Source organism: Curtobacterium citri, assembly GCF_030362955.1.
Lineage (GTDB): Bacteria > Actinomycetota > Actinomycetes > Actinomycetales > Microbacteriaceae > Curtobacterium > Curtobacterium citri.
In genome coordinates, this window is the sequence record NZ_JAUCML010000012.1 from 1 (window position 1) to 56,198 (window position 56,198).

A 56,198-nucleotide genomic window follows, 5' to 3' on the forward strand; every position below is an offset into this window, starting at 1 on the left:
TCACCACCCTCGACCACACCCTCGGCCGAGAAGTCCCGGTCCTGGTCCACCTCACCGGCGGCACCCGCACCGCACTCGCACACACCACCCGCGTCCACTGACGCACACCACCACACCACCACCGCCGGGGACGACCCCGGCCCATCAGGGAGAGGAACCCACCATGGGACTCGACGACAAGATCAAGAACGCCGCCCAGGACATCGCGGGCAAGGCCAAGGAGGCCTTCGGCAACGCCACGAACGACGACTCGAAGGTCGCCGAGGGCAAGAAGGACCAGACCGCTGCGAGCGCGAAGCAGACCGGCGAGGACATCAAGGACGTCTTCAAGAACTAGCGGACCACGGCCGTCGCTCCCCCTGCGGGAGCGACGGCCCTGCTGTCCCGAGGAGGAAGCCATGCAGCACGATCCGAACGCACGGACCCAGGTGACCGAGGTCGACCTGCCGTCCGAGCTGACCACCCCGCTCCCCGACGACGCCGGGCCCCTGGTGGTCGCCGCCCGCACCGCGGCGGAGACGGCGCTCGGCGTGCCGGGTGTCCACCACCTGGGCAGCCTCGCGGCCCGCGCCGCCGACCGCGTCCGCTCCCAGCTCGGGCGGTCCGCCGGAGCACCCGGGGTGCAGGTGGACGACGCCGAGGACACCATCGACGTGACCGTGTCGGTCGTCGTCGAGTACCCGCGGAACGTGCGCGAGGTCGCCGCGGCGGTCCGCGACCAGGTGTCCGCGGCGGTCTCGCAGCTGGGCGACGGCAAGCCGACCACGGTCGACGTCCGCGTGCTCGACGTGCACGGGCCGTTCGACGACGAACCGTCGGCCATCGACCGCGCCACCGACGCCGTCGGGGCCGCCGCGAGCCGCACGAAGGACGCCGTGGCCGGTGCCGCGGAGGACGTCCGCGCGAGCGCCGCCGACGTCGCCGAGCGTGCACGGGACGCAGCGCAGGACGCCGCCGCCGCCACGCGTGAGGCCGCCGGCAAGGCGAAGGACGCAGCGGGTGACGCCGTCGACGCCACCCGCGCCACGACGGCCGACCTGGGCGACCGCGCCGCGGACGCGCTCGACACCGCACGCGCCGCGACCGCCGACGCCGTCGACGCCGCTCGGACCCGCACCGCCGACGCGGTGCACGACGCCCGGGCAGCGGCCTCCGACGCCGCGGACCACGCGGCGCGGAAGTCCTCGGAAGCAGGTGACGCGGCGCAGGACGCCGTCAGCGCCGCGAAGGACGCCGCAGCCGACGCGACCGCCGAGGTGCGCGACCGCGCGTCCGGTGCCGCTGCTGCCGCGACCGACGCGGCGGCCGAGGCCGGGGCAGCGGCGTCCGACGCCACCGACTCGGCGGTCACAGCGACGCAGGCCGCGACCGCCGATGCGAGCCCGGACGCGCACTCGGGTGCACCCACCGCGCACGACACCGGGTCGCCGGCCGAGGACGGCCGTGTCGCTGACGATCGTGTCGCTGACGAGCGCGTCGCCGACGCCCTCGACGACGCCGCGGACCGCATCGAGCACGCAGCCGACGTCGTCCGCGACGAGGCCGCCGCCCGCCAGCCGGACGGGGACGGCGGAGCCGCACGGTGATGACCGCGTGGGTGGGGCGGCGGGGCCCGTCCCGGCGGCCCCGCCCGCGCGGCGTCTGGGTCGCATCGGGCACCGGCATCGTGCTCGTGCTCGTCGTGGCCCTCGGCGCGTACCTGCCGCTCGTCGGCTTCCTCGGCGGGGTCACCGCCACGACCGCCGGGCTCGTGCCCTTCCCCGTCGTCCGCATCACCCTCGTGACGCTGCTCGGGGTCGTCGTGGTCGTCGCCCTGCTGCTGCTCGCCCTCACCCGCCGCCACACCGCGACGTCGGTGGTCGCCGTCGTGGTCGCGGTGCTGGTCAGCCTCGCCGTGACCGCCTACCCGGTGGTGACGATCGCTGTCGCCTCCGCCGACCGTGCCGGCGACGTCTGGCCGGTCGTGACCGAGCTCTGGCAGCGGTTCACCGGCTGACCACCACCGCCGGGACGGACGGGAGGTGCGGCGCCGGTCGGCACCGCGCCTCCCGTCCGCCCGTCCGCGCTCATCACGGATCGGTGACGGATCCGGCGCGTCGTGTCAGGATCCGCGCGCTGCCGACATCGTTCAGGTGGAGGGAGCACCGTGGACGACACCGCAGACGACGACACCGGCCTCGCACGGCGCCTCGCGACGGGGGACCGAGCAGTACTGGCGATCGCCTTCGATCGCTTCGCGCCGACGCTCACCCGGTACGCCTGGGCGATCGCGGGGGGCAAGCAGGACGTCGAGGAACTCGTGCAGGACACGTTCCTGACCCTCTGGCAGAAGGCCGACAGCGTGCAGCTGCCGACCGGGGAGCTGCTCCCCTGGCTGCTCGTGGTGTGCCGCGACCACGCCAGGAACCTGGCTCGGCGCAACGCGAAGCACGCCGGGGACGAGCTGCCCGAGGAACTCGCCGCGCCGGCCGGTCCGTCGGAGGGAGCGGACGGGCTCCGGTGGGTCCGTGACGAGATCGCGGCCCTGCCCGAGACCGACCGGCTGATCTGCGAGCTCTGCCTGGTTCGCGGGTACTCCTACGCCGAGGCCGCGCAGCGCCTCGGACTGAGCGTCGGTTCGGTGACGCAGCGCGTCTCCCGGTCCCGACGACGACTGCGCAAGGCGGTGACGCACGATGAACACTGAGCCCCCCGTGGGAGACGAGCTGCAGCGCATGCTCGTGTCGATGAAGCAGCACGTGCTGGAGCGCGCGGAGTCCCGGCCGCGTCGACGCCGTCTGACCGGCATCGCGATCGGCGTCGTGTCGGTCCTGCTCCTCGGCGCTGCCGGTGGCGGGGTCGCGCTCGGGCTCATCCCGACGTCGCTCACCGCGGAACCGACCCCGACGGCGACGAGCACTCCGGAGCAGACGGTCTCCGAGACGCCGTCCGGTGCGCCCGTCGTCGGACGCCCGACGCCGCGGCCCACGCCGACCTCGACGCCGACCTCCACCCGTGCGCCCTACTCGGTCGCGGACCCGTCCACCTGGACGATCTCGGGGAACGAGGTCGGTCCGATCGCCCTCGCGGCGCCGATCGCCGGGGAGCTGGACGACCTCGGGAGCGCCTACACGCGCGAGGTCGAGTACGCGTGCCCTGCTCCCGAGGTCACGAACTGGAACCGCCCGGACAGCCCTGGCCTGACGGTCATCGAGGGGGACGACGGGACCGTCAGTGCTGTCGCCATCGGTTCCGGCCCCGCCGGGGACGATCCCGGTCCGACCACCGCCGAGGGGTTCGGGACGGGCAGCACGGTCGAGGAACTACGCGCCGCCTACCCGGACCTGACGTTCGTCCCCTCGAGCTACGGTCCCGAACCGGACGGGCCCTCCGCCCAGTGGACGATCGAGCGGAACGGGTACCACGTCACCTTCGTGACCGGTGAGGACGGACGAACGGTCGGCATCGTCTGGGTCAGCTCGGTCGCGCAGGCTCCCCCGGAGTTCTGCGGCTGACCCCGGGCCGACGACATCGAGGCGAGGGACAGCGCGTGCAGCGCGGCGCGGGACAGCGGTCGCAGCCGCGTCAGCAGGTCGCCGCCGCCAAGCGGGCCAGGCCCTCGTCGACGGACACCGCCGGCGACCAGTGGAGGTCCCGCCGGGTGCGACGCTGGTCGAACCAGTGCGCCGTCGAGAGCTGCTCCGCGAGGAACCGCGTCATCGGCGGCTCGTCCGCCCCGGGCCGCACCCGCCACACGGCCTCGACGACCGAGCCGGCCACCCGGGCGAGCCCGGCGGGGACGTGCAGTCGGGGTGCCGGCACCCCGGACGCCGTGCAGATGCCGGCGAGCAGTTCGGCGACGGGTCGCGGCTCGCCGTTGGTCACGACGTAGGCGTTGCCGTGCACGGCGTCGTCAGCGGCGTGCTCGAGGGCCGCGACCATCGCCGAGGCGGCGTTGTCGACGAAGAGCGTGTCGATGAGCGCTGCGCCGGAGTCGAGCAGCGGCAGCCGTCCGGCCCGTGCACGCGCGACGATGCGGCCCACGAGCTGCGTGTCCCCGGGCCCCCACACCAGGTGCGGCCGGACCGCGACGACCGCGAACCCGGGCTCGTCGGCGGCCAGCGCCAGGAGCTCCGCGGCGGCCTTCGTCCGGGCGTAGTGCCCGCGCGCGGCCGTCGGTTCGGCGGGGTCCGCTCCTGCGCCCGAGAGCGACGAGCCGGTGTGCGCCACCGACGGCGACGAGACGAAGACGAACCGGCCGACGCGCGCGGTCCGCGCTGCGGCGAGCAGCGTGCGGGTGCCGTCGACGTTGACCCGGGCGAAGTCGGCCGGGTCGCCGGCGAGCGAGACCTTCGCGGCGAGGTGCACGACCGCGTCGACCCCGGCCACGGCCCGCTCGACCGCGGCGGCATCGGTCATGGTGCCGAGGGAGTCCTCCACCCCGTCGACGCCCGAGGGTCGGCGCTGGAACGTCCGGACGTCGTGCCCGGCGTCGCGCACGGCGGCGGCGGTCGCGCGGCCGAGGAACCCGCTCGCGCCGGTGACGAGCACCCTCACGGACGCACCATCCGCCCGCCGCCGAGCACCGTGGTCGCCCACCGCGACAGGCGTGCACGGTCGACCTTCGAGTTGTGCCGGACGTCGGTCGGCAGCACGGGGACGACGAGCACCGCCGCGACCGGCACGCCGGCTGCTGCACGCACCGCACGGGCCAGAGCGGCCGGTGCGAGTCCGGGATGACGCGCGGCCGGCACGGTCTCGACGACCGCCACGACCTGCTGCGTCCCACGCGGCCCGGTGCCCGCGATGCCGACGCGTCCGACGCCGGCCACCCGCTCGATCCGCTGCTCGGGACCGACGGGTGTCACGACGCCCTCCGCCGTGGTCACGACGTGCTGCAGCCGCCCCTCGATCCACAGGCGCCCCTCGGCGTCCAGGTGGCCGACGTCACCGGTCCGGTGCCCGCGCGGGTCGTCGACGCCCATGCGGGAGACCCGGTCCGTGCGCCAGAGACGGTCGTAGTGGTCGCGCACGTGCGGCGCCGCCACGACGACCTCGCCGGTGACCCCGGCGGCGTCGGTCGGGGCACCGCTCGGTGCACCGTCGTCGTCGAGCGGTGCGATCCGCACGCGGACGCCGGTGGCCGGGGCCCCGACGCAGATCCCCTGCTCGTCGACACCGTCGGTGGCTGCGGCACGCACCCCGTCGAGGTCGACGTCGGTCATGAGCAGCCCCTCGGTCATGCCGTAGGGGGTGTGGGCCGACGCGTTCGGCATGAGCGCGGTCGCCGCGGTCAGGAGCGACGCCGACACCGGCGCGCCGGCGGACAGGAACAGGCGGACCCGGCCGAGCGCCTCGCGGTCGCGGTCGGTCAGCGCCGACGAGGTCGCGACCACGTTCGCCAGGGCCGCGGGCGAGAGGAACACGACGGTCGCGTCGGCCGCGGCGACGGCGTCCGCCACCGCGCGGGCGGTCAGGGTCCGGGGTGCGGTGACGTCCATGTCGGGTGCGACCGAGCGAGCGCCGAGGGCGGGGCCGAGCAGGGCGAACGGCGCGAAGCCGGCGACCAGGCCCGTGCCGACACCGACGTCGTACTGCGCCGCCAGGACGTCACGCACCGCGGCGAGCTGCCCGTGCGTGTAGACGACGCCCTTCGCGGGGCCGGTCGACCCGGAGGTGAACAGGACGGCCGCGGGGACGTCCGGCGCTGGTGCGACGGGCAGGGCGGCCCCCGCGGCGAGCCGTCGGGCACCGCGACGAGCGACCTCGACGAGCGTGTGCTCGACACCGAGCGCCGCGCGCGCGACTGCCGGGAGCGCGAGGGTCGCGATGCGTCGGCCCGGCCACCCGAGGGCCCGAGCGGCACCGAGGCCCGGCAGCGCACCGATCACCCAGTCCGGACGCGCACCGCGGACGGCGCGGGTCAGGCCGCGCAGGCCCAGTCCGGCGTCCGCGACGACCACGACCGCACCGATCCGGACGCTCGCGTAGAGCGCGGCCGTCAGGTCCGCGCCGGGCGTGACGAGGAGCGAGACGCGGTCGCCCGGACGGACGCCGACGTCGAGCAACCCGGCGGCGACCTCGTCGACGCGTCGGGCCAGGAGTCGCCAGCTGATCGTCCGGGGACCGCCGGCGGCGGCCATCTCGATGAGCGCCGGCTCCTCCGAGTGGCGCAGCCCGTCGAGGGCGGCCCACAACGGGTGCGTTCCCTCCGCCTCAGCCTCGGCCTCGACGCGGTCCGGGAGGCGCGAGTCGTCCCCGCGGGTCGTCGTCCCGTCCGGCAGGCGGTCGCCCAGCCAGTCGAGCACCGTCCCGGCGACGTCGGCGTCGTCGGGCAGCAGGTGGCCGGCACCCTCGAAGCGGTGGACGTCGGCGTGCGGCAGCCGGTCGACCAGGTCGTCGAGGTACCGCTCCAGGAACACCGGGTCGCGCGGCCCCCACATCACGAGCGCGGGCACCTCGAGCGCGGCGACGCCGGCGGCGATCCGGTCGAGCTCGGCCGCGCTGGGGTGGGACGCGTCGACCGGGATGTCCGCGACGAAGCCCCCGATGCCGCCGCGACGAGCCGCACCGCGGTAGGGCGCGCGGTAGGCGTCGGCGGTCGCGCGGTCGAGCCGCGGGTGGGCGATCGCGAGGGTCGTCTCGAGGAACGCCGGCGTCACGACCGTCCCGCGGCCGAGCACCTCCGGGCGCAGCGCGAGCCGGAGGGGTGCCGGGATCGGGGCGTCGTCGGGCTGGTGCACAGCGGTGTTGCACGTCGCGACACCGACCACGAGGTCCGGGTGGTCGACCGCCCAACCGAGCGACACCACGCCGCCCCAGTCGTGCCCGAGGGTCACGACGGGGCCGGTGAGTCCGAGTTCGTCGGTCAGGGCGCCGAGGTCGCGCACCCGGTCGGCCAGGAGGTGCTGGTCGGCGGTGCGCTCCGAGAAGCCCATGTCGAGCTGGTCGACGGCGACCACGCGCCAAGCCGGGCCTCCCGCCCGGGCGGCATCGAGCGTGCGGGCCGCGACGGACCGCCAGAGGTACGACCAGGTCGGGTTGCCGTGCACGCAGAGCAGGGTGCCGACCGGGGTGACGCCGAGCGCCTCGAGGGAGCCGGCCGTGTCGAGGAGGTGCCAGGTTCGCGCGGGGCGAGCCGCGCCTCCCGGCCGACTGTCGTCACCACCCGGAACGGTGACCAGTCGCGACCATGCCGGGTCGAGTCCGGGCAGGGGCGGCGGGAGCGTCGCCGGAGCCGTGCTGGCGGCGACGCGCGGGAGGCCGGACCTCACCAGCGCAGTTCCATCATCGCCGTGTTGATGCCCGAGCCGACGCCGCCCAGGAACACGCGGTCGCCGCGGGTGATGCCGCCGCGGGCGACCTCGTCGGCCAGGGTGATCGGGATCGACGCCGGACCGACGTTGCCGAAGCGCTGGTAGGTCGTCGGGACCTTGTCGCGCGGGACACCGATCGCCTCGACGAAGGCGTTCGTGTGCACGTCGGAGACCTGGTGCAGGACGTAGCGGTCCATGTCCGCCCAGTCGAAGTGCGCGCGGGCCTCGTTCCAGGCCGCGACGACGAGCTCCATGCCGCCCTTGAGCAGCATCTTCGCGTCCGTGAACATGCCGTCGACGCTGCCGACGCAGAGGTCGTACCACTGCGTCGCCGCACGGGTGACGCCGCCGACGATGCGGTGCCCCTCGGGGTGGACGTCGCTCGGGCCGAGCACGGCGGCCGCGGCACCCGACCCGAGGGTCAGGCTCGCGAACTCGCTCATGAAGTCCTTGCGGTTCCGGCCGCCCTGGTTCAGGCGGTCGATCGTGTTGAGCTGCACCTGGTCGGCGTCCTCGCCGTCCACGACGAGCGCGTACTTGATCTGCCCGGAGTCGATCATGCCCGCGGCGACGCTCATGGCGTTGACGAACCCGAGGCAGGCGTTGGCGATGTCGAAGTTGATCGCCGACGTCGGCAGCCCGAGACCGTGGTGCAGGCGGACCGCGACCGAGGGCTCGAGGTGCGGACGGGTGACGGAGGTGTTGATGAGGAGCCCGATCTCCTCCGGACGCACCCCGGCCTCGGCCATCGCCCGACGGCCCGCGTCGATCGCGGCGTCCTGGAAGGTCTGCCCCTCGCCCCAGTTGCGGCGCTCGGTCACACCCGCGACCCGCTCGAGCAGGCCCATCGGCAGGCGGAGCCGACGGAGGGCCCCACGGAGGCGCTCCTCGATGTCGGCGGACGTCGTGACACGCTCGGCGGTGGTGGTCGCCACCGACAGCAGCGACACGTTCTGGTGCTTCGCCGTGGCGTTGCCGGGGCGCTCCGGTTCGCTGCTCGTCGCCTGGTCGACCGGCCGTTCCGTCATGATCGTCACCGACACATACTTCCGCATCCGACCTGGGTGCGCGATCCGGGTGCGCTGGGCGGCACCGGTCAGGCGTCCTTCGGGAGCTTGCGGACCTTCGATCGGCGTCGCCGCCGGTCCGGGATCATCGACCGCATCTCCTCGAGCTTGCCGAAGCAGAGCAGGCGGTCGCTGGCCTGCAGTTCGACGCCGCTGCGCGGGTTCGGGATCACGGACGCGCCGCGGTGCAGGGTCAGCACGGTGATGTCCCGGTCCCAGAGGCCGGACTCCTTGATGGTCCTGCCGACGAGGTCGGCGTTCGTGTGCACGAGCAGCTCGGCGACGCCGTACCCGGTCGAGACGCTGAGGCGCTGCCGGACGTCGATCTCCGGGAACGCGACCTGGTTGCCGATGAAGTCGATGATCGCGCCGGCGACGTCGAGTCCCGTGGCGCGCTCGATGCCCTCGAGACCGGGCGACGAGTTGACCTCCATGACGAGGGGACCGTCGTTGCCCTCGAGCATGTCGACGCCGGCGACGCGCAGGCCCATGATCTGCGCCGAGCGGACCGCCGCCTCCTCGTACTCGGGCGTCAGCGTGACCTTCTCGACGGTGCCGCCGCGGTGGACGTTCGAGCGGAACTCGTCGCCGCTGGCGCTCCGGCGCATCGCGGCCACCACGCGGTCGCCGACGACGAGCGCGCGGATGTCCTTCCCGCGGCTCTCCGAGATGAACGACTGGATGAGCACGTTCTGCTTCGTCGAGTGCAGGGTCTCGACGATCGACTCGGCGACCTTCGCCTCGGGCGCGAGGATCACGCCGATGCCCTGGGTGCCCTCGAGCAGCTTGATGACGACGGGGGCGCCACCGACCCGGTCGATCGCCCCGCGCACGTCCGCGCGGCTGTTGACGAACGTCGTCGCCGGCATGCCGATGTGGTGCCGGGACAGGATCTGGTTCGCCCGGAGCTTGTCGCGCGAGTTCGTGATGCCCGTCGCGGTGTTCGGCGTGTAGACGTCCATCTGCTCGAACTGCCGGACGACCGCGGTGCCGTAGTACGTGATCGAGTTGCCGATGCGCGGGAGCACGGCGTCGTAGTCGCTGAGGAGCTTGCCGCGGTAGAGCAGGTCGGGCTCGTCGGCGGTCAGGTCGATGGCGAACCGCAGGGTGTTCAGCACCTTGACGTCGTGCCCGCGGTCGATCGCCGCCGCGCGGAGACGCTGCGTCGAGTACGCGTGCGGGGCGCGCGACAGGATGGCGAGTTTCATCGGGGTGCTCCACGGGTTCGAGGACGACGACGGCGACGTCCCATCCAAGCATGCGACAGGATGGGGCCATGGCCCGGAACACGACGATCGCAGGTTGGCGTGAGTGGGCTGCCCTGCCCGGGCTGGACCTGCCGTGGATCAAGGTGAAGCTCGACACGGGCGCACGCAGCTCGGCGCTCCACGCCTTCGACCTCGAGGAGCTGCCCGGCGACCGGGTGCGGTTCTCGGTGCACCCGTGGCAGGACACCGACGCCGACGCGGTCACGCACGAGTGCGCCGTGCACGACCGACGCACCGTCCGGAGCTCGACCGGGCACACCCAGGAGCGGATCGTCGTCCTCACGCCGATCACCCTGGCCGGTCGCACGATCGACGCCGAGGTCACGCTGAGCAACCGCGACCAGATGGGCTTCCGCATGCTCGTCGGCCGCGAGGCGCTGCGGCAGGGGTTCCTGGTCGACCCCGCGCGGTCGTTCCTGGCCGGGCGGGCGCCGAAGGAGATCCGGCGGCGCAACCGCGGTCGCGCCTGAGCGGTCGCGCCTGCACGGCGGTGGCTCGGCGGTCCCGGCTCGTCGATGACGCCGCGTGACGCCACCCGTACCGGCGGCGCGCCGCGGTGCCTACGCTCACCCCACCGGCGCCGTCGCCGGATGCGTCCCGGACCCGAGGAGAACGACGTGACCGACCAGACCATCGCCCGCCAGGTGGACGAGTTCAACGCGGGCTTCACCGCGCAGATCGGCCCGGAGCTGTCCGCGGTCTTCGACGGTGAGCAGGCCGACCTGCGCGCCGCGGGCGTGCCCGACGGGGTCGTCGCGGTCGGCGACGAAGCACCCGACGCCCCGCTCGTCACCCCGACGGGCTCCGCGACCTCGTTGGCGGACGTCCGCGGTGACGCCCCCACCGTCCTCGTCTTCTACCGCGGCGCCTGGTGCCCCTACTGCAACATCACGCTGCGCACCTACCAGCAGGAACTCCTGCCGGCCCTGCGGGAGCGCGGGGTGCAGCTCGTCGCCGTGTCGCCCCAGACGCCGGAGGCGGCCGAGCAGTCGATCGCGAACGGCGAGCTCGCCTTCCCGGTGCTGACCGACCCCGAGAACGTGCTGGCGGGCCGCTTCGGCATCGTCACCGCGCCGAGCGACGCCGCCCGCGGTGCGCACACCCGGCTCGGCTTCGACGTCGCCGACAGCAACGCGGACGACACCGCGGCGATCCCGTTCCCGTCCGTGTTCGTCATCGACGCCGCGGGCACGGTCCGGTTCGCGGACGTGCACGTCGACTACACGACCCGGACCGAGGTCGCCGAGGTGCTCGCCGCCGTCGACGAGCAGCTCGCTCCGGCGAGCTGACCCCGCCTGCGAGGCGCGGGCAGGTCCGACGGGAGGCCCGCCCGGGGTGACGCGCGTGCGTCACCCCGGGCGGGCCTCCCGTCCGTCCACGGCTCGCTCAGGCGGTCAGGTGTCGACCCAGGAACGCGATCTGGTCCGGCGCCGTCCGGCGCCAGTAGGCGCGGTCGTGGCCGCCGGGCTCGAGGCCGCCGGCCGGGGCGACGCGGAAACCCTGTCGGTAGGCCCGCACCGCGGGCTCGAAGCCGTCCCCGGTGCCGCAGTCGACCCGCACCGCGATCCCGTCGAGTGCGCGCTGCCGACCGAGCACGGTGTTCGTCCGGAAGTCCGCCGCGTCGTCGAACGCACCGCGGGCGGTGTCCCCGGCGGTCGTCCAGAGGGCCGGGCTGAGCGCTGCGACGACCCGGACGCGCTCGGCGCCGAGCACGCCGCCGAGGTGCAGTGCGCCGTAGCCGCCCATCGAGTTGCCGGTCAGGCCGAGCCGCGTGGTGTCGAGGCCGCGATCACCCAGGAGCGGCAGGAACTCGTCGACGACCATCGACGCCGGGTCGTCCCCGTCGGCACGGCGGTGCCAGTACCGGTTGCCCCCGTCGACCGCCGCGACGGCGAACGGCGCGCCCCCGCTGCGCAGGTGCGCGGCGAGGAAGCGGTCGTACCCGAGCGCGTTCCCGGAGAAGGTGCGGTGGTCGCCGCCGTACCCGTGCAGGGCGACCGCGACGGGCAGCGGCGTCGCCGAGGGCGGCGCGGCGATCGTCCAGCCCACCGTCCGACCGCCCCGTGCCGCGGAGACGAACGTGCCCGAGGTCGAGGGCACCGGTGGCACGTCCGGGATCCTGCCGGCGGGACCGTCGAGGCCGAGCACGCGGTACATCGTCGACCGACCGGGGAGGAGCCGCTGGTCGACCGCCTCGAACGCCCCACCGGCCAGGAGCAGCGAGCCGCCGGCGGCGAGGAGCGCGCGACGGGTGATCGTCGTGGCGCGGGACGGGGTCGGCACGTGCTCATCGTGTCGGACGGGAGGGGTGCTCCGCTGCGGATCCGCCCGGACGGAGCCGCGGGAACCCTCAGGGAAGGAGCGCCTCCGCGACCGCGCGGGCGGTCGCGGAGTCGGCACCCGGGTCGCGGAGTCGCATCGCGAGCGATCCCGACACGACGAGCAGCAGCTGTGCGGCGAGCGCCGGAGCGCCGTCGCCGACGAGCGGGCGGGCCGCCTCGGTGAGCCGCCGTCGGAGCGTGTCGGTCTCGCGGTCGAGGACGGTGCGGAGCTCCTGCGGGGCGTCCACGTACTCGGCCGCGGTGCCGAGGAAGGCGCACCAGCGCGAGCCCGACGGGGTGGACCGGAAGGCGTCGAGCGCGTCGAACACGGCGAGCAACCGTGCGCGGTCGTCCGTCGCCCGCTCGACCGCACGGTCCCAGGCCGCGGTCCACTCGTCGTGGCGGCGGTCGAGGGCCGCGGCCACGAGGGCCTCCTTGCTCGGGTACCCCCGGTAGAGCGTGGCCGACGACACCCCCGCGCGCTCGAGGACGGCGTCGATCGGGGTCGCCGCGATCCCCCGGGTGAAGAAGAGCTCCTCGGCGGCGTCGAGCACCCGCTGCTCGGTCCCTGGACGCATCACCACGCAGCCAGCCTAGGGTCGTGGAAGTGAAACGATCGTTTTCGTTGCCGGACCGCGTCCTGCTCGCCGCCGGACTCGGACTCGTCGCCGCGACCTACGGTCTCGTGCGCCTGGCGTACGGGCTGTTCCTGCCCGACGTGCAGCACGACCTCGGGTTCGGCGCGGACGTCGGTGGCGCGGTGTCGTCCGGTGCCTCCGTCGTCTACTGCGTCGGTGCCGTGGGGGGCTCCGTGCTCGCGGCACGGGCGGCGCGGTGGCTCGTCGTCGCCGCGACCGTCACCGCCGGCGTCGGGGCGCTCGTGATGGCATCGAGCCCGACGACCGCGGTGTTCGGGACCGCCGCGGTCGGCGCCTCGGCCGGGGCGGGCCTGGCGTCACCGGCGATGGTGCAGCTCGTGACCGACCGCATCCCGGCGGACCGTCGCGGGCGGGCGCAGGCGGTCGTGAACTCGGGGACCGGGCCGGGACTCGTCGCGGCCGGGGTCCTCGCCCTCGTGCTGCTGCCGGACTGGCGCACCGCATGGGCGGTGGCCGGCGCCCTCACGCTCGCCGTCGGCGCCGTGCTGTTCCTCGCCGCGGGCCGTCCGGAGCGCGGCGGGACCCCGGCGCTCCCCGGGAGGTCGTGGTTCGTCGCGCAGACGGTCCCGGTCGTCGTCGCGCTGCTCTTCGGCGCGGGGTCGGCCGTCGTCTGGACCTACGGCCGATCGACGCTGGTCGACGCCGGGGTCCCGACGACGGCGACGGTCGTCGCGTGGATCGCGCTCGGTGTCGGTGGTTCGACGGTCGCCGCGACGGCGCGGTGGACGAGTGCGATGGCACCTCGACGTCAGTGGGTGCTGACGACGACCGTGGCCGCGGGGGCGGTGCTCGCGCTCGGGCTCCTGCCGGGGTCGGTCGAGGTCACACTCGCGTCCTGCGCCCTGTTCGGCTGGGGGTACACCGCGGCGACCGGCGCGCTGATCGCCTGGACCGCGGCGATCGATCCCGAGCAGGTCGCAGCGGGCACCTCGGTCCTGTTCGTCGTGCTCGTCGCCGGGCAGGCCGTCGGCGCCGCGGTGGCCGGGGTGCTCGTCGGGACGGTCGGGACGACCACGACGTTCGTCGCCGCGGGCGTGCTCGTCGCGGTGTCGTCGGGGCTCTCGCTCCACACCGGGGACCTGCGGACGGCGGTCGCCACCCGCTAGCGTGGACCGCATGGGGCGGACGACGGAGGAGTGGTCGAGGCTGCCCGTCGGGCGCCGTGAGCACCGGCAGGACGCCCTGCTCGCACTCGTCCTCGGCGTCGGCCTCGCACTGACGACGACGCTGTACGGCGCCGCCGGGGTCTACGGTGACGAGCAGGCAGCGTGGTGGGTCTCCGCGCTCATGGTGGTCGCGAACGCCGCACCGATCGCGTTCCGCCGCCGCTGGCCGATGACGGTCGCCGTCGTGTCCGCGCTGGCCTTCACGGCGACGCAGCTGCTCCACGTGCCCGAGATCGTCCTCGTCAACTTCACCCTCTTCATCGCGCTCTACACGGTCGGCGCGTGGTGCTCGGACCGCGTCCGTTCCGAGGTCGTCCGCTGGGTCGTGATCGGCGGCATGTTCGCCTGGCTCTTCCTCGCCATCTCGTTCGGGTGGTCGGTGCCGAGCGCCCTGCCGAACGACGACGACGCACTCATCCCGCCCTACGTCGCGTACTCGCTCGTCAACGTCCTCATCAACGTCCTGTACTTCGGCGGCGCCTGGTACGCCGGCAACCGGGCGTGGTCGGCCGCCCTCGCCAAGCACGAGCTGGCGGAGCGCACGGACGAGCTCGCGGCGGAGCGAGAGCGGACGGCGGCCCAGGCCGTGACGCTCGAGCGTGTCCGGATCGCCCGCGAACTGCACGACGTCGTCGCGCACCACGTCTCGCTGATGGGCGTGCAGGCCGGCGCCGCCCGACGGGTGGTCGACCGCGACCCCGCGCAGGCGACGGTGTCGCTCGGCGTGGTCGAGGACAGCGCCCGGACGGCGGTCGAGGAACTGCGGCGGATGCTCGGCACCCTGCGCGAGGACGACCGGACCACGGGCGGAGCGGGCCCGTCGGACACGGCGCCCAGCACCGCCGGACTCGGACGGATGCCGGAGCTCGTCGAGGCGGCCCGCACCGCCGGCCACGGTGCCGGGTACGTCGTGGTCGGCGCGGAGCGTCCGGTCCCGCCGACCGTCGGGGCCGTCGCCTTCCGGATCGCGCAGGAGGCCGTCACGAACGTCCTCAAGCACGCCGGGCCGACGGCGCGGGCCGACCTGCGGCTGCGGTACCTCGACGACGGCATCGAGGTCGAGGTCGCCGACGACGGGCACGGTGCCGGGGCGGCGCGCGACACGAGCGGCAGCGGACTCGGGCACGTCGGCATGCGCGAACGCGTGGCCGCGGTCGGTGGCCGGATCGAGATCGGGCCACGCGCCCGGGGAGGGTTCCTGGTGCGGGCATGGCTGCCGACGACCTGACGATCGTGCTCGCCGACGACCAGGACCTGGTCCGGGCCGGCTTCCGCGTCATCCTCGAGTCCGAACCCGGCTTCCGGGTGGTCGGCGAGGCCGCGGACGGAGCCGCCGCAGTCGAGGCAGTCGTCGCCCTCCGACCCGACGTCGTCTGCCTCGACGTGCAGATGCCCGGCGTCGACGGGCTCGAGGCCGCGCGGCGGGTCGGTGCGCTCCCGGAGCCGCCGGCCGTCCTGGTGCTGACCACCTTCGACGACGACGGCGCGCTCTTCGCGGCGCTCGAGGCAGGGGCGAGCGGCTTCCTGCTCAAGAACGCCTCCCCCGAACGGCTGATCGACGCCGTCCGCACCGTCGCGGCCGGGGACGCCCTGCTCGCCCCGGACGTCACCCGACGGGTCATCAGCCGTGCGACCGCCGGCCACGGCCCCGGCTGTCCGACCAGCGGCTCCACCGGGGCGCCGTCGGGCGGCGAGCCCGTGACCGCCGGTGTGGACCCCGTCGCCGCGGCGGGCCTGACGGAGCGGGAGGCCGAGGTGCTCCGGCTGCTCGCCCGGGGGCTGAGCAACGCCGAGATCGCCCGCGAGCTCTTCGTGGGCGAGGCCACCGTGAAGACCCACGTGTCGAACGTCCTGCAGAAGACCGGGGTCCGGGACCGGATCCAGGCGGTCGTCTGGGCCTTCGAGCGCGGCGTCGCCTCCGCGAGCTGACGGAGCCCGCTCCCCCGTGCGGTGGAGTCGGGGCGTCGGGAAGTCCCGCCTCCCGCCGGAGGTGGGCCGCGCCTCCCGGCCCGTAGCGTCGAGACGTCGGCGAGGACCGCCGGCGGAAGGGGAACGGGCGATGCTCACCATCGAAGGGGTCACGAAGCACTTCGGCGACCGCCGGGTGCTCGACGACGTGGGGTTCACGGTCGGCAGCGGTCGGTTGACCGGGTTCGTCGGCGGCAACGGCGCCGGCAAGACGACGACCATGCGGATCCTGCTCGGCGTCCTGCAGGCCGATGCCGGTCGCGTGTCGATCGACGGCACCGAGGTCGGTCCGGCCGACCGTCGGCGGTTCGGCTACATGCCCGAGGAACGCGGGCTGTACCCGAAGATGCCGGTCGCCGAGCAGATCACCTACCTCGCGCGCCTCCACGGCGTCGACAAGCGGACCGCCGGTCAGCGCACGACCGCGCTGCTCGAGCGTCTCGACCTGGGCCAGCACGCCGGCGACGCCGTCGAGAAGCTCTCGCTCGGCAACCAGCAGCGCGTGCAGGTGGCCGCGGCGCTCGTGCACGACCCCGAGGTGCTCGTGCTCGACGAGCCGTTCTCGGGCCTCGACCCGATGGCCGTCGACACGGTGCTCGGCGTCCTCCGCGAACACGCCGCCAAGGGTGTCCCGGTGCTCTTCTCGAGCCACCAGCTCGACGTCGTCGAACGGCTCTGCGACGACGTGGTCGTGATCGCCGACGGCACCATCCGCGCCGCCGGGCCGCAGGAGGAACTCCGCCGGAACGCCGGACCGGCCGCGTGGGAGCTCCTCGTCGACGGCGACGTCGCCTGGCTCCGCGACGAGGCCGGTGTCACCGTCCGCGAGTTCGACGGCGGGTACGCCGTGTTCGAGGCCGACGACCACACCGCGCAGCGTGTCCTGCAGCGCGCCGTCCAGCACGGCACCGTGGGGTCCTTCGCCCCGCGGGTCCCCCGTCTCAGCGAGGTCTTCCGGGAGGTCGTCCGATGACCAGCCACTTCGTCGACGCCGTCCGGCTCGTCACCGTCCGCGAGATCCAGGCGCGGGTCCGCAGCAAGGCCTTCGTCGTCTCGGCCGCCATCCTGGTGCTGGCCGTCGTCGCGTCCGTCGTGATCGCCGGCATCGTCGGCAAGGCGACCGCGGACGACACCACGCCCGTCGCGGTGGTCGACGGCGTCTCGCTCCGCTCCGACGACGGCTTGTCGGTCACCCCGACCCAGACCGTCGCGCAGGCCGAACGCCTTGTGCGCAGCGGTGACGTCGACGCCGCGATCGTGCCGTCGGACGACGCGATCGGCTACGAGGTCGTCGGTCTCGAGGACGCCCCGACCGACGTCGTCCAGGCCCTCAGCGTCGCGCCCAGGGTGGAGCTCCTGGAGCCCGGCGCCCTGTCGGCGGGTCTGGTGTCCGCCATCGGCATCCTGTTCGGTGTCGTCTTCTTCACCTCAGCGGTGACCTTCGGATCGTCGATCGCACAGAGCGTCGTCGAGGAGAAGTCGACACGGGTCGTGGAGATCCTGATGGCCGCGATCCCCGCGCGGGCCCTGCTCGCCGGGAAGGTGCTCGGCAGCAGCATCATGGCCTTCGCGCAGATCATCGCGATCGCGATCGCCGGCGCCGTGGCACTCGCCGTGACCGGGCAGACGAACTTCTTCTCGATGCTCGGACCGAGCGTGCTCTGGTTCGTCGGCTTCTTCGCCGTCGGGTTCGTGCTCATCGCCGCGCTGTTCGCCGCGTCCGCCGTGCTGGTCTCCCGCCAGGAGGACGTCGGCAGCGTGACGATGCCGGTCATGCTGCTCGTGATGATCCCGTACATCCTGATCGTCTCGGCGGCGGACAACGAGACGATCGTGGGGATCATGTCGTACGTCCCGTTCAGTGCGCCGATCGGGATGCCGATGCGGATCTTCCTCGGGACCGCCGAGTGGTGGGAGCCGATCCTGTCGCTCGTGGTCGTCGCCGCGTCGGTCGTCGTCGTGGTCGCCGTGGGTGCGCGCATCTACGAGAACGCGCTGCTGCGGACCGGCGGGCGGGTGAAGCTGGCGGAGGCGATCCGGGGTTGACACCGCCGGACGGACGAGCGGACGGATGGGAGGCGCGGTGCCGGCTGGCACCGCGCCTCCCGTCCGTGTGTGGGCGGGGCGGGCGCGGGGCGCGCCGCACGCCGCTCGGCACGTCGCGCCACGGGATCGCGTGGCGCGACGTGCCTCCGGTTGCGCGGGAGCGACCCGCGTTGCGCGGCCGCCAGCGCCCGATCCCGCTCCCGCTCCCGCGTCAGAGCTGCCCGAAGGCCGCCTGCACCCCGAGACTCGTGACCGCGACGAGCACCCAGAGCGCGATGCCGAGCAGCATCGGCCGGAACCCGGCACGGCGCAGCGCCGCGAAGTCCGTCGAGACCCCGACCGCGGCGAGCGCCACCGTGATGAGGAAGGTGGCCGCGGTGGAGAACGCCGGGGCCACCGACGCCGGCAGGACCCCGACGGTCCGGAGCAGCACCACGACGAGGAAGCCGACCAGGAACCACGGCACCAACCGGAACACGCGGACGCCCCCGGCGCGACCCGAGCCGTCGACGGAGGCGGGCTGCGAGCGGGCGGTGCGGCGGGCCTCCAGACCGGCGAGCCCGACGACGATCGGGATGATCATGAGGGTCCGGACCAGCTTGACGACGACCGCGGTGTCGGTCGCCTGGCGCCCGTAGATCGTGGCCGTGGCCACGACGGAAGAGGTGTCGTTCACGGCGGTGCCGGCGAAGACGCCGAAGGCGTGCTGCGACAGCCCGAGGGCGTGGCCGACCAGGGGGAAGACGAAGACGGCGGCGATGTTGCAGAGGAAGATCGTCGACAGGGCGTAGGCGACCTCGGCGCTGGCGGCACCGACCACGGGCGTGACCGCTGCGATCGCCGAGGCGCCGCAGATCCCGGTCCCGACGCCGATGAGCGTGCGGAGCGTGCTCGAGACCCGGAGCAGCCGTCCGATCCCCCACGCGGCGACCAGGCACACCACGAGGGTGGTCAGCATCACGGGGAGGGTCTCGCCGCCGATGCGCAGGACCTCGCCGATCGAGAGCTGCGCCCCGAGCAGGACGACCGCGGCCTGCAGCACCCGGCTCGACGCGAACTTCACGCCCGGCTGGAGCCCGCCGAGGTCCGCCGCACCGCCGTCCTCCTGCCGCCGACGCCGCACGAGCCACCCGACCACCGCCCCGAGCAGGACGGCCGGCACCGGTCCGCCCACGACGGGGACGGCGCGGCCGACCAGGGTCGCGGCGAGGCCGATCACGACGGCGAGCGCGACACCGGGCAGGGCGGCGACGACCGCCGGGCGGGACAGGGGCATGACGACCAGCATCCCACCGCGGTGCGTCCAGGGGGCACGGGCAGGATGGCGCGGTGCAGGTCGAGTCGTCCCCGTGGGTGCAGCGGCTGCGGGACGGGGTGGTCCCGCCGCTCCGGCCGTTCGTGCTCGGAGCCGTGGGTCTGCTCGCCCTCTCGGTCGGCGTGCTGGTGGTCGAGGCGCTGCACGCGGACGCGATCGCGTCCTTCGGTCGGGTCTCGGTCGTCGTCATCGTGCCGTTGCTCGGTGCGGTGTCCTGCGTCGTCGTGCCGATCAGCGCGTGGCGGGACACCCGACAGGACCGGCGAGCCCTCGCTCACGCCCACCGACAGGGGCAGCCGGCGTTCCACCTGCCGGTCAGCGCACGCGGCATCAGCGCACCGCAGGACCTGCCCGACCGGCGGATCACCCTGTTCACCGTCGACGGCTCGGGGCTGCTCGGTTGGACCGCCGTCTCGCCCGACCCGGTGATGACCATCCCGTGGTCGAGCATCGAGCGGATCGACCTGGCGACGAAGGACGACCGCGGCCGTCGCGTGGACTACGGGCTCTGGCTCACGACGACCGACGGGGCGGTGGTGCTGCAGCCGCGGTCCGCCCTCGGGCGGCCGTTCGAGGCGGGCCAGCCGAAGCTCGACACGCTCCGACGGGTGCTGCGGTCCCTGCGCCCCTGAACCGTCAGGGTCCGCCCTCGGCCGTCAGGGCGTCGGCGGGACGTCGCCGGTCATCTCGACGCGACCGGCGCCGTCGTCCCACGTGTAGGTCGCCGTCGCGCGACCGGTCGGGTCGGCGTTGCTGTCCGCGGGCATCGCGTAGCGGTACTCGACCCGGAGGGCGTCCGGCGCGGTGCGCGTGACACCCGGCACGAAGGCGTACTGCTCCTTCGTCGCGGTGCCGAGGTAGGTGCCGTCGTGGAAGAGCAGGACCGCGACCGGCGAGCTGGCGGTGGCGTCGACCACCGAGACCGTCACCGCCGAGAGCGCGGCGCACCCGTCGTACGCCGTGGTGTCGGCACGGGACGCGTCCCACCGAGCGCCCTCGAGCCCGGCCGGCACCGGCAGGTCGGCGATCGGTCCCGCAGCCGCAGCGGCACCGTCGGCGGGACCGCACGTCGGGGTGGACGACGGGGTCGTCGACGGGGTGGACGACGACCCCGCTCCGGTCGCGGACGTCGGCGAGGCCGCCACGGTCCGCGTCACGGTGGCGGTCGGGTCGGAGCCGGCACCACCGGTGCACCCGGCGAGGGCGACGGTGCCGGCGACCGCGAGGACGAGGAGACCGGTGGTGCGGACGGTGCTGGTGGTGCGCATGGGACCAGGATGCTCGCCGCGCTCTCCGGATGTCCGTCCACCGGGCGCACCGTGCCCTGGATGGACACCCGGGCGAGGCGTACCATGCAGCCGGAAGCAAGGGCGGTTCCAGTCATTCCCCGACGCCCTGACACCCGAGGGCCCGGGTCGAGCAGACCAGATCAGAGCACGCCGTGACCGAACACCTCATCGAGTACGTCGCCCGCGACCGCACGGGCATCACCGCCGTCGTCACCACGACCGGCGTCGTCGACGTCGACACCGTCATCGACCACATCCACGCGGGCCACGCCGGATACTACGTCGCCGCCGACTCGTGGAAGCGCACCCCCGTGCGGAGCATGTCGTTCATCGGCGGCTCGTACCTCTTCGCGAACTGGGACGGGTCGAAGCGGAACATGCTGCACGACCTCGCGTTCCGGATGCCGACGCGCGCCGTGCAGGTCGTCGACCGGCCGGAACGTGGGGGTCGGCTCGGGCGCGCGCTGCGCGCGCTGTTCACCCGGGCGGCCTGACACCGGGCTGGACCACGGAACGGACGGGAGGCCCGGTGCCAGCTGGCACCGGGCCTCCCGTCCGTCAGGTCGTCGCGTCAGACGTCGCGTCGCTTGACCGTCGCGAGCGCGAGCGCACCCAGCGCGACGACCCAGGCGGCGAGGACGCCGAAGCCGGCCCAGCCGTCCAGGACGACACCCTCGGTCTGCTGCGTGCCGGACGACTCGTACGTGTACAGCTGACCGCCCGCCTGGTCGGGCAGGAACCGCGAGACGTCGAGCAGCCACTGCTGGTTCACCAGGCTGGCGACGAGCTGCAGCACGATCGGGAGCACGAGGAGCACGCCGAGGGCGATCGCGATGCCGCCGGCGCTCGACCGCACGAGCAGTCCGATGCCGAACGCGAGCAGGGCGATGAGCGTCACGAACACGGACGACCCGAGGATCGGCATGAAGACCGACGGGTCGGCGAGGTCGGCGTGCACGCCCTTGTCCGCCTGGAACAGCGCCACCAGCGCCACGCCGATCCAGGTCGCGACCGCACTGACCACGAAGGTGGCCACGGCCAGGACGACCGCCTTGGCCAGGACCGCACCGGTGCGGCGCGGGTCGGCGGTGAAGGTCGACCGGATCTGACCGGTGCCGTACTCGCCCGTGATGATGAGCACCCCGAGCACGGCCGCCACCAGGACGGTGAACCCGACGGACGAGGTGCTGAGCATGACGATCTGGCGGTTCGCGACCTCCTGGGTCACCTCGGCACCCTCGGGCAGACCGATGACCGGTGCGTTGAGGCCGATGATCGCCGCGAGCCCGATCGTCAGCGCGACGATGATGGCGTAGCACCAGAACGTGGAACGGATGCTGCGGAACTTGATCCACTCGCTGCGGACCAGTCGGCCGGCGCCGAGCCCGACCCGGCCGGGCATCGCGGTGGTCGTCCCGGCGCTCATCGGGTGACCTCCGCCTGGTACTCGACCTCGTCCTTCGTGAGGGCCATGTACGCCTCCTCGAGGCTCGCACCCATCGGGGTGAGTTCGTGGAGCACCGCGCCGGTCTGCGCCGCGACGGTGCCGATCTGCTGGGCGTCGGGGCCGACGACCACGAAGGCACCGTCCTCGCGCGGGGTGATCGAGGTCGCCGCCGACCCGACCGCGGTGAAGAGCTGGTCCGGGTGCGGCGTGCGCACCAGCGTCCGCGCTGCCCCACCCTGGCCGCTGCCGGCGACGAACTCGGCGATCGGGGCGTCGGCGAGGACCTTGCCCCGTCCGAGCACCACGACGCGGTCGGCCGTCTGGGCCATCTCGCTCATCAGGTGGCTGGAGAGGAACACCGTGCGCCCCTCCGACGCCAGGTGCCGCGCGAGCTGGCGGACCCACACGACGCCGTCCGGGTCGAGGCCGTTGACCGGCTCGTCGAGGATCAGGGTCTTCGGGTCGCCGAGCAGTGCCGCCGCGATGCCGAGCCGCTGCCCCATGCCGAGGGAGAAGCCCCCGACGCGCTTCTTCGCGACCGACTCGAGCCCGGTGAGCTCGATGACCGTGTGCACCCGGGACTTCGGGATGCCGTGCGTGGCCGCCAGCGAGAGCAGGTGGTTGAAGGCACTGCGTCCGGAGTGGACGGCCTTCGCCTCGAGCAGGGCACCGACCTGGCGGAGCGGGTCGCGGAACGAGCGGTAGTCCTGCCCGTTCACCCGCACGCTCCCCGCGGAGGGGGTGTCGAGGCCCATGATCATCCGCATGGTCGTGGACTTGCCGGCACCGTTCGGCCCGAGGAAGCCGGTCACGATGCCGGGACGGACGACGAAGGAGACGTCGTCGACGGCGGTCTTGGCGCCGTAGCGCTTGGACAGATGCTCGATCTCGATCACGACGGCAACGCTATTGCCGTGTCCGGTCCGGCCGCGTCCCCCCACGGGAGGAGACCGCGCCTCATCCCCGAGGAGGACGCCGGATTGCGTGTCGAGGGGGACGAAGTCGGATCGGATCTGACCAATCCGGCTGGACAACTGCTACGAAAGACCTGAGAGACGACGCCACCACCATCGCGCGGTGGCCCGGGAACGTCGTCAGGCGACACATTCGGAAGGACTGGCATCATGACCAGCAACGCAGCAACACGCACCACCGGTTACGGCTCGACGCTGACGCAGAAGGGCGCGCTCCTGTTCGGGGTGGTCTTCCTGATCGTCGGCATCGCGGGCTTCATCCCGGGCCTGACGATGGACATGGGCACCATGTCCTTCGCCGGCAACGGGTCGATGGCGATGCTCCTCGGCCTGTTCCAGGTCTCGGCGCTCCACAACATCGTGCACCTGCTCTTCGGCATCGTCGGCCTGCTCGCCGCACGCACCGCCGGTGGGTCCCGCTCCTACCTCCTCATCGGCGGCATCATCTACGCCGTGCTGTTCGTCTTCGGCCTGTTCGTCGCGAACATGGCCGGCGCGGCGAACTTCGTGCCGCTGAACAGCGCCGACAACGTGCTGCACGCCTTCCTCGCCGTCGCGATGATCGTGCTCGGCCTGGTCCTCCCCCGCGCCGGTCGTACCGCGCGCTGACCCGTCGACGTTCCGTCCGGTGCTGGACGGTCCGTCACGAGAGCGGTGGCCACCACGGGATCAGGGGTCACCGGACGCCCCCGTCGCAGCAGCGGCGGGGGCGTCGTCGTGTCCCGGGGTCCGAACGTCCTCCACACGATGTCCGCCCGTTGCCGTCGTCCACAGCGATGTACGGAGTACGTGCGGCCGCTGCGGCGGCTCCCTAGCCTGCTGCAGGACCGAGGGGGGCTGATGGCACAGGTGATGGCACAGGGATGGAACGTCGACATCGCGGGAGCGAAGGCGATCGTCGAGCGTGCGGTGGACGCCGCTTCGTCGATGCGGACGGCGGCGGTCGACGTCGACGCGGCGCTGCACGCCGTCGTCGATTCGTTGGCGGGGACCGCGTCGGCTCGGGCTGCGCAGGCGTTCCGCTCCGCGCGACGCGACGACGCGCCCGCCGCGGTCCGAGCGGTCGTGGCGGGGGTGGAGGCCGCGACCGGGGCAGCGGACGCCTTCGCGGTGGCGGACGTCGAGATGGCCGCTGCGACCACCACCGCAGCGGGGGCCACCACCGGAGCCCTGACCCGGTGACCCCGGCCCTGATCGACGAGTCGGCGTTGCCGCACGTCCGTCCGACCCCGGGTGCCGTGTCCGACGGAGCCGTCGGACTCCGGAGCGCGACGGAAGCCGTGCGGTCGGCTGCCCGCGCCGCCGCCGCCGCGTGGGCCGGCATCGGGTCGGTCCTCAGCGCCCACGGTGCGACGGACGCACTCCCGCGGGCGATGGACGACGCGGGAGCGACGGCGGACGGACTGGCCTCCGCAGGTGGCGCGGTCGCTGCGGCGCTCGAGGCGTTCGCGGACGAGGTCTCCACGGTGCGGCGACGCCGGCGCGCCCTGCTCGCGGACGTCGAGGAACTCCGCGCACGCGTCGCCGCTTCCGACTCGGACGACGTGGTCCCGGACGAGTACCGCGCCGACAACGACGACCTCCTCGGCCGAGCACGTCGCCTGCACACGCGGTGGGACCAGGCGCAGGAGGACCTCTCGCGGGCCGTTCGCACACAGGTCGGCGGCGGATCGCTCCTCCTGCCCGGACCGGACGGCGGAACGTTCGCCCCGCCGTTGCTCATGGTCGACCTGGCCGGCGTCGCACAGGGGTTCGACGACGCGCTCCGGCTCCCGATGCTCGCGGAGCTCGCCGCCGACGGGCCGGGTGCTCTGGAGCACTGGGCGGCCGAACACCCGGACGACGCACGGCGCCTGCTCGACGAGCCGCCGGCGGTCCGGTCCGTACGGCGCTGGTGGTCCGCCCTCGACGGCGACGAGCGGACTGCCCTGGTCACCGGGCTGTCGGCCGTGATCGGCAACCTGGACGGGGTTCGCTACGCCGACCGTGGTCGGGCCAACCGACACACGCTCGAGGTCGAGTTGCCGGAGGCGCAGGCGGCACGGGAGGTCTTCCTCGCGCGGTTCCGCGCCGGGGAGCCGCTGCTCGCCTCGGAGGTCGACGAGTACGAGCGCGTCCTCGAACGCGCGCGGGCACTCGAAGCACTCGACAGGACGCTCGCGGCATCGACGGCCGCGATCCCGCGATCGATCGTCGCGTTGACACTCGGAGACCCGCCCCTGGCAGCCGTGGCGGTCGGAGACATGGACACTGCCTCGAACATCACCGTCGACGTCCCCGGGATGGGCAACTCCGTTGCCGACAGCATGGAGGCGTGGACCGAAGGCGCTGCGAACCTGCGTGGGGAACAGCGGACGGCGGCTGCGCTCCTGGGAGCCGATCGGGACGTCGCGACGGTCGCCTGGATGGGGTACGACACCCCCGACATGCCGCCCAGCACGGAGGTCCTGGGTTCAGCCAAGGCCGTCGACGGAGCTGCACGGCTGAGGGGCTTCATCGACGGCGCTTCCCGCACCCGGGGCTGGGCCGGCGGAGCGCACGTGTCGGTGGTCGCGCACTCCTACGGCACCACCACCGCCACGCTCGCCGTCGCGCGGGCCCCGGTGGCCAACCTCACGCTGCTCGCCTCCGCGGGGATCGACGCACGCGTGCCGGACGTGCACGCGGTCGATGTACCACCCGACCACGTCTGGGCCTCCCAGTCGAAGCTGGACACCGTCGCCAACGTCGGACGCGGCCTCGTCCAGCTCCCGGGGCCCGGTGCTGGAGGCGATCAACCGCTGGACACCGGGAACCCGTTCACCACGAACCGAAGGACGGTCGGAGTCCTCCCGAGCTCCCACCGGCTGAACCCCGGCGACCCGAGTTGGGGCGCGCGGACCTTCTCGTCGAACGACGAGGTCGTCGGAGGCAGGCGGTACCCCGGATCGAGTGGTCACTCCGCGACTCCGGCAGCAGAGGATGCGCTCCGTGGGGAGCACGGGGAGGATGTCGGGTACCTCGATCGCGGGACGTCCTCGTTGCGGAACACGTCCTACACGTCACTCGGGTACACCCCGAGTGGAAGGAAGATCCCATGATCCAGACCCGCTCGCGCCTCGTCCTGGGGGCGATCCTCGCGATGTCGACGGTCCTGCTGCCCGGCTGCTCGGCCGCGGCACCCGAGAAGGAGACGACCATGTCACCCTCGAACCAGTCCGACGCTCGCGCAGCGTGGGACGAGGCCGACGCCCTCGCCGAAGCAACCCAGGCGAAGGTCGTCGGGGACTGGGTCGCCTCCGACTCAGCTGCTGAACGGTGCGGTATCGGCGGAGTCCGGTGGGGAGCGACAAGGATCGGCCCGGGCACCTCCGGCTCCGACCGGGCCGACGTCGTCGCGGCGATCAGTGCGCTGTGGACGGAACGCGGGTACGACGCCGCCGAGGAAGCCATGTCGGGCGACGCACCAGGAGTCAGACTCCGCCACCCCTCGGCGGGCACCCTGCAGAACGGCTTCTTCATCGAGTTCCGGACGACCGCCCACGCGTCCAGCCTGCAGCTGCAGACCCCGTGCACGCCGGGGGACGCGGCTGCGCTGAACGCCGAGCGGTACGCGGAGCGCCACACGAAGACGCCGCCGGACGTCCCTGATTCCGCACCGACGGCGGGCGCAGGATCGTGAGCGACGGACCGTCCTGACGATGCGCCAGGATGGGAGGCCGTCGTTCCACGAAGCCAGGAGGTATCTGTACCACAGCCTCCGCGTCGCCGTCGCCGTCGTGGCGCTCGGTCTCGCCCTCAGCAGCTGCTCGACCCGATCGCCTCAGGAGGCAGAGATGTCACACGGTCCATCCCATCCCGCGGAACGGGTCTGGGACGCGACGAACGAGCGGGTGGAGACGACACAGGCGCTCCTCGAGGGCCAGTGGCTCGCGTACGACACCGCCGCTCGCGGGTGTGGCTCGACCGGCGCGCAGTGGCTGGTGAGTCGCATCGGCCCGGGTTCCGACCCAGGTTCACGGACGCGTCTGCTCGCGGCCGTCGAGGAACGGTGGTCCGGCTTCGGCTGGTCTGCGGTCCGCTCCGCCATCGGCGGCGATGCGCCGGGCGACCGGCTGCGCTACCCGAGCGTGGGGAGCACGAAGGACGGGTCCTTCGTCGAGCTCACCACGAACGCCCACGCGACCACGATCACCGTGCAGACGCCCTGCGCCACTGGTGACGTGGCTGCGCTCAACGCCGAGGCGTACGCGGAGCGCCACACGAAGACGCCGCCGGACGTCCCCGGGGCCACCCCGTCCTCGACACGCTCGGACGGCGCCGGCTCCTGACCGGACTCCCGGCAGGGACGCGCGGGACCGGCCACACGACGGACGGGAGGCCCGGTGCCAGCCGACACCGAGCCTCCCGTCCGTCACCCGGTCACCTACACCGCGGCGGACGCACCCTCCAGGGTCGCCGCGAGCGGGTCGAAGTCCTCGGGCAGCGACGCGATCGGCGCGACCGTCGACTCGACGGGCACGAACGCACGGCGCTCGACCGACTCCTCGACCGCGACCATCGTGTCGAGCACGTGGTAGCCGACCTCGCCCGTGGCGATGTGCGAGCCGCCCCCGCGGATGGCCCGCGCCATGTCGAGGATGCCGAGCCCGCGGCCGACCGTGGGCTCCTCGTCGGACAGCGTCTCCCATTCCTGCTCGATCGGGAACGACACGTCCGCGCCCAGCGGTCGAGCGATCCGGATCGGGTGCCCGCCGCCGAAGGTGTTCGGGTCCGGGAGCACGATGGTGCCCTCGGTGCCGTTCACCTCGAAGACGCCGTGCCGGAACAGCGGGGTGTCGAACGACAGCAGCGACTGGGCGTTACCGCCCTGCTCGAAGGACGTCAGGACGGAGAGGTGCGTGGGCACCTCGACCGGGAACTCCTGACCGGCGTTGGGGCCGACCACGAGCTGGCGGGTGTCGCGGGACCTCGTGCCCGTCGCGACCACCGACTCGACGGGGCCGAGCAGGTGCACGAGCGCCGTGAAGTAGTACGGGCCCATGTCGAACAGCGGCCCGGCACCCTTGGCGTAGAGGAAGGACGCGTTCGGGTGGAACACGTCGGGCCCCTGCCACTGGAAGCTCGTGACGGCGGTCAGGGGCGTACCGATCGCGCCTGCCTCGATCGCGCGCTTGGCGGTCTGCCAGCCGGTGCCGAGCACCGTGTCGGGCGCGATGCCGAGCTTGAGGCCGAGTTCGTCGGCGAGCGCCACCAGGCCGGCCGCGCTGGCACGGTCGACACCGATCGGCTTCTCGCTCCACACGTGCTTGCCGGCACGGAGTGCGGCCGTCGAGACCTCGACGTGGGTGGCGGGCAACGTCAGGTTGACGACGATCTCGACGTCGGGGTCGGCGAGGACCTCGTCACCGGTGCCGGAGGCCGCGACGCCCCACTTCGCGGCCGATGCTGCGGCACGCTCCGTGTCGATGTCGCCGATCCGGACGACCTCGACGTCGGGGAACGTGGTGAGGTTGGTCAGGTACTGCTCGCTGATCATGCCGGCGCCGATGAAGCCGACGCCGACGCGGCCGGTGCGGGTCATGCGGACACCTCGGTCGCGGCCGTCTCGTCGGATCCGGCGAGGGTGGCGCGCAGCCACCGGTAGGACTGCTCGACACCGTCGAAGACGTCGCCGTCGAAGCCGTCGAACTCGATGACGGCGTACTCGAGGGCCGGGGCCGCGGCGAGCGCGTCGGCCAGGCGGACGTCACCCTGGCCGGCCGGGGTCTGGTCGGTCGGCACCTGTGCGGTGGAGATCCCGTCGCGCATCGGCCCGTCCTTGACGTGCACGGCGACGATGCGGTCCCCGAGCTCCTGGACGAACGCGACCACGTCGATGCCGGCGGCGGTCGCCCAGTACAGGTCGAGCTCGAGCACGACGCGGGGGTCGAGCATCTCGGCGAGCACCTGCAGCGCGGGCTTGCCGTCGATGTGCGGGCGGAGCTCGTGGTCGTGGTTGTGGTAGCCGACGCGCATGCCGTGGGCGGCGGCTTCCTCCGCAGCGGCGTTCAGGCGAGCGGCGACACGTTCGACGCCCTCGCGGGTGGTCCAGGCGGCGGGTCCGACGAACGGGTCGATGACGATCTCGATGCCGAGTACCTGCGCCGCGGCGAAGGTGTCGGCGTGCGACGGCGCGGTCATCGAGGTGCCGTCCGGCAGCGGGACGGACTCCTCGACCAGGAAGGCGTGACCGGTCTTCGCGCTGATGCCGTGCGCGTCGAACGCCTGCTTCAGCTGCGGGGCGCGGTCGACGAAGGCGAACGCCTCGACGGTGTCGAAGCCGATCGCGGCGAGCCGGGCGACGCCGGCGTCGAGGTCGGGCTCCAGCGCGGCGTTGACCGTGTAGAGCTGCAGGGAGACGGTGGGGCGCACGGGGGTCACCGGACCTTCTTGATCGGGAGGATGACGAGCGCACCGAGGAGCACGGCGACGCCGGCACCCCAGAGCATGAGGGTGTAGTTCTGGCCGCCGCCGATGCCGAGCAGGAACAGGCCGACCGCCGGGGCGAGCGACTGCGGCAGGGCGTTGGCGATGTTGATGACGCCGAGGTCCTTGCCGGGACGCTCCGGGTCGGGCAGCACGTCGACGACGAGCGCGGTGTCGATGGCGGCGTAGATGCCGTAGGCGAACCCGAGGACGATCTCGGCGAAGTAGAACCCGCCGACGGTGTCGATGTGGGCGAGGATCACGAGGCCGACCGCGGTGAGGGCCGTCGAGCCCCAGACGAACACCTTGCGGCGGCGCACGCGGTCCGAGACCCAGCCGGAGACGGCGGCGCTGACGAGCAGGGCGACCGTGTACAGGAGCACACCGAACGCGACGGTCGCCGTGGCCTCCTGCAGGCTCTCGATGCCCAGGTGCTCCTGCATGTAGAGGAGTCGGTACGTCGTGAACATGAACGTGCCGAAGGTGATGAGGAAGCGGCCCCACCAGGCGAGCCCGAAGTCGGGGTTCTTGATCGGGTTCGTCCAGAACGAGGCGATCAGGGTGAACCAGCTGAAGGGCTTGGTGGTCGACGGCAGGTCGTCGCGGGCGACGAACGCGTAGACCAGGATCACGACGATCGCCAGGACGCCCGGGGCGATGAAGAGGACCGGCAGGTTCCCGACCAGGTACACGGCCAGGTAGAGGCCGGCGAGGATGGCGGTGTTCTGCGCGAGGGCGATGACGCTCGACGCCTTGCCGCGCTGGAACTCGGGCACGTTGTCGGCGAAGCTCGCCGTCAGCGTCGCGAGGACCGCGTTCGCGGCGACCTGGGCGAGGACCCACGCGAGCGTGAGCTGCAGCACGTCCGGCGAGAACGCCAGCCAGGCGAGGGCAACGACGAAGACGACGACACCGGCCACCATCCAGGGCCGGCGGCGGCCCCAGCGGGTGCGGGTGCGGTCGGAGAGCGCCCCGGCGAGGGGGTTCGCGAGCAGTGCGCCGAGGGCACCGAACGGCAGGACCGAACCGACGATCGTCTCGGGGCTGTCCGGGTTGAGCTGCGTCGCCTTGATCGACATGCTCACGAAGACCGGGGTGAGCAGTGCGGCGAACAGGCCGAACTGGGCGAGGCTGAGCGCCCACAGGTAGCCGGCACCGACGCGCATGGTGCTGACCGACTGGGTGAGGCCCTCGACCGAGAACGCACGCGATGCGGCGGCGGGGTCGGAGCTGGTCGCTCCGGCGGCGGCGGTGACCGGCGGGTTCGCGGTACCGGCGAGACCGGACTGCGGTTCTTCCTTCGACGTCGGTGTCGACATGACTCCTCCTCGAGTCATCGGGGGCGGGGGCCCTTCGAATACCTAGCGGTGCTAGGTGAAGAGGACGGTAGCACGCAAAACCTTCCTCCGGAAGCTTTTTGTCACACCGGTCTCGGACGAGGGCGGCGGGACCGGCTCGGAACACGGACGGGTGCCCGGCGGTTGGCTCGACGGGTGGCCGAGGTGCGGCCGCCGCAGACGAAAGGTGCACCCGTGACCCAGACGGTCTTCCTCGAGGTCCAGTTCCGCGACGACGTCGACCAGGACGCCATCGACGCGGCGGTCCGCGAGACCCTCGCCCAGACGGCAGGCTTCCCCGGCAACGAGTCGCTCGAGGTGCTGGTCGACGACGCCGACCAGCACCGTGCCGTGGTGCTCGAGCGGTGGACGACGGCCGGCGACCACGACGCGTACGTCGCCTGGCGTGCGACCCCCGAGGGCGCGGCGAACGCCCTCGCCGCGGTGCTCGCCGGCCCGCCCGTCACCCGGACGTTCGGCCGCACGCTCGACCTCGACTGACGCGCGCCCACGGGTCCGTCGCACCGCCTGGGAACGGGTACCGTCGTCGGGGGCCTGCCTGCGCCCCTCGCCGAGCGATCGAGCGACCGAGAGACCTGGGAGACCCACCGTGCGCCGAGCGGCTCGATGGACCGCCGACCGACCCCTGCTCGGACTCGCGGTCCTGATCGGCGTGCTCCTGCCGGTGACGGTCGCTGCGCTGAGCGGCAACCTCGCGATCCCCCACAACGACGGCTGGGCGTACAGCCGGATCGCCGAGACCTTCGGCAGGACCGGTCGCGTCGAGCTCGTCGGCTGGAACCGATCGACCCTCCTCGGCCAGGTCGTGCCGCTCGGACCCCTCGCCCGGTCGATCGTCGCGCAGCAGCTGTTCATCGCGGTCTGCTCGCTCGTCTTCCTGACGAGCGTGCACGAGCTCCTGCTCCCTCGTCTCGGTGCGGCCCGTGCCGGGGTCGCGACGATCGTCGTCGCGCTCTGGCCCGGGTACGCCCTGCTCAGCACGTCGTTCATGGGCGACATCCCCGCCCTCGCGCTCGCCGGCGTCACGGTGCTCGTCGGCACGCGGGCACTCGAACGCGACTCGCCCTGGCTGTTCGTCGTCGCGATGCTGATCGGCCTGTGGGGGTGCACCGTGCGCCTGCAGGCGATCGCAGCACCGGCGGCCGTCGCCCTCGCGTTCCTCCTCGCGACCAGACGGAGCGCTCCCCGACGCGTGGTGCGGACGCGGCCCGTCCTCGTCCTGGGCGTCGCGGTGGGCCTGACGGCCGTGTTCGCCCTCTACCTGGTCTGGTTCAGCCACCTGCCGAACAGCGATCCGGCCGAGTTCGGCCTGCGGCGGCACGCACTGGTCGAGACCGCCTCGCAGGCCGCCCGCGGGTACTTCGAGCTCGCCCTCGTGGGCGCGCCGGCCGCACTCCTGTTCGCTCGTCCCTGGCAGTGGCGCTGGCGGGGCGCGACCGCGATCGTCGTCGTCGTCGGCGTCGGCCTGTGGTCCCTGCACCGGAACGGCGCCGGGCGCTTCTTCCTGCCGAACTACCTGTCCAGCGGTGGGGCGTACGCCGACGCGGTGCCGCCCGGTCGCGTCGTGTTCGCGCCCGAGGTCTGGCAGGTCGTGGCCGTCGTGTCCATCGTCGCGGGCGCACTGCTCGCCGCGTGCTGGGCCGAGCGCGCCCGGACCCCCCTCCGCCTGCCGGTCCTGACGTCGTACACCGTGTTCGCCGTCGTCGGGACGCTCCTCGTCTTCGCCACCCCCCAGCAGTCCTACGGCCGGTACCTCATCGCGGTGCTGCCCTTCGTCCTCGCCGGCTGCCTCCTCCCCGGCGCGCGACGCCGCGCCGAGGCCGGGGACCGCGCCGTCCGGTCCCCCCGACTCACCCCGCGACGACTCCCCCGCGCGCTGACGACGCTCACCGCGGCCTGCCTGACCGTGGTCGTCGGGACCCTGTCCGTCGGCATCACCCTGAACGCGTTCTCCTACGACATCGCTCGCTGGCGGGCCGGGGAGCGCGCGGTCGCAGCCGGGTTCCCGGCGTCGCGCGTGGACGCCGGGTTCGAGTGGGTCGGCATGCACGCGGCCGGGGGCGTCGTCAACCGCGACGCCTTCGAGCCGGGCTGGGGCTTCGAGGCCAAGTTCTCCGACACACCGGCCTGTGTCGTCGCGACCGACGCGACACCGCGGCAGATGCAGCGGTACCGCCCGGGCAACCGCTGGACCGTGCGCGAACAGGTGCCGTACGCGACCTGGCTCGTCGCCGGGCAGCGGCAGTTCGTCGTCTACGAGACCCACGAGACCGGCTGCCCCTGACGGACGGACGGGAGGCGCGTGGCGGGCCCGCCACGCGCCTCCCGACTGCGAGCGCGTCGACCCCGCCACGTCTCGGGTTCGTGACGGGGCGGATGCTCCGGTACCGACCCTGCACCTCGCGTGGCCGTTCCGGGGCGGTCGTGTGCGCTTTCGAGTGATCGACCGCCGGTCCGTCCGCCCGGGCCGGACCGCCGGCGGGCGTCGACACGAGCGACGACCCCCGAGGAGTTCCCGGGGGCCGTCGTGTCAGGCCCGTCGGCCGCCGGCTACTGCGCCACTCCGTTCGTGTAGGTCGTCACGGTCTGCGGCTGTCCCGACACCGCCCCGGTCGCGGCGGTCCCCTCGCCGTTGATCACGTGGTCGATCGTCCCCGCGTTCGTGTTGAGGGCGACCGTCGTCAGGTCGTGCATGACGACACCCGGTCGGTCCGGCACCTCGAACGACTGCGTCGCGTGGAGGCTCGGGTCGACGTTCGTGTAGATGTAGCTGCCGAGGCCCCACGCTTCGTGGGTCCTGACCGAGTCCGCCACCTTGTACGCGGCCCAGCCGTCGACCTTCCCGTGGCGCCACGCGGCCTGGTCCGGTGCGTCGTACGGCAGCTCGTTCTGGAAGAACACGGTCCGTCCGCGCTCGCCGTTCCACACCACGTTGTACTTCTGGTAGTGCTCGACGAACAGCCCGGTGGCGGTGACGTCGTCGCCGTTCACGACGACTCCCGTGTCGGCGGTGTTCACGGTCCACCCGACCGATCCCGCCACCCCGTGGTCGGCGCGCCATGCCCAGACGTCGTCGAGGATCGTGTGGTCCGAGTTCACCTCGAGGCTCGTCGTCGCCTTGCCGACGTGCGGGCCGCCGATACGGAAGAAGACGTCCTGCAGCGCGGTCGGGTCGGCGGCACTGGCGACGTGCGGACCGCCCTTGTCGTGGCCGCTTCCGATGCGCAGCAGGGTCGGCGAGTCCACGGTCCCGGCGTCGAAGGTGAGGCCGGCGATGTCGACCCCACGCACGTCGGCGACCGTCATCGGTACGGCGCCGTTCTGCGCCGTGAGGGTCGCCAGGCCGAGTCCGAGCACCACGGTGTCGGCCCGCTTGATCGCGATGCTCTGCGCGACGTCGTACACACCGGGGGTCATCAGCAGGTTCTTCCCCTGCGCGAGCGCGGAGTTGATCCGCGCGATCGGGTCACCCGGGTGTGCCACGAAGAAGCTGCTCAGCGGCAGCGAGGTACCGGCCGTGTGCCCGTCCGCCCAACTCGTGCCGACCGAGTTCGTCCGCGCACTCGGGACGAAGACCCGGTAGGCACCCGCGGCATCGACGTACAGGTACGGCTTCTCGCGGGAGACCGGGGTCGCGGTGAGCGTCGTGTACGGCGGCACCGGGAACGACTGCGCCGGGGCGTTCAGGTCGCCGGAGAACACCTGGTTCCAGACGCCGTTCGACCAGCCGGCACCCAGGTCCGTGTTGCGGACGTAGAACTGCTGCTGGGACCCGTTGAGCGCCCCGCCCTCGAGCCGGGAGTCGGCGACGAAGCCCCCGCTGGCGTAGTTCGGGCTCTCGCAGTACGGCATGAACGTCGTGTAGTCCTTCACGTCCACCCGCCGCATCGGCGCGGCCTGGGACACCGCCCACATCTCGTTGCCGGTGTGGCAGGAGTCCGCGGTCGGCACGACCTTGATCGTGAGGTTCGACACCGACCGCCAGAAGGTGTCGAGCGAGCCGCTGCCGTTGCGACCCGTCGCGGTGACGCCGCCGTTGATCGTGACACCAGATGGGTCCTGCCCGAGGCCGTCGACCTCGGTGTTGTACCCGACGCGGACGTCGAGCGGGTCGGACGCCGAACCGTAGACGCCGGGCCGGAACAGCAGCGCGTACCGGCCGGTGCCCATCTCGTCGTCGACCTGCCGGTCGTGGACGGCGTCGACCTTCGCCTGGATGTCGGCCTGGGGCATGTCGGGCGAGAAGACGAGGACGTTCGGACCGAGGTCGGTGGGCGGCGGCGTGAGCGGTGCCGCGACGGCGAGCTGCGCCGGGCCGAGGACGCCGAGTGCCGCGGCGCCGACGACCGCGACGATGCCGAGCGCGCGACCCGCCGTGCGGGTCCTCCCGGCTGACGAGTTGATGGATGAGGACACGCTGACCTGCTTCCTTGCAGACAGGTGGCCGCTCGCGCGGAGGGAGGACGTCGCTGTCCTCGGGGCGCTCGTCGACGGCCGCCGGTGGTGGGTGGCAGCAGCGTAGCGCGGCGGCGGCCCGGTACGACCGGTCCGGTACGGATCGCGCAGTCAGGACCCGGTACCCGACGGACGGGAGGCGCGTGGCGGCCCCGCCCCGCGCCTCCCGTCCGCCGTCCGCTCACCCGGCGGGCGCGACCAGTTCCTGCTGCCCCGGCGCACGACCGACGCCGAACGCCGTCGACGCACCGCGCACGTCCGCCCGGTACTCCCCCCGGAACCCCCGCACCGACACCCGACCCCGCTCGTCCGTGCGCAGCACGGTCGGCGCCGTCCACCACTCGTCCTTCACCAACCGCCGCAGCGCCTCGTAGGACGGCTTCGGCGACCCGTCCGAGCGCACCAGGCCGATCGGTGCCCCGAGCCACGCGCCCGCGTCGGTGATCCCCCAGTACGTGACCGACTCGACCGCCGGGTGCCCGACCAGGCTCCGGTAGTGCCGCTCGACCTCGTCGGCCTGCCGGGCCTCACCCTCGGGCGTCGACGGCCACGAGGGGACCTGGTGGTCGTTGAGGTCCACGATGTGCGCGGGCATGAGGTCACCCGACACGAGCGACGTCTCGGTCAGGTGCAGCGGCAACCCGTAGCGGGCGAACCGGTCGACCATCGCGAGCATCGTCTCCTCGCCCCAGTACCCCTGGTGCATGTGGGTCTGCAGCCCGATGGCGTCGATCTGCACGCCGGCCTCGAGCACGCCCTCGATCAGGCACTCGTACGCGCTCGACAGGTCGAAGTCGTTGAGCAGCAGGGTCGCGTGCGGGTTGGTCGCGCGCGCCTCCTCGAAGGCCATCCGGATCGTCGGGATGCGCCCCTTCGCCCGGGCGAGCGGGGTGATCGCGTTGTCGCCGTTGTCGAACACCGGCATGATGACGACCTCGTTGATGGCGTCCCAGGTGTCGACGAGCCCCGCGAACTCGCCGACCTCGCGGCGGATGCGCTCGCGCTGCAGCCGCTCGACCTCGTCGAGGGGCAGACCGAGCAGCCAGTCCGGCTGCACGGTGTGCCAGACGAGCGGGTGCCCCTTGAGCGCGACACCGCGGTCGCGGAACCACTCGGCGGTGCGCCGGAGCCGGGCGGTGTCGGGTCGGCCGCGCTCGGGCTCGAAGCGACCCCAGTAGAACGGCAGCGTCGCGGTGGTGAAGACGTCGGTGTACAGGTCGGCGAGGTGCTCGGCGGCGGCGGCCGCGCTCCCGGTCAGTTCACCGTTCGCCAGCTCGAGGAAGTCGAAGCCGATGTTGCCGAAACCGAAGGCGTGGCGGGTCTGCTCGACGGTGACCTCGGTGTCCGCCAGCGGCGTCCCGTGGTGGTCGACGACGGTCAGGACCGTCTCGCCCGTGCGGTGTGCGACGGCCTGCTGCGGGGACCCGCCCGTGCTCGTGGTCGCTCCGGTCATGGTGCTCCTTACGACGTCATCGTCTGTCCAGGATTTGTTGTGCGGCCGAACATAGCGGGTGCTCGGCCGGTTGCCCAGCCCCGAGTGCAGATCGTCCGGCGACCGCGACCCGCACCAGCACCCGGTACCGCACCTGAACGAACCCGCGGTACCGGGCCTCCCCGTGCACGGCTCCTCCATCGACTCCGGCGGGACGCTCGCCGCATGACGACGAACGACCCCGCCCGCTGGTGGCGGCAGACCCGCGGGGAACGTGCCACGCTCGCCGCGATCGTGGTGCTCGGCGCGGTGCTCTCGAGCTGGAACCTCGGGCGCGGCGGCGACCTGTCCTTCTACGCGGCCGCCGCCCGGTCGATGTCGGAGTCCCTGCCTGCGTCCCTGTCCGGCTCGTTCGACCCGGGCGCGACCGTCACGCTCGACAAGCTCGCGGGCTTCGCGGTCCCCCAGGCGATCAGCATCCACCTGTTCGGCATGTCCACTGCCTCGCTCGCGCTGCCGCAGGTCGTCGAGGGGGCCGTCACCACCCTCGCGGTCTCGGTCGTCGTGCTCCGGTGGCTCGGCGCTCGCGCCGGCCTGGTCGCGGCCGCCCTGACCGCCGGGACCCCGATCTTCGTGTCGATGTTCGGGCACCCGATGGAGGACGGTCTGCTCACGGCAGCCCTGGCCGTCGCCCTGGTCTGGTGGCAGCGGGCCGCGCTCACCCGGACGTGGTGGCCGCTGCTCACGGCGGGACTGGCCGTCGGCGTCGGCTTCCAGGCGAAGATGCTGCAGGCGTGGATGGTGCTGCCCGCGCTGGTGCTCGGCACGGTCCTCGCCACCACCGGTGCCGGGCCGCGCCGGCGCCGCGCCGTCGGGCACGTCGCGGTGCTCGTCGGCGCGACGGTCGTCGCGAGCCTCGGCTGGTCGGTGGTCGTCGCGCTGCTGCCGACGGCGGACCACCCGTACGTCGACGGGTCGACCGACGACAGCGTCTTCGCGATGGTGTTCGGCTACAACGGCGTCGACCGGTTCCTGCCCGGCGCGTGGCCCGGTGCGGTCGGCGCGCTCGGGCACGCCTCGGCCCACGCCGCGGATGCGTGGCGTGCCGTCGCCGGGCACCGGCCCGGTCACTCCCTGCTGCAGCTCGTCACACCGCGCTACGCCTCGCAGGTCGGCTGGTCGTGGCCCGCAGCGCTCACCGGCATCGTCGTGGGTGCGGTCCGCTGGTGGCCGGGGCGCACCGTCCGGGAGGCCCGGGTCCCCACCGCCACGTTCCTCACCCTGGTCGTGTGGCTGGGCACCGGGTTCGTGGTGCTGTCCGCCCTCACCCTCCCGCACACCGCGTACGTCGCCGGCATCGGCGTCCAGCTCGCGGCCCTCGCGGCGCTCGGGTGGTGGAGCGCCGCCCGGCTCGTCGACGCGCCCGACCGCCGGCTGCGGCTGGTGCCCGTCTCGTTGCTCGTCGTCCAGGGCGCGTGGTGGGCGTGGCTCGCGCGCGCGTCATCGGAGCCGACGCTCCTCGCCGTCCTCGCCGTCGGCGTCACGGTGGCCGCCCTCGTCGCGCTCCTCGTGCGGTGGCGCCGGGTGGCGGATGCGCCCTCGACGCGGGTCGTCGGCAGCCGGAGGACCACCGCCGGCCTGCTCGTCGCCGCCGTGGTGCTGGGACCCGCGTGCTTCTCGCTGCAGGTGCTCGACGCGTCCCGCGACGGCAGCGGGTCGGACGCCTCGGTCGGTGTCGCGCAAGGGGCGTTCGCCCGTTCCGGTGGGGCCCCGACACGGGCGCTCGCCATCGGCCGCTCGCCGGTCGGCCGCGGACCGGGGCACACGGACACCACCGGCTTCTCGGTCTCCGCGCCGGACCCGTGGGGCGGACAGACGACCCTGCCCGGCGAGGACCGGGAGCTCGTCGCCGCTGCACGGCGTGACGGGGGCGGCCGGGACGGCGCACCGCTCTTCCTCACCGACTCCTGGCGGCTCGCCGCGGACGTCATCGGTGCCACCGGGGACGAGGTCCTGACGGACGGCGGGTTCTCCGGGCAGGTGCCGGTGTTCACCACGGCGCAGGTCGAGTCCCTCGTGCGGTCGGGTCGCACCCGCCTCCTGGTCGTCGCGGCCGGGACGCCTCCGACCGACCCCGTTCGCCAGGCCGCCACGGACCTCGGGTGCCGGGTGGTGCAGCGGTGGGGGTCCGCCCTGGGGCAGTCGCAGCCATGGCAGAGCAGGGGCGGGTCGGCCTCCACGCTGGAGCGCTGCTCCTGACCCCGTGGTCCCGCTCGGGCCGTCGGTTGCGGGCCGCCGTGGCTAGGGTGCAGGCATGGCCGGGACGGTGAGCGTGGCGCACGACGCCGTACTGCTCGCCGGCGGGCGGGCGTCGCGCATGGGTGGGGCCGACAAGACGGCGCTCGTCTCGGGGGGCCTGACACTGTCGGACCACGCGGTCGCCGCGGCCGGACGGGCAGCGACGGTCGTGCTCGTCGGGCTCCGCGACGGGCGCTCGGCCCCCGACGGGGTCGTCCACGCCCGCGAGGACCCGCCCTTCGGCGGACCGGTCGCCGCGATCGCCGCGGGCCTCGCCGCCGTCGCCGACCCGGCACCGTGGACGCTCGTGCTCGCGTGCGACCTGGTCCGCCCCGAGGCCGCCGTCGCGCAGCTGCTCGGCGCGGCCGACGACGCGGGTGACGACGCCGACGGGCTCGTCGCGGTCGACGAGGACGGGCGCCGGCAACCGCTGCTCGCCCTGTACCGCTCGGACGCGCTGCACGCGGCGGTCCGGGCGCTCGGCGACCCCGACGGTGCGGCGGTCCGGCGGCTGACCGCGGACCTCAGGATCGTCGAGGTCCCGCTGGATGCCGGACTCTGTGCGGACGTGGACGAACCGGCCGATGCCAGGCGGGTCACCGACGGGTCGGGGCTGCTTGACTGACCGCATGACCACTGACGACGTCCTCGCCGCATGGACCGCCGAGCTCGCCGAGGCGCTCGGGTTCCCCGAGGACTTCACGCTCGACCGCGACGTCGTGCTCGACCTCGCCCGCGACGCTGCGCACGGGGTCGCCCGTCCGGCCGCCCCGCTGACCACCTTCCTGGTCGGGTTCGCCGCGGGCCTCCGTGGCGGGTCGAGCGCCGACGTCACCGATGCCGCGGCGACCGCCACCCGCCTGGCCCTGGCCCGCGGCGACGCCCCCGCATCCTCCGAGCCCTCCGCATCCCCCGAGCCCTCCGGGTCCTCCGAGCCCTCCGGGTCCTCCGAGCCCGACGCCCGGTGACGGCGGTCCTCCTCCCCTGGGGCGACGCCCGCGCCGAGGCCCACCGGCAGGGCGGTCGGCTCGCCGCGGACACCGCCGTCCGGGACCTCGGTGCCGGTCCGGTGCGGCTCGACCTGGCCGGTGCGCTCGGACGGACGCTCGTCGGCGACCTGCTCGCACCGGGCGCGGTCCCCGGGCACGACGGTGCCGCCATGGACGGCTGGGCGGTCGCCGGTGAGGGCCCGTGGGTGCTCGGGGCGGCCATCGTCGCCGGTGCGGTGCCGTCGGACGAACGCTTGACGCCCGGGCACGCGCGGCCGATCACGACCGGGGCCCCCGTGCCGCCGGGCACCGACGCGGTGGTTCGTTCCGAGGACGCCGCGGTCGACCACGCCGGGTTCCTCGTCCGGCACACGCCCTCGACGCGTCGCCACGTCCGACCGGCGGGCGAGGAGGTCGCGCTCGGGCAGGTGCTCTTCGCCGGCGGCACGGTCCTCACCCCGCCCCGAGCAGCTCTGGCCGCGGCCTCCGGTGTCGACGACGTGCTCGTCGCGCCCGCCCCGACCGCCCGGGTGGCGGTGCTCGGCGACGAGATCGTCGGCAGCGGCGTGCCGCGCCCGGGGCAGGTCCGCGACGTCTTCACGCACACGCTGCCCGCGGTGCTCCGCTCGTTCGGCGCCGAGCCGGTGGCCACCGAGCGGGTGTCCGACGACGCCGACCACACCGCCCGGGTCCTGGACGCCGCCCGCGAGCGCCTCGTCGTGACCACCGGCGGCACGGCGGGGTCGTCGACCGACCACGTCCGCGGTGCGCTCGACCGCATCGGCGCCGAGCTCCTCGTCGATCGGGTGGACGTGCGCCCCGGACGCCCGATGCTCCTCGCCCGCCGGGGCGCCACCCTGTACCTCTGCCTGCCCGGCAACCCGATGGCCGCGATGGTCGGCCTCGTGCTGCTCGGCGGGCCGCTCGTCGCGGGGCTGCTCGGACGCCCGCTCGAGCCGACCGGGTCGGTCCGACTGGCGGTCGACGTGCCGAACGACCGTCCGGGAGGACTGGTGCTCGCGTACCGGGCGACGCCCGACGGTGCCGTGCCGGCGTCCCACCAGACGTCGGCGATGCTGCGCGGCCTGGCCGACGCGGACGGTCTGCTGGTCGTCGGGTCCGGGGGCCGCGTGGCGGGCGATGCCGTGCCTCCCGTCCGACTGCCGTGGACCTGAGGACCGGGACAGGCAGGACGGCGAGATCCGCACCGCCCTGGCGGCAGTCGGACGTGGATGGTAGACCCGGACCATGAGCCGGATCACCGCGCGGAAGCGCGTCACCCGCATCACGGTCGCGACGTCGCGCTCCGTGCGCGACGACCTGCTGGCGGTCGAGGAACCGCTCGAGATCCGCGTCGGCGGCAACTCGCTCGCGATCACCATGCGGACCCCGGGCAACGACGTCGACCTCGCCGCCGGGTTCCTGGTGTCCGAGGGCGTCATCGCCCGCGGTGACGACTTCGCCGCTGCGCGGTACTGCGCCGGCGCGACCGACGAGGGCCTGAACACGTACAACGTGCTCGACGTGACGCTGGCCGCGGGCGTCCCCGCGCCGGACCCGAGCCTCGAGCGCGCCTTCTACACGACGAGCTCCTGCGGCCTGTGCGGCAAGGCGAGCATCGACGCCGTCCGGACCACCTCGCAGCACGCGGTGCAGCACGACGACCTCGTGCTCGACCCGGGCCTCCTCGCGACGTTCCCGGACCGGCTCCGCGAGGCCCAGGACGTCTTCGAGAAGACCGGCGGCCTGCACGCGGCGGCCCTGTTCGACGGCCGGACCGGGCGCATGCTCGTCCTCCGCGAGGACGTCGGGCGGCACAACGCCGTCGACAAGGTCGTGGGCTGGGCGGTGAAGGAGGGACGGCTGCCCCTCAGCGGCACCGTCCTCATGGTCTCCGGGCGGGCGAGCTTCGAGCTGACGCAGAAGGCGTCGATGGCCGGGATCCCGGTGCTCGCCGCGGTGTCCGCACCGTCGTCGCTCGCCGTCGACCTGGCGAAGGAGGTCGGCATCACGATCGTCGGCTTCCTGCGCGGCCAGAGCATGGTCGTCTACAGCCGACCGGAGCGGATCGTCGAGCCCGCCCGCACCGCAGAGCCCCAGCGAGAGACAGTGAGCGCACCGTGACCGAACAGCCCCCGAAGGACGACGTGACCGACGCCGAGATGACGGTCGGCGAGCCGAAGGACTGGGCGGCCGGCGTCCCCGGTGTCCTGCACTCGATGACCCCGGCGATCGAGCAGCTCGGCGTCGCGCGCGCCGCCAAGCTCATGCTGAACCTGAACCAGAAGGGCGGGTTCGACTGCATGAGCTGCGCCTGGCCGGACCCGGACAAGCGCAAGACCGCCGAGTTCTGCGAGAACGGCGCCAAGGCGGTCGTGTGGGAGGCCACTCCGGTGCTCGTGCCGCGGTCGTTCTGGGCGGAGCACTCGGTCGACGACCTCGCCGACAAGACCGAGTACTGGCTCGGCATGCAGGGCCGCATCACCGAGCCGGTCTGGAAGCCCGCGGGCAAGGACCACTACGAGCCGGTCAGCTGGGAGCGGGCGTTCCGGATCATCGCCGACAAGCTGAACGGGCTCGACTCCCCCGACCAGGCCTCGTTCTACACGTCCGGGCGCACCTCGAACGAGGCGGCCTTCGTCTACCAGCTGTTCGTCCGGGCCTTCGGCACGAACAACCTGCCCGACTGCTCGAACATGTGCCACGAGTCGACGAGCCTGGCGATGGCCGAGGTCGTCGGCATCGGCAAGTCGACCATCGCGTACGACGACTTCGAGGAGACCGAGCTCATCATCGTGATGGGCCAGAACCCCGGCACGAACCACCCCCGGATGCTCACCGCGCTCGAGGACGCCAAGGAGAACGGTGCCGAGATCGTCGCCGTGAACCCGCTGCCCGAGTCGAGCCTGAAGCGCTACAAGAACCCGCAGAAGGTCCGGGGCATCGTCGGCCGCGGGACCGAGATCGCCGACCAGTTCGTGCAGATCCGGCTCGGCGGCGACATGGCGCTGCTGCAGGCGCTGTCGAAGCGCGTCGTGCAGGCCGAGCTCGCCGCCCCCGGCACCGTCGTCGACCACGCCTTCATCGCAGAGCACACCAGCGGGTACGAGGCGTTCGTCGAGCACGTCCTGCAGGTGGACGACGACGAGGTCGTGCGCGCGACCGGGCTCACCCTCGAGGAGATCGACGAGCTCGCCGAGCGCTACCTGCGCTCCGATCGGACGATCATCACGTGGGCGATGGGCATCACGCAGCACACCAAGGCCGTCGACACGATCAAGGAGATCATCAACCTCCTGCTCCTCCGCGGGAACATCGGCCGTCCGGGCGCCGGCGCCTCGCCGATCCGCGGGCACAGCAACGTGCAGGGCGACCGCACGATGGGCATCTGGGAGCAGATGCCCGACTCGTTCCTCGACGCACTGGCGAAGGAGTTCCACTTCGAGCCGCCGCGCGAGCACGGGGTCGATGCGCTCAAGGGCATCAAGGCGATGCAGCGCGGCGAGATCAAGTTCTGGATGGGGATGGGCGGCAACCTCGTCGCCGCCATCTCGGACTCGAAGCTCGCCGAGGCGGCGTTCCGCGGCACCGAGATGACCGTGCAGGTGTCGACGAAGCTCAACCGCTCGCACGCCGTGGTCGGCGACGAAGCCCTGATCCTGCCCACGATGGGCCGCACCGAGATCGACGTGCAGGCCGCGGGCCCGCAGTTCGTCTCCGTCGAGGACACCGTCTGCTCCGTGCACGGCAGCCACGGCCAGGTGCCGCCGGTCGCTCCGGGCCTGCTGTCCGAGGTCGCGATCGTCTGCGAGCTGGCGAAGGCCACGCTCGGCGACCGCGTGGCCGTCGACTGGCAGGGCATGCGTGACGACTACGACGTCATCCGCGACCACATCAGCCACGTCGTCCCCGGCTTCGAGGACTACTCCCGCCGCGCCGCGAGCAAGGAGGGCTTCGTCCTGCCGAACGGTCCCCGCGACTCGCGGTCGTTCGCCACGAAGACCGGCAAGGCGATGATCACCGTCAACGAGCTGGAGCACGTCGAGCGCCCCGAGGGCACCCTGCTGCTGCAGACGCTGCGCGCCCACGACCAGTACAACACCACGATCTACAGCCTGAACGACCGGTACCGGGGCATCAAGAAGGGGCGGCACGTCGTCTTCGTGAACCCGGACGACCTCACCGAGCTCGGGCTGCAGGACGGCGACCGGGTGGACGTCGCGACGGTGTGGGACGACGACGTCGAGCGGGTGCTGCGGGACTACCGCGTCGTGGCGTACCCGAGCGCCCGGGGCTGCGCGGCCGCGTACTTCCCGGAGGCGAACGTGCTCGTGCCGCTCGACAGCGCGGCGAAGGGCAGCAACACGCCGGTGTCGAAGGCGGTGCCGGTGCGGTTGACGCGGGTGGCGGTGCCCGCGGGGGTGTGAGGCGCCGGCGCGGGCAGGCCGGCCCGTCCGGCACGCGTCCTGCGACATGACCGCTGTCGTTCGACAGCGGACTTGTCGCATCATGCGCACGCATCCGATGCACGAGCATGGTGCGACAGAACAGCTGTCGTTCGACGAGTGCAATGTCGCAACGGGCGACGGACGGTCTGACCGTCGGACGGGAGGCGCGGTGCCAGCTGGCACTGCGCCTCCCGTCCGTTGCGGTGCCGGCCGGTCAGTCGCGCAGCGCCGGATCCACGGGTGGCTCGTACGGCATCGGGTGCTCGCCCTGCCAGATCGTGTCGACGTCGTCGAACTCCCGTGGGGAGCAGTCGGTGTCGAATACGTCGCCCCCACCCCCCGGAACCGTGTACTGGTACCAGGGTCCGTCGCCACCCGGCGTCGAGCTCCACAGGCCGTCGGACCAGTACGTGAGCGGCACGTCGCCCATCGGGTGCCCCGCCTGCGCCATGCACGCCTGCAGCCGGTTGAAGGCCGTGGTGTACTCCTGCAGCGTGACGACCCCGTCGGCGGTCTCGGCGTCCTGCTGCGGCGACGGCTCAGCGATCGTCGCCCGCTGCACCCACGACACCCACACGGCGTAGCGCGCCGGCCCGGAGCCCGACAGCGTGACCGTGCTGTTGCCGGAGCCATCCACGGGGGTCATGCTCCACGACGTGCGGTCGACGTCCTCGGTCGAGGGCAGGCACGGGTCGCCGACGTCCACGCGCGTCCCGTCGACCGCCACCCGGAGGTCCGCCCGGTCCAGGCACGTCCACGACACCGTGATCGCGTCGGCACCGCGCGGTCGGTCGTCCAGCGTGATGGTCCGGTCGCCGTGCGTGACGAGGAAGGTCGGGGTCCCGAGCACCGTCGCGTGGTTGCTCTCCTCCACCTGGTAGCGCGCGGATGTCGCCAGCTGGCTCTCGACGGCGGCGTCCGGGTCTGCTCCGGGGAGCGCGGCCGCGGTCAAGCCGCCGGTGAGCCCGCCACCGACCACGAACGCCGCGAGGACGGCCAGCACCGTGGCCCGGGTCGGGCGTCGGCGCCGGACCGGAGTGGTGCCGGCAGCGCCGGTCCGGTCGACCTCGGCGACGAGCGCGTCGCGCATCGCGGTCAGGCGTGGGGAGAAGTCGTCGTTCACAGTGCGCCTCCGAGGGGTTCCGCTGTGGCTGTGTACCGCTGGTGGAGCCGGGCCTTCGCCCGGTGGAGTCGGGACTTCACCGTCCCGGGCCGCACACCGAGGACGGCGGCTGCCTCGCGTTCGCCGAGCCCCTCGAGCACACAGAGCGTCAGGACGCGCTGGTCGTCGAGCGAGAGCCGACCCATCGCGGCGACCGCGCCGCCGTCGGAGAACTGCTCTGCGGGGTCCGGCGCCGGTTCGGGCATCGGGAACCGGCCGAGGAAGGCACGGTGCCGACGAGTCGACCGGGTGACGTTGTGCGCCGTGTTCGTCGCCGTCACGAGGAGCCACGGCAGCAGGGAGTCGTCGACGAAACGGACGGTGTCCCGGCGGCGCCACGCCTCGAGGAACGTCATCGCGACGACGTCGTCCGCGTCGGCGACCGCCGAGGTCGGAACGAGGCCGACCGCGTGCCGCCGGAGCCTCGCGGCATGCCGGTCGAAGACCCTGCCGAAGGCCTGCCCGTCGCCCGCGAGGCTCAGGGCCCAGTCGGCCCGGTCCCCCGTGATCTGGTTCATGTCAGGTGGTGTCCGCAGACTGCCGACGGGTTCCCGGTCCGGCGTGTCGGACCGTCACCGGGCAGACGGGTCAGCCCCTGCCGTCGCTCCCGTGCTGCTCCGTGATCCGCTCCCCGGTCTGCGGGTCCCACCCGATCGTCCGAGGTTCGACCCGGCGCGGCCGACGCTCGGCCTTCGGGAACCACGGCCGGGCCGAGGGCAGGTAGGTCAGGACCGCGGCGACGCCGAGCGCGAGCGGCTCGAGCACGGTCCAGCTCGGCTCCGCAGCGAAGACGGCGATCACCACGTTGAGCACCGCGAAGGCGCTGACCAGCGCGAGCCAGAACCGGGCGGTCCCGGAGCCACGTGCCGTGCGCAGCGCGCCCCACGCGAGCAGCGCGCAGAAGCCGATCCCGAGCACTGCGCCGACCAGCCCGGCCGGCACGAGTGCGGGGTCCTCGCGGTCGAGCCGGACGATCCCGACGACGACCTCCACGGTCCGCACGGCGAGCACCGTCCACCAGATCGCGACCGCGACGGTCACGACCGTCGGCCGCCGTGCTCCACGCTGCTCCGACACGTCGTCCATGCTTCCCCCTCCGCCGGTCCCGGGGACGGCCCGGGTCACCTCCGCACCGCGAAGCTACCGGACCCGACGCGCTTCGACCCCGCACCCGACACGGAGACCGCGTGCTTCCCGACCGCCGTCGACGCCGAGACCGTCCAGGCGAGGGACACCCGACCACGACCGTCCGACGTCACACGACCGGCGACGCCCTGGTCGACCCGGAACAGCACGGACTCGCCGGCGCGGAAGCCCGAGGCGCTGAAGGTCACCCGCTTCCCGCGCTGCACGGTCGCTGCACTCGTCCCCACGGTGGTCGGGGCCGCGGTGGCCTCGGCGCAGGCGTCACCGGCCGTGCCCACGGGGACGGCCGAGGCGACGGTGCGACCACGGTCGTCACGGACGCCGTCGTCCTCGCGGACGGTCAGCGTGCCGACCCCGTCGCCGAGCACGGCGCCGCCCTGGGTGTTGCTCACGGTCATCGGGTAGCCGGTCGTCGGCGCGGTGGACGGGCGACGGTCGCCGAGCAGCGGCACGCTCACCGCCCTGCAGACCTCCCCCGGTCGGAACACCACGGGCTGCATGGTCGGGGTGAGGTGCTCGTCGTACACCTCGGACAGGTCGAAGTACGCGGTCGTGGTCTGCTGCGCGGGGCGCGAGAGCACGACGGCGGCGCGGACGGTGCCCCGGCCGGAACCCTCGTCGACGGTGCGGTCGGCGATCCGGACCGTCGGACGGTCGACCACGGCGGGGTGCCCGACGGACGACGCCGGGAGCACCGACAGGTCGCTGAGCAACACGCCGCCGTTGCCCGCGGGGACGTCGACCGTGACCTCGCGCACCGCGGTCAGGTCGACGCCGGTGAAGGCGGTGAGCGGGACCTGCGCCTGCTGGAGCAAGGTCTTCCGCGGGGCGTTCCGTGACCCGGGCAGCCGCTGCCCGGAACGGCTGACGTCGGCGAGCCGCTGCGACGCGACGTGCCCGGCGGCGTCCCGCACGCGCAGCGTGACGTCGGCGTTCGTGCGCGATCCGTCGTCCGGTGCGATCCGGACAGACAGTGCCGAGAACCCGGACAGGTCGCCGCGGTCGGCGGGCACCGCGACGTGCACCTGGCCGCCGGTCGGGGTCCGGGTCGGGACGACGTGCAGCGAGGGGGTGGCGGGTACGGCCGGTGCGAGCCAGGCCGGCGTGAAGTCGGGTGCGTTCGACGACGACGCGACACAGGCGGGCAGTGCCGGCTTCGCCTGCACGTCCGTGGCGCTGGCGCACGTCGTCGCGGTGACCTGGCCGGTCGTCGTGACCGCCCGGTCAGCGGCGGCGAACAGCGCGAGGTCGCGGCGGCTCGCGCCGGGCAGCGACGCGCTGACCCGGAGGTCGGCCGACCCGAGTGCTGCCGGCTGCCGTCCGCTGCCGTCGAAGTACGGCAGGAACTGCTGCTCGCCGCCGAGCGTCAGTCGGAAGAACCCGCTGACCAGGCTCGTGCCGACGGCGGACTGCGCATCGGCGGACAGACGGGTGCTGGTCGACGACGACGTCCCGCACACCGGGTCGGTGTCGTCCCACCAGTCGTCCGACGAGGCCAGCGGGTACTTCCCCGGCGTCCACGTGGTGTTGAAGAAGTTGTGGTTCGCGCCCATCACGAGGATCGACGAACGGAGTACGTCGTCCCCGAACGCGGTACGGGAGTCGTCGAAGAAGTGCTGGCCCTGCAGGTCGGACACGTCACCGTCGCAGTACGGCAGGACGACGGCGGTGTCCGTGTCGGGCAGGGTCGTCCGCCCGAAGTCCGTCGGCGCGAGGGGCATCACGGCCCTGATGCCGAACGGCTGCGCGCGCTGCTCGTTGAGCAGGGCGGCGCGGACGACGCCGTCGCCACCGCGCGAGTGCCCCATGAGTCCGACGTCGCCGAGGTCGAGCCTGCCGACGAGCAGCGGTGACAGGCGCGGCTCGTGGCCGGCGTCCGCACGGCGGAGCAGGTCGAGGTGGTCGAGCACGAGCTGCCCGCGGGCGAGAGCTCCGCCGTCGTCGGCGTACGTGCCGTCGAGCGCGTTGATCGCGTTCGCGGAGACCGAGACGACGACGTAGCCGTTGCTCGCCAGCGCGGTCGCGGCGGCGTCGTAGCCGCGGTAGCTCGGGATCTCGGTCTGCCGACGGCCGCACGGCCACCCGGCGCTGCTCGGGGTCCCGCCCACGCAGGCCTCGTGCCGGCCGTGCAGGAACACGACCACCGGACGCTTCCCCGGGGCGTCCTCCGGCAGGAACACCGCGGCGCGCATCTCGCCTTTGCGGTTGCCCCCGAAGCCGCGCAGGGTCTCCACCTGGTCGCCGAGGTCGTAGTCGGCGCGCGCCACCGTGTACGGGCCGGCCGCTGCGGGATCCGCGTCGCTCGGCGCAGGAGCGTCGGACGGCGCAGGGGTCCCGGACGGCGCAGGGGTCCCGGACGGCGCAGGGGTTCCGGACGGCGCGGCCTGCGGGGCGACCGTCTGCGGTGCACCCGGCTGCGGTGTGCCCGACGGCGCGGACGGGTCGACGTCGCTCGTCCACGCGAGCGACACGTCGTCGGCCCGGGCCACCGCGGGGTCGGTGGTGGTCACGGTCACCCGTCGTTGGTCGAGGCTCGTCCGGCCGACGCCCACGTCGTGTCCGTCGACCAGGAGCACGGGCGCCGCGGCCCGGATCGGCAACGGTGCATCGAGGTCGAGCGTGACGTCGTAGCCGCCTGCGGAGGGGGTCACGCTCCAGTCGTCGCCCTGCGCCACGGGGGCGACCGCCGCCGCGTCCGCGGGGGCGGCATGGGCGGGCGCGGCGAGCACGCCCGTCAGGACGGCGGTCACCGCGAGGACGGTGGCGGATCGGATCGCGGACGATCGCTTCGTGTGTCGGGTCACGGTGCCTTCCCTGGCTCGGCCGCGGGGACACGCCCCCGCTGTCCGAAACCTAGGGGGCGCGGAGCACCCCGCGGATCATCCTGCGGGATGACGCGCGCCCGCCGTCCGGCCAGCTGGCCTGACAGAGGGGGCGACGCGACGGACGGGAGGCGCGGTGCCGGGCCGGCGCCGCGCCTCCCGTCCGCCCCGTGCCGCCGTGTTGCTGGGTCGCCGTGACGGCTGCGATCAGGACCGACGGCGGCGCGCCAGGGCGGCGACCACGGACGCCAGGACGAGCACCCCGGCGAGCGCCGCCGAGCACCAGGCCACCACCCGGGCGGCCTGCGCCGCGTCGAACTGGCTGCGCGTCGCGACGAGCGCGAAGTCGCCGGAGTGCGCCCACGGGAACGCGGGTGCGAGCGGCCACGCGGTCCGCTCGGCCAGCACGGCGACGACGACCGCGCAGACGGCGAGGGCGGCCAGCACGAGCGCGGGCGTCTGTCGGCGGAGGCGGGAGCGCATCCGGGCAGGCTACCGGTGCGCAGGCGGGACGTCGCTCGTCGGGAGCGCCGGACCCGGTCGCCGACCAGACTGGTCACCGTGATCGAACACCTCAGTCTCCCCGCCCCGCTCGAGGTCCCCGACCGGGCGACGGTCCTGCGTCGCGCCACGTCGGACGACCTGGGTGCCATCGTGCGGCTGCTCGCCGACGACCCGGTGAGTGCCGGACGCGGTGACACGGCGGCCACGGACGACGTCGGGGCGTACGCGTCGGCGCTCGACGAGGTCATCCGCGACCCCGGTAACGACCTCCTCGTCGCGGTCGACGCCGACGGCTCCGTCGTCGCGACCCTGCAGCTGACACGCATTCCCGGCATGGCCCGTCGCGGCAGCACCCGGCTGCTGGTCGAGGCGGTCCGCGTGGCCAGCAGCCGTCGGTCCCTCGGGATCGGCGGCGCGCTGATGCGCTGGGTCGTCGACCGCGCGGCGCCCGAGCTCGGGGCGTCCCTCGTCCAGCTGACCTCGGACGCCGCGCGCGTCGACGCGCACCGGTTCTACCGGCGGCTCGGGTTCGTCGACTCGCACGTGGGGTTCAAGTACCGCCTCCCGACTGCGGACTGACGGCTGGTCAGACGGTCGCCTCCGTGTGCCGGACCTTGCCGACCACGACGTCGACGATGCCCGCCACGAGCGCGGCCGCGACGAACGCCAGGGACACCCCGAGCCCCAGCGGCAGCCCCTGCGCGTAGTCGCCCTTCGTGCTCGCGAGCGCCGAGTAGAAGACGCTGCCGACCGCCGCGATGCCGATCGCCGACCCGACGCGGGCGCCGACCTGGATGAGACCGCCGGCCGAGCCGCCCTGCTCCACCGGGACCTCGGAGAGCGTGAGCGTCTGGTTCGGCGAGATCGTGAGCCCGGAGCCGATGCCCCCGACCAGGAGCGGCAGCACCAGCCACCAGCCGAGGTTCGGTCCGTAGTGGTTCGCGACCACCCACACGACACCGCCGAGCCCGATGAGGACCAGGACCGTGCCGACGACGATGAGCTGACGGCCGAATCGGTGCACGACCCGTCCACCGATCGTCGAGGCGACGCCGGAACCGATCGCGAAGGGCACCGAGGCCAGGCCGGCGAGCAGGGCCGAGTAGTGCAGGCCGGACTGCAGCGCGAGCGTCAGGACGAAGAACAGCGGGGTGAAGCCGGCGAAGTAGACCGTGGCCAGGCCGACGCCGAGCGAGAACGACCGACGGCGGAAGAGCCCGAGGTCGATGACCGGCTCCTTCGTCCGGCCGTAGCGGCGCTCCCAGAGCACGAACAGGACGGCGAACACGACTGCGGCGACGACCAGCCACCACTTCGCGTTGCTCTTCCACTGCTCCGACTGCACGAACGGCAGCAGCAGGGCGACCACCGCGGCACCGAGCAGCACGATGCCGACCGGGTCGAAGTCGTGCCGGCGACCGCGTTCCTTCGTCGCCGCGGCGGGCAGGTAGCGGAAGGCCAGGAGGATCGTGACGAGTCCCACGGGCAGGTTCACGAAGAAGACGAAGCGCCAGCCGTTCTCGGTGCCGAACGCGGTGATGAGCAGCCCGCCGATCAGGGGGCCGATCGCGGTCGCGATGCCGACGGTGGCACCGAACAGCCCGAACGCGGTGCCGCGCTCCTTGCCGCGGAACAGCTGCTGGATGAGCGCGGTCACCTGGGGTGTGAGCAGACCGCCCGCGAAGCCCTGCACGAGGCGGGCGATCACCAGGACGAGCCCGTTCGGCGCGAACCCGCACAGCGCACTCGCGACCGTGAACAGTCCGACGCCGATGACGAACATCCGCCGGCGGCCCGAGGCGTCGCCGAGACGACCGCCGGGGACGAGCAGCAGACCGAACGCCAGGGCGTAGCCGGACAGGATCCACTGCACGGCCTCGGGCGAGGCGCCGGGCAGGCCGCTCGAGATCGACTGCAGTGCGACGTTGACGATCGACACGTCGAGCAGCACGATGCCGCCGCCGAGCAGGCAGATGACGAGCGCCTTCCAGCGGTTCGGGTCCGGCTCGTCGCCGCCACCCCCAGGGCCGCCGCGCCGGTCGGCGGGCTCCTGCTGGGTGGAAGACTGCTCGGTGGGGTGCTGCTCGGCCTGCTCCGCCTCGGGGTGCTCGGCGGTCGCGGCGTGGTGCGCGGTGTGGTGCGCGACGGTGGGAGCCCCATCGGGCTCGACGGATCTGCGGTGTTCGGCTGCCATGACGATCCCACGCTAGGCCGACCCCTCCCCGCGGTCCGCAGGATGTGCGGTAGCTGTCCCCCACTGCCCCAGACCGGGCCGATGGACACCTGCCCGTTCTGCCGCATCATCGACGGCAGCGCCCCCGCGACGTGGGTCGAGCGCGAGGAGCACGCGGTCGCGTTCGCACCCCTGCCCGACTCGGCCCTCGCCCCCGGGCACACCCTCGTGGTGCCGGTCGCGCACACCGCGGACCTGCTGAGCGCCGACCCCACCTCGCTCGCCGCGTGCACGGCGCTCGCGCGACGGGTGGCCCGCGCGATGCGGGGCGCCCTCGACGCGACCGGCACCGTCCTGCTGCAGGCCTCCGGCGCCGACGCCGGGCAGAGCGTGCCGCACCTGCACTTCCACGTCGTGCCGTGCTGGTCGGACGACGGTACGACGCACTGGCCCGCGCGGCGGTCGGCACACGTCGTCGACGGCGACCCGTACGCGGCGGTCGCGTCGATGTTCGAGTAGCACGGTCCGCCGATGTCATCCCGCAGGAGCACGACGGTCCTCCTCTGAGCCGATCCCCGCGCCGGCGCGGTCCGATGTGATCAGAGCACACACCACGAAAGGCCCGACATGCCCCGCACCACCACGACCGTCCTGACCGTCGGCGCGCTCGCGCTCGCCGCGGTCGCCCTGACCGGCTGCTCCGCCCTCGGCGACGCCGCGCACGACCGCCTGACCTCCGAGGCGTCCAGCCGCGCCGACCTGGAGTCCGCTCCCGCGTGGCTGCCGGACGACGCGACGGCGATCACCTCCGTGACGGGCACCGGCGGCGGCCCCTCCGACACCGCACCGACGACGCTGGTCTTCACGAGCCGTGCCGGCGTGACCGCGGACGGCTGCCGGACCACCCCGCGGAAGTCGGCGCCGACCATGGACGCCGACGGCGCGCCCGACGTCTACAAGGCGACGTCCGTGCTGCAGTGCGGCGGCTGGTCGATGACCGCGAAGGGCGACCGCTGGGTCGCGTGGACGCCGAACCCGGGCGACGGCGGGTCCTGAGCGTGCCCCGTCACCGCGGCCGGCGTCGGCGAGGCGACCACCGCCTCCCGTTCCGGCTCCTCGTCGAGGACCCCGCCACCGTCTCGGTCGCCGCACTGTCCGCCGGGCTCGGCGCCCTGGTGGTGACCGGGGCGGCCGCCGCACGGCGGATCGTCGAGCTCGGGGACCGCACCGGGTCGAGCGCCACGGTCGCCCTCATCCTGCCCGTCGTGGCGTGGGTGTTCATCGGGGTCGCGCTGTACGTCAGCGCCGTCGTCGCGTCGAACACCTGCGCGACCGTGATCGCCGGCCAGACCCGGTCCCTCGCCCTGCAACGCCTGCTCGGCGCGACCGGCGCCCGGCTCCGCCGGCAGGTGACCCGGACCGGTCTGGTCAGCGGACTCGTCGGTGCCGTCGTCGGGACCGTGCTCGGCACGCTCGTCGCCGACGCCGCCCTCTCCGTCGCCGCCGCGGCCGGGACGCTCCCGCCGCTCGGCGTGCTCGCGCCGCCGGCACTCCTGCCGGTCGGGCTGCTCGTCGCCGCGATCACCACGCTCGCGTTCCGCATCGGTTCGCGGGCGGTCCTCGCCATCCCGCCGCTGCGCGCGCTCGAGTCCGGTGTCGAGCCGCCGCCCGGCACGACCCGGTCCGTGGGTCGCACGGTCACCGCCGCGGCGCTCTTCCTGTCGGGCGCCACGGGACTCGGCGTCGCCGTCGTCCTCGGGGCGTCGACCGTCGACGCGCTGCTGCTCGCCGTGGGCTGCGGTGCCCTGTCGTTCACGGGGGTCGTCGTCGCGTCGCCGGTCCTGCTGCCCGCCGTCCTCCGCCTGGTGGCTGCCGCGACCGCCCGCTCGGTCATCCCCGCCATGGCCGCGCGCAACTCCCTGCGTGCACCGAGGCGGACCGCCCGTGCGACCGTCGGCCTGCTCATCGCCGTCACGCTCATGGCGACGTTCGCGGTGGGCTTCGCGACGTATGCGAGCATGCTCTCGCAGCAGGCCGCCGGCGACCCGGAGTACTACCGCGGCATCGAGGAGCAGTTCGACCAACTGGCGGTCATGTTCACCGGTCTCGTCGGCGCGGCCGGGGTCATCGCCGCCGCCGGCGTGGTCGCGGTCACCGCGCTGACGATCGCGCAACGCGGCCGTGAGCTCGGCCTGCTCCGGGTGGTGGGCGCGACCCGGCAGCAGGTCCGCGCGCTCGTGCTCGTCGAGACGGCGATCACCATCGCCGTGGCCGTCGTGCTCGGCGTCCTGCTCGGCACGGCCTACGGCTGGGCGGGGGCGTACACGCTGCTCGGGGCCACGAAGGGTGCCACGCTCATCGCCCCCGTCGTGCCGGGGTGGCTGGTGGTCGTCGTGCTCGTCGGGGCGTCGGCGACCGGGCTCGCCGCCGCGCTCGGTCCGGCCGCACGGGCCGTCCGGGCAGCCCCGGTGGCGGCGCTCCGGTACGAGTAGGCGGAGCGGGGCCGGGGCGGCCGGGCGGCTGCGGCGGTGCGAGCGCTAGAACCAGCGGAGCAGGAGCTGCTCCACGACGTTCCGCGCGATCCCCAGCGGTCCGGCGACGGGCTCGCCGGAGTCCCGCCCCACCGCGCGGAGCAACGCGTCCTGCGCGGCCCGGTGGTCGTGCCGCTCGTCCTCGGACCACGACTCCGGCGGGGTCGTCCGGGCGGTGCTGACGCGCTCGACGCGCTCGACTCCGTACCGGAACCCGACGGGCCGCGGTGCGGACTCGATCATCGCGGCGACGCGCTCGTGGGAGTACGTGTCCGTGCACCCCGTCGCGCGTCGGACGAGGTCCGTCAGCCCGCGCAGGCCGGCCTCCGACGACACGGACCGCACCTGCACGATCCGCGCGCGGCTGCACAGGTCGTACAGCAGGCCCTCGTCGACCGCCGTCACCGGTCGCCGCCCCGACCGGAGCCGACCGCCGTCACCGGTCCTCGCCCGGGTCGGATCCCGCGGCCCGGCGGACGAGGTCGCGGAGCCGCTCCTCGACGCCGTCTGTCCACTCGACGACCGCGTACGAGGTGGCCCACATCGCGCCGTCGTCGAGCGCCGCGTCCTGCTGGAACCCGACCGTGGCGTACCGGGACCCGAACTTCGCGGCCGGCTGCACGAACGTCACCACCTTGCCGTCCCGGGCGTACGACGGGAAGCCGTACCAGGTCTTCGGGTCGAGGTGCGGCGCGACCTCCGTCACCAGGACGTGGAACCGGGAGGCCAGGGTCCGGTCGAAGCCGGTCAGCTGTTCGATGGCGACGGTGCAGGCCTCGCGTTCGGCGTCCCGCTTCGCCGCACCCTTCAGACCCCTCGTCGCCCGGCGCTCGTCGGCGGCCTGCTGCATCGCGGCGCGTTCCGCCTCGCTGAACACGGTCCCCATCTCGACTCCCTCGTCAGGGGCGGTGCGTCCACCGCCGTCCTCGGCCGGTGCCACGCGGAACCGGTCACCGAGCATCATGCCGCACCCACGGCGAGCGCGGCGGTCGCACCGAGGGTCAGCCGGTCACGGGGTCCGTGCCGCGCCGACCTCGGCCGTCGCCCGCTCCCGGAACCGCTCCGCCGCCGGGGTCGGCACACGGTCGAGCACTCCGTCCGCCGCCTCCTCGAGCCGGACGAGCCCCATGCGGCGCAGGTACGGCGTCTTCCGGTCGCTCGCCGCGCGGTCGGCCACGACGTCCGCCGGCAGCACGAACTCCTCGACGTTCCGCCCACCCGCCGCGTACGACCAGTCGACGAAGTCGAAGAGCGGCCACCAGGTGAACCCGCGCAGGTCGACGCCGTCCGCCACGAGCCCGCGCACCGCGTCGGCTGCGTCCGCTACCCAGGCCGAGCGACGGTCGTCGTCGCCCTCGATCGAGGTCTCGGTGACGACCATGGGGATCCCGTACCGGTCGTCGAACCGACGGAGGGCCTCGACGAGCCCGGCGGTCCACCGGTCGTGCGCGTGCTGGACGACCCGGCCGTCCTCGAGAGTGAGCTGCCGCGGCGTGAGGTCCGGGTAGTAGTTCACGCCGAGCAGGTCGACGGCGACCGCGCCCTCCACCAGCGCCCGCAGCGCGGTGGGTGTCGCCCCGTGGCCGAGGAGCCAGTCGTGCGCGGGGTGCTCCGCCGT

55 protein-coding genes (1 of these 55 running past the window's edge) are annotated in these 56,198 nt (G+C 73.6%); 31 read left to right on the top strand and 24 right to left on the bottom strand.

Annotated elements, in window-relative coordinates:
* Positions 1–163: 163 nt before the first annotated feature.
* The 5 genes from QUG92_RS15100 (at position 164) to QUG92_RS15120 (ending at position 3,494) form a co-directional block, all read left to right on the top strand.
* On the top strand, positions 164–337 hold the full coding sequence (locus QUG92_RS15100) for a CsbD family protein (protein ID WP_069712982.1): 174 nt from the start codon (positions 164–166) through the stop codon (positions 335–337).
* Between the two features lie 61 nt (positions 338–398).
* A complete protein-coding gene (locus QUG92_RS15105) occupies positions 399–1,586 on the top strand; it encodes an Asp23/Gls24 family envelope stress response protein (protein WP_289459783.1) in 1,188 nt (395 codons plus the stop codon).
* A complete protein-coding gene (locus tag QUG92_RS15110; RefSeq protein WP_289459784.1) occupies positions 1,586–1,996 on the top strand; it encodes an MFS transporter permease in 411 nt (136 codons plus the stop codon). The genes QUG92_RS15105 and QUG92_RS15110 overlap by 1 nt, the downstream gene beginning before the upstream one ends.
* Before the next feature lie 150 nt (positions 1,997–2,146).
* Complete coding sequence (locus QUG92_RS15115; protein WP_289459785.1) at positions 2,147–2,686, top strand: RNA polymerase sigma factor; 540 nt, start codon at positions 2,147–2,149, stop codon at positions 2,684–2,686.
* Positions 2,676–3,494, top strand: a complete 819-nt coding sequence (locus QUG92_RS15120) for a hypothetical protein (protein WP_289459787.1) — start codon at positions 2,676–2,678, stop codon at positions 3,492–3,494. Before QUG92_RS15115 ends, QUG92_RS15120 begins: the two co-directional genes overlap by 11 nt.
* 70 nt (positions 3,495–3,564) lie before the next feature.
* On the opposite strand, the gene QUG92_RS15125 is transcribed toward QUG92_RS15120, so the two are convergent.
* From QUG92_RS15125 to rimK, 4 genes are all read right to left on the bottom strand, one after another.
* Positions 3,565–4,536, bottom strand: coding sequence for an NAD-dependent epimerase/dehydratase family protein (locus tag QUG92_RS15125; protein ID WP_289459789.1), 972 nt, complete (start codon positions 4,534–4,536; stop codon positions 3,565–3,567).
* Positions 4,533–7,253 carry an alpha/beta fold hydrolase gene (locus QUG92_RS15130; protein WP_289459791.1) on the bottom strand — a complete coding sequence of 907 codons (2,721 nt, stop codon included), beginning with the start codon at positions 7,251–7,253 and terminating at the stop codon, positions 4,533–4,535. Before QUG92_RS15130 ends, QUG92_RS15125 begins: the two co-directional genes overlap by 4 nt.
* Entirely contained in the window at positions 7,250–8,323 is a 1,074-nt protein-coding gene (locus tag QUG92_RS15135; protein ID WP_069713038.1) for a 3-oxoacyl-ACP synthase III, read from the bottom strand. Before QUG92_RS15135 ends, QUG92_RS15130 begins: the two co-directional genes overlap by 4 nt.
* 68 nt (positions 8,324–8,391) lie before the next feature.
* Complete coding sequence (rimK, locus tag QUG92_RS15140) at positions 8,392–9,570, bottom strand: 30S ribosomal protein S6--L-glutamate ligase (RefSeq protein WP_182046210.1); 1,179 nt, start codon at positions 9,568–9,570, stop codon at positions 8,392–8,394.
* Between the two features lie 68 nt (positions 9,571–9,638).
* Between rimK and QUG92_RS15145 the strand changes: the two genes are divergently transcribed.
* Together QUG92_RS15145 and QUG92_RS15150 are read left to right on the top strand one after the other, a co-directional pair.
* Complete coding sequence (locus tag QUG92_RS15145; RefSeq protein ID WP_069712975.1) at positions 9,639–10,100, top strand: ATP-dependent zinc protease family protein; 462 nt, start codon at positions 9,639–9,641, stop codon at positions 10,098–10,100.
* A gap of 147 nt (positions 10,101–10,247) precedes the next feature.
* Positions 10,248–10,919 carry a peroxiredoxin-like family protein gene (locus QUG92_RS15150; RefSeq protein ID WP_289459792.1) on the top strand — a complete coding sequence of 224 codons (672 nt, stop codon included), beginning with the start codon at positions 10,248–10,250 and terminating at the stop codon, positions 10,917–10,919.
* Positions 10,920–11,016: 97 nt separating this feature from the next.
* On the opposite strand, the gene QUG92_RS15155 is transcribed toward QUG92_RS15150, so the two are convergent.
* On the bottom strand, positions 11,017–11,913 hold the full coding sequence (locus tag QUG92_RS15155) for an alpha/beta hydrolase (protein WP_289459793.1): 897 nt from the start codon (positions 11,911–11,913) through the stop codon (positions 11,017–11,019).
* Positions 11,914–11,980: 67 nt separating this feature from the next.
* Positions 11,981–12,529 carry a TetR/AcrR family transcriptional regulator gene (locus tag QUG92_RS15160; protein WP_289459868.1) on the bottom strand — a complete coding sequence of 183 codons (549 nt, stop codon included), beginning with the start codon at positions 12,527–12,529 and terminating at the stop codon, positions 11,981–11,983.
* A gap of 29 nt (positions 12,530–12,558) precedes the next feature.
* On the opposite strand from QUG92_RS15160, the gene QUG92_RS15165 reads away from it, so the two are divergent.
* The 5 genes from QUG92_RS15165 to QUG92_RS15185 all read left to right on the top strand — a co-directional run bounded on the left by QUG92_RS15165 (position 12,559) and on the right by QUG92_RS15185 (position 17,790).
* Positions 12,559–13,716: an MFS transporter gene (locus tag QUG92_RS15165; RefSeq protein WP_289459794.1), complete on the top strand. Its 1,158-nt coding sequence runs from the start codon at positions 12,559–12,561 to the stop codon at positions 13,714–13,716.
* 10 nt (positions 13,717–13,726) lie between these two features.
* Complete coding sequence (locus QUG92_RS15170; protein WP_289459795.1) at positions 13,727–15,004, top strand: sensor histidine kinase; 1,278 nt, start codon at positions 13,727–13,729, stop codon at positions 15,002–15,004.
* Positions 14,986–15,705 (top strand): response regulator, encoded by a 720-nt coding sequence (locus QUG92_RS15175; RefSeq protein ID WP_289459796.1) that lies wholly within the window; start codon positions 14,986–14,988, stop codon positions 15,703–15,705. Before QUG92_RS15170 ends, QUG92_RS15175 begins: the two co-directional genes overlap by 19 nt.
* 130 nt (positions 15,706–15,835) lie before the next feature.
* Positions 15,836–16,717: an ABC transporter ATP-binding protein gene (locus QUG92_RS15180; protein ID WP_069712970.1), complete on the top strand. Its 882-nt coding sequence runs from the start codon at positions 15,836–15,838 to the stop codon at positions 16,715–16,717.
* On the top strand, positions 16,714–17,790 hold the full coding sequence (locus QUG92_RS15185) for an ABC transporter permease (protein ID WP_289459797.1): 1,077 nt from the start codon (positions 16,714–16,716) through the stop codon (positions 17,788–17,790). Before QUG92_RS15180 ends, QUG92_RS15185 begins: the two co-directional genes overlap by 4 nt.
* Positions 17,791–18,001: 211 nt before the next feature.
* Here the strand turns inward: QUG92_RS15185 and QUG92_RS15190 are convergent, their stop codons facing one another.
* Complete coding sequence (locus tag QUG92_RS15190; protein ID WP_289459798.1) at positions 18,002–19,066, bottom strand: YeiH family protein; 1,065 nt, start codon at positions 19,064–19,066, stop codon at positions 18,002–18,004.
* Between the two features lie 53 nt (positions 19,067–19,119).
* Here QUG92_RS15190 and QUG92_RS15195 point away from each other — a divergent pair, with 53 nt between their 5' ends.
* Positions 19,120–19,737, top strand: a complete 618-nt coding sequence (locus QUG92_RS15195; protein WP_289459800.1) for a hypothetical protein — start codon at positions 19,120–19,122, stop codon at positions 19,735–19,737.
* Positions 19,738–19,761: 24 nt separating this feature from the next.
* On the opposite strand, the gene QUG92_RS15200 is transcribed toward QUG92_RS15195, so the two are convergent.
* The gene (locus tag QUG92_RS15200) at positions 19,762–20,373 is read right to left on the bottom strand and encodes an LppP/LprE family lipoprotein (RefSeq protein ID WP_289459801.1); all 612 of its coding nucleotides are present in this window, start codon (positions 20,371–20,373) and stop codon (positions 19,762–19,764) included.
* 173 nt (positions 20,374–20,546) lie between these two features.
* On the opposite strand from QUG92_RS15200, the gene QUG92_RS15205 reads away from it, so the two are divergent.
* Positions 20,547–20,888, top strand: a complete 342-nt coding sequence (locus tag QUG92_RS15205; RefSeq protein WP_182046220.1) for a hypothetical protein — start codon at positions 20,547–20,549, stop codon at positions 20,886–20,888.
* Between the two features lie 77 nt (positions 20,889–20,965).
* Here the strand turns inward: QUG92_RS15205 and QUG92_RS15210 are convergent, their stop codons facing one another.
* Positions 20,966–21,820, bottom strand: a complete 855-nt coding sequence (locus tag QUG92_RS15210; RefSeq protein ID WP_289459803.1) for an ABC transporter permease subunit — start codon at positions 21,818–21,820, stop codon at positions 20,966–20,968.
* A complete protein-coding gene (locus QUG92_RS15215) occupies positions 21,817–22,737 on the bottom strand; it encodes an ABC transporter ATP-binding protein (RefSeq protein WP_182046222.1) in 921 nt (306 codons plus the stop codon). Before QUG92_RS15215 ends, QUG92_RS15210 begins: the two co-directional genes overlap by 4 nt.
* Before the next feature lie 228 nt (positions 22,738–22,965).
* Here QUG92_RS15215 and QUG92_RS15220 point away from each other — a divergent pair, with 228 nt between their 5' ends.
* From QUG92_RS15220 to QUG92_RS15240, 5 genes are all read left to right on the top strand, one after another.
* On the top strand, positions 22,966–23,424 hold the full coding sequence (locus QUG92_RS15220; RefSeq protein ID WP_182046223.1) for a DUF4383 domain-containing protein: 459 nt from the start codon (positions 22,966–22,968) through the stop codon (positions 23,422–23,424).
* Positions 23,425–23,655: 231 nt separating this feature from the next.
* The gene (locus QUG92_RS15225) at positions 23,656–23,997 is read left to right on the top strand and encodes a hypothetical protein (protein WP_289459805.1); all 342 of its coding nucleotides are present in this window, start codon (positions 23,656–23,658) and stop codon (positions 23,995–23,997) included.
* Positions 23,994–25,895, top strand: coding sequence for an alpha/beta hydrolase (locus tag QUG92_RS15230; RefSeq protein WP_289459808.1), 1,902 nt, complete (start codon positions 23,994–23,996; stop codon positions 25,893–25,895). Before QUG92_RS15225 ends, QUG92_RS15230 begins: the two co-directional genes overlap by 4 nt.
* Positions 25,892–26,476: a hypothetical protein gene (locus QUG92_RS15235; protein WP_289459810.1), complete on the top strand. Its 585-nt coding sequence runs from the start codon at positions 25,892–25,894 to the stop codon at positions 26,474–26,476. The genes QUG92_RS15230 and QUG92_RS15235 overlap by 4 nt, the downstream gene beginning before the upstream one ends.
* A 211-nt stretch (positions 26,477–26,687) precedes the next feature.
* Positions 26,688–27,125, top strand: coding sequence for a hypothetical protein (locus tag QUG92_RS15240; protein ID WP_289459811.1), 438 nt, complete (start codon positions 26,688–26,690; stop codon positions 27,123–27,125).
* A 95-nt stretch (positions 27,126–27,220) separates the two neighbouring features.
* Here the strand turns inward: QUG92_RS15240 and QUG92_RS15245 are convergent, their stop codons facing one another.
* From QUG92_RS15245 to QUG92_RS15255, 3 genes are read right to left on the bottom strand one after another with little or no spacing between them, the layout of a single operon-like run.
* The gene (locus QUG92_RS15245; protein ID WP_289459813.1) at positions 27,221–28,378 is read right to left on the bottom strand and encodes a Gfo/Idh/MocA family protein; all 1,158 of its coding nucleotides are present in this window, start codon (positions 28,376–28,378) and stop codon (positions 27,221–27,223) included.
* Positions 28,375–29,217 carry a sugar phosphate isomerase/epimerase family protein gene (locus QUG92_RS15250; protein WP_289459815.1) on the bottom strand — a complete coding sequence of 281 codons (843 nt, stop codon included), beginning with the start codon at positions 29,215–29,217 and terminating at the stop codon, positions 28,375–28,377. Before QUG92_RS15250 ends, QUG92_RS15245 begins: the two co-directional genes overlap by 4 nt.
* A complete protein-coding gene (locus QUG92_RS15255) occupies positions 29,214–30,581 on the bottom strand; it encodes an MFS transporter (RefSeq protein WP_289459817.1) in 1,368 nt (455 codons plus the stop codon). The genes QUG92_RS15250 and QUG92_RS15255 overlap by 4 nt, the downstream gene beginning before the upstream one ends.
* 213 nt (positions 30,582–30,794) lie before the next feature.
* Between QUG92_RS15255 and QUG92_RS15260 the strand changes: the two genes are divergently transcribed.
* Entirely contained in the window at positions 30,795–31,100 is a 306-nt protein-coding gene (locus QUG92_RS15260) for a putative quinol monooxygenase (protein ID WP_289459819.1), read from the top strand.
* Between the two features lie 109 nt (positions 31,101–31,209).
* On the top strand, positions 31,210–32,904 hold the full coding sequence (locus QUG92_RS15265) for a hypothetical protein (protein WP_289459821.1): 1,695 nt from the start codon (positions 31,210–31,212) through the stop codon (positions 32,902–32,904).
* A gap of 266 nt (positions 32,905–33,170) precedes the next feature.
* Here QUG92_RS15265 and QUG92_RS15270 read toward each other — a convergent pair whose 3' ends face one another.
* Complete coding sequence (locus QUG92_RS15270; protein WP_289459822.1) at positions 33,171–35,036, bottom strand: pectate lyase-like domain-containing protein; 1,866 nt, start codon at positions 35,034–35,036, stop codon at positions 33,171–33,173.
* Positions 35,037–35,256: 220 nt separating this feature from the next.
* On the bottom strand, positions 35,257–36,528 hold the full coding sequence (locus QUG92_RS15275) for an endo-1,4-beta-xylanase (protein WP_289459824.1): 1,272 nt from the start codon (positions 36,526–36,528) through the stop codon (positions 35,257–35,259).
* A 204-nt stretch (positions 36,529–36,732) separates the two neighbouring features.
* Here QUG92_RS15275 and QUG92_RS15280 point away from each other — a divergent pair, with 204 nt between their 5' ends.
* From QUG92_RS15280 to QUG92_RS15305, 6 genes are all read left to right on the top strand, one after another.
* Positions 36,733–38,766 (top strand): glycosyltransferase family 39 protein, encoded by a 2,034-nt coding sequence (locus tag QUG92_RS15280; RefSeq protein ID WP_289459825.1) that lies wholly within the window; start codon positions 36,733–36,735, stop codon positions 38,764–38,766.
* 55 nt (positions 38,767–38,821) lie between these two features.
* Complete coding sequence (gene mobA, locus QUG92_RS15285; RefSeq protein WP_289459827.1) at positions 38,822–39,430, top strand: molybdenum cofactor guanylyltransferase; 609 nt, start codon at positions 38,822–38,824, stop codon at positions 39,428–39,430.
* A gap of 4 nt (positions 39,431–39,434) precedes the next feature.
* Positions 39,435–39,773 (top strand): DUF6457 domain-containing protein, encoded by a 339-nt coding sequence (locus QUG92_RS15290; RefSeq protein WP_289459829.1) that lies wholly within the window; start codon positions 39,435–39,437, stop codon positions 39,771–39,773.
* A complete protein-coding gene (locus tag QUG92_RS15295) occupies positions 39,770–40,969 on the top strand; it encodes a molybdopterin molybdotransferase MoeA (protein WP_289459831.1) in 1,200 nt (399 codons plus the stop codon). The genes QUG92_RS15290 and QUG92_RS15295 overlap by 4 nt, the downstream gene beginning before the upstream one ends.
* A gap of 73 nt (positions 40,970–41,042) precedes the next feature.
* Entirely contained in the window at positions 41,043–41,918 is an 876-nt protein-coding gene (fdhD, locus tag QUG92_RS15300; RefSeq protein ID WP_069712938.1) for a formate dehydrogenase accessory sulfurtransferase FdhD, read from the top strand.
* A 38-nt stretch (positions 41,919–41,956) separates the two neighbouring features.
* Entirely contained in the window at positions 41,957–44,221 is a 2,265-nt protein-coding gene (locus QUG92_RS15305) for an FdhF/YdeP family oxidoreductase (protein WP_289459869.1), read from the top strand.
* Positions 44,222–44,456: 235 nt separating this feature from the next.
* On the opposite strand, the gene QUG92_RS15310 is transcribed toward QUG92_RS15305, so the two are convergent.
* The 5 genes from QUG92_RS15310 to QUG92_RS15330 all read right to left on the bottom strand — a co-directional run bounded on the left by QUG92_RS15310 (position 44,457) and on the right by QUG92_RS15330 (position 49,855).
* Positions 44,457–45,365: a hypothetical protein gene (locus QUG92_RS15310; protein WP_289459832.1), complete on the bottom strand. Its 909-nt coding sequence runs from the start codon at positions 45,363–45,365 to the stop codon at positions 44,457–44,459.
* A complete protein-coding gene (locus tag QUG92_RS15315; protein ID WP_069712936.1) occupies positions 45,362–45,922 on the bottom strand; it encodes an RNA polymerase sigma factor in 561 nt (186 codons plus the stop codon). The genes QUG92_RS15310 and QUG92_RS15315 overlap by 4 nt, the downstream gene beginning before the upstream one ends.
* A 70-nt stretch (positions 45,923–45,992) precedes the next feature.
* Positions 45,993–46,490, bottom strand: coding sequence for a hypothetical protein (locus tag QUG92_RS15320; protein WP_182046242.1), 498 nt, complete (start codon positions 46,488–46,490; stop codon positions 45,993–45,995).
* Between the two features lie 35 nt (positions 46,491–46,525).
* Complete coding sequence (locus tag QUG92_RS15325) at positions 46,526–49,300, bottom strand: alpha/beta hydrolase (protein ID WP_289459833.1); 2,775 nt, start codon at positions 49,298–49,300, stop codon at positions 46,526–46,528.
* A 279-nt stretch (positions 49,301–49,579) separates the two neighbouring features.
* Positions 49,580–49,855: a hypothetical protein gene (locus QUG92_RS15330; RefSeq protein ID WP_289459834.1), complete on the bottom strand. Its 276-nt coding sequence runs from the start codon at positions 49,853–49,855 to the stop codon at positions 49,580–49,582.
* A 78-nt stretch (positions 49,856–49,933) separates the two neighbouring features.
* Between QUG92_RS15330 and QUG92_RS15335 the strand changes: the two genes are divergently transcribed.
* Positions 49,934–50,455 (top strand): GNAT family N-acetyltransferase, encoded by a 522-nt coding sequence (locus QUG92_RS15335; protein ID WP_289459835.1) that lies wholly within the window; start codon positions 49,934–49,936, stop codon positions 50,453–50,455.
* Between the two features lie 7 nt (positions 50,456–50,462).
* Here the strand turns inward: QUG92_RS15335 and QUG92_RS15340 are convergent, their stop codons facing one another.
* Entirely contained in the window at positions 50,463–52,070 is a 1,608-nt protein-coding gene (locus QUG92_RS15340; protein WP_182046246.1) for an MFS transporter, read from the bottom strand.
* Between the two features lie 81 nt (positions 52,071–52,151).
* Between QUG92_RS15340 and QUG92_RS15345 the strand changes: the two genes are divergently transcribed.
* The 3 genes from QUG92_RS15345 to QUG92_RS15355 all read left to right on the top strand — a co-directional run bounded on the left by QUG92_RS15345 (position 52,152) and on the right by QUG92_RS15355 (position 54,541).
* Positions 52,152–52,568 carry an HIT family protein gene (locus QUG92_RS15345; RefSeq protein ID WP_182046247.1) on the top strand — a complete coding sequence of 139 codons (417 nt, stop codon included), beginning with the start codon at positions 52,152–52,154 and terminating at the stop codon, positions 52,566–52,568.
* 108 nt (positions 52,569–52,676) lie between these two features.
* Complete coding sequence (locus QUG92_RS15350) at positions 52,677–53,105, top strand: hypothetical protein (RefSeq protein ID WP_289459836.1); 429 nt, start codon at positions 52,677–52,679, stop codon at positions 53,103–53,105.
* Between the two features lie 2 nt (positions 53,106–53,107).
* Complete coding sequence (locus QUG92_RS15355) at positions 53,108–54,541, top strand: FtsX-like permease family protein (RefSeq protein ID WP_289459837.1); 1,434 nt, start codon at positions 53,108–53,110, stop codon at positions 54,539–54,541.
* Positions 54,542–54,586: 45 nt separating this feature from the next.
* On the opposite strand, the gene QUG92_RS15360 is transcribed toward QUG92_RS15355, so the two are convergent.
* The 3 genes in view from QUG92_RS15360 to QUG92_RS15370 are tightly spaced (at most 45 nt apart) and all read right to left on the bottom strand, a layout consistent with a single transcriptional unit that may run on beyond the window.
* Positions 54,587–54,985 (bottom strand): hypothetical protein, encoded by a 399-nt coding sequence (locus tag QUG92_RS15360; protein ID WP_289459838.1) that lies wholly within the window; start codon positions 54,983–54,985, stop codon positions 54,587–54,589.
* A gap of 31 nt (positions 54,986–55,016) precedes the next feature.
* On the bottom strand, positions 55,017–55,544 hold the full coding sequence (locus QUG92_RS15365; RefSeq protein WP_411469351.1) for a hypothetical protein: 528 nt from the start codon (positions 55,542–55,544) through the stop codon (positions 55,017–55,019).
* 45 nt (positions 55,545–55,589) lie between these two features.
* On the bottom strand, positions 55,590–56,198 hold the 3' end of the coding sequence (locus QUG92_RS15370) for a family 1 glycosylhydrolase (RefSeq protein WP_289459839.1). It continues 708 nt past the right edge of the window; 609 of the gene's 1,317 nt are visible here — the last part of the coding sequence; its start codon lies off the right edge, out of view; the stop codon is at positions 55,590–55,592.

Coding starts and splice junctions, on each gene's coding strand:
- QUG92_RS15350 (WP_289459836.1), top strand. CDS start 52,677: ATGCCCCGCACCACCACGACCGTCCTGACCGTCGGCGCGCTCGCGCTC.
- QUG92_RS15275 (WP_289459824.1), bottom strand. CDS start 36,528: ATGACCGGAGCGACCACGAGCACGGGCGGGTCCCCGCAGCAGGCCGTC.
- QUG92_RS15100 (WP_069712982.1), top strand. CDS start 164: ATGGGACTCGACGACAAGATCAAGAACGCCGCCCAGGACATCGCGGGC.
- QUG92_RS15245 (WP_289459813.1), bottom strand. CDS start 28,378: ATGACCCGCACCGGCCGCGTCGGCGTCGGCTTCATCGGCGCCGGCATG.
- QUG92_RS15105 (WP_289459783.1), top strand. CDS start 399: ATGCAGCACGATCCGAACGCACGGACCCAGGTGACCGAGGTCGACCTG.
- QUG92_RS15185 (WP_289459797.1), top strand. CDS start 16,714: ATGACCAGCCACTTCGTCGACGCCGTCCGGCTCGTCACCGTCCGCGAG.
- QUG92_RS15315 (WP_069712936.1), bottom strand. CDS start 45,922: ATGAACCAGATCACGGGGGACCGGGCCGACTGGGCCCTGAGCCTCGCG.
- QUG92_RS15135 (WP_069713038.1), bottom strand. CDS start 8,323: ATGACGGAACGGCCGGTCGACCAGGCGACGAGCAGCGAACCGGAGCGC.
- QUG92_RS15330 (WP_289459834.1), bottom strand. CDS start 49,855: ATGCGCTCCCGCCTCCGCCGACAGACGCCCGCGCTCGTGCTGGCCGCC.
- QUG92_RS15220 (WP_182046223.1), top strand. CDS start 22,966: ATGACCAGCAACGCAGCAACACGCACCACCGGTTACGGCTCGACGCTG.
- QUG92_RS15280 (WP_289459825.1), top strand. CDS start 36,733: ATGACGACGAACGACCCCGCCCGCTGGTGGCGGCAGACCCGCGGGGAA.
- QUG92_RS15320 (WP_182046242.1), bottom strand. CDS start 46,490: ATGGACGACGTGTCGGAGCAGCGTGGAGCACGGCGGCCGACGGTCGTG.
- rimK (WP_182046210.1), bottom strand. CDS start 9,570: ATGAAACTCGCCATCCTGTCGCGCGCCCCGCACGCGTACTCGACGCAG.
- QUG92_RS15225 (WP_289459805.1), top strand. CDS start 23,656: ATGGCACAGGTGATGGCACAGGGATGGAACGTCGACATCGCGGGAGCG.
- QUG92_RS15160 (WP_289459868.1), bottom strand. CDS start 12,529: ATGCGTCCAGGGACCGAGCAGCGGGTGCTCGACGCCGCCGAGGAGCTC.
- mobA (WP_289459827.1), top strand. CDS start 38,822: ATGGCCGGGACGGTGAGCGTGGCGCACGACGCCGTACTGCTCGCCGGC.
- QUG92_RS15190 (WP_289459798.1), bottom strand. CDS start 19,066: ATGCCCCTGTCCCGCCCGGCGGTCGTCGCCGCCCTGCCCGGTGTCGCG.
- QUG92_RS15120 (WP_289459787.1), top strand. CDS start 2,676: ATGAACACTGAGCCCCCCGTGGGAGACGAGCTGCAGCGCATGCTCGTG.
- QUG92_RS15200 (WP_289459801.1), bottom strand. CDS start 20,373: ATGCGCACCACCAGCACCGTCCGCACCACCGGTCTCCTCGTCCTCGCG.
- fdhD (WP_069712938.1), top strand. CDS start 41,043: ATGAGCCGGATCACCGCGCGGAAGCGCGTCACCCGCATCACGGTCGCG.
- QUG92_RS15110 (WP_289459784.1), top strand. CDS start 1,586: ATGACCGCGTGGGTGGGGCGGCGGGGCCCGTCCCGGCGGCCCCGCCCG.
- QUG92_RS15255 (WP_289459817.1), bottom strand. CDS start 30,581: ATGTCGACACCGACGTCGAAGGAAGAACCGCAGTCCGGTCTCGCCGGT.
- QUG92_RS15290 (WP_289459829.1), top strand. CDS start 39,435: ATGACCACTGACGACGTCCTCGCCGCATGGACCGCCGAGCTCGCCGAG.
- QUG92_RS15180 (WP_069712970.1), top strand. CDS start 15,836: ATGCTCACCATCGAAGGGGTCACGAAGCACTTCGGCGACCGCCGGGTG.
- QUG92_RS15145 (WP_069712975.1), top strand. CDS start 9,639: ATGGCCCGGAACACGACGATCGCAGGTTGGCGTGAGTGGGCTGCCCTG.
- QUG92_RS15345 (WP_182046247.1), top strand. CDS start 52,152: ATGGACACCTGCCCGTTCTGCCGCATCATCGACGGCAGCGCCCCCGCG.
- QUG92_RS15340 (WP_182046246.1), bottom strand. CDS start 52,070: ATGGCAGCCGAACACCGCAGATCCGTCGAGCCCGATGGGGCTCCCACC.
- QUG92_RS15170 (WP_289459795.1), top strand. CDS start 13,727: ATGGGGCGGACGACGGAGGAGTGGTCGAGGCTGCCCGTCGGGCGCCGT.
- QUG92_RS15235 (WP_289459810.1), top strand. CDS start 25,892: ATGATCCAGACCCGCTCGCGCCTCGTCCTGGGGGCGATCCTCGCGATG.
- QUG92_RS15175 (WP_289459796.1), top strand. CDS start 14,986: ATGGCTGCCGACGACCTGACGATCGTGCTCGCCGACGACCAGGACCTG.
- QUG92_RS15210 (WP_289459803.1), bottom strand. CDS start 21,820: ATGAGCGCCGGGACGACCACCGCGATGCCCGGCCGGGTCGGGCTCGGC.
- QUG92_RS15365 (WP_411469351.1), bottom strand. CDS start 55,544: ATGATGCTCGGTGACCGGTTCCGCGTGGCACCGGCCGAGGACGGCGGT.
- QUG92_RS15305 (WP_289459869.1), top strand. CDS start 41,957: ATGACGGTCGGCGAGCCGAAGGACTGGGCGGCCGGCGTCCCCGGTGTC.